The 56277-nt window shown below is 70.2% G+C and carries 51 protein-coding genes (2 of these 51 only partly in view); 26 read left to right on the top strand and 25 right to left on the bottom strand.

The features are described from left to right. From MFF21_RS02010 to MFF21_RS02000, 3 genes are all read left to right on the top strand, one after another. Positions 1 to 214: the 3' portion of a hypothetical protein gene (locus tag MFF21_RS02010; RefSeq protein WP_238309506.1), read on the top strand. It extends 119 nt beyond the left edge of the window; the window shows 214 of its 333 coding nt (coding positions 120-333); its start codon lies beyond the left edge, outside the window; it ends in the stop codon at positions 212 to 214. Positions 215 to 505: 291 nt separating this feature from the next. Continuing rightward, positions 506 to 3412 (top strand): preprotein translocase subunit SecA, encoded by a 2907-nt coding sequence (gene secA / locus MFF21_RS02005; RefSeq protein ID WP_238309505.1) that lies wholly within the window; start codon positions 506 to 508, stop codon positions 3410 to 3412. Between the two features lie 4 nt (positions 3413 to 3416). Further along, on the top strand, positions 3417 to 3830 hold the full coding sequence (locus tag MFF21_RS02000; protein ID WP_238309504.1) for a GNAT family N-acetyltransferase: 414 nt from the start codon (positions 3417 to 3419) through the stop codon (positions 3828 to 3830). Positions 3831 to 4236: 406 nt separating this feature from the next. On the opposite strand, the gene MFF21_RS01995 is transcribed toward MFF21_RS02000, so the two are convergent. Together MFF21_RS01995 and ispG are read right to left on the bottom strand one after the other, a co-directional pair. Beyond that, positions 4237 to 6222: a potassium transporter Kup gene (locus MFF21_RS01995; RefSeq protein ID WP_238309503.1), complete on the bottom strand. Its 1986-nt coding sequence runs from the start codon at positions 6220 to 6222 to the stop codon at positions 4237 to 4239. 253 nt (positions 6223 to 6475) lie between these two features. Further along, positions 6476 to 7780 (bottom strand): flavodoxin-dependent (E)-4-hydroxy-3-methylbut-2-enyl-diphosphate synthase, encoded by a 1305-nt coding sequence (gene ispG, locus MFF21_RS01990; RefSeq protein WP_238309502.1) that lies wholly within the window; start codon positions 7778 to 7780, stop codon positions 6476 to 6478. Between the two features lie 365 nt (positions 7781 to 8145). Here ispG and MFF21_RS01985 point away from each other — a divergent pair, with 365 nt between their 5' ends. The 3 genes from MFF21_RS01985 to MFF21_RS01975 all read left to right on the top strand — a co-directional run bounded on the left by MFF21_RS01985 (position 8146) and on the right by MFF21_RS01975 (position 10824). Continuing rightward, positions 8146 to 9258: a patatin-like phospholipase family protein gene (locus MFF21_RS01985; protein WP_238309501.1), complete on the top strand. Its 1113-nt coding sequence runs from the start codon at positions 8146 to 8148 to the stop codon at positions 9256 to 9258. Between the two features lie 120 nt (positions 9259 to 9378). Further along, a complete protein-coding gene (locus MFF21_RS01980) occupies positions 9379 to 9984 on the top strand; it encodes a sigma-70 family RNA polymerase sigma factor (RefSeq protein ID WP_238309500.1) in 606 nt (201 codons plus the stop codon). 66 nt (positions 9985 to 10050) lie between these two features. Continuing rightward, entirely contained in the window at positions 10051 to 10824 is a 774-nt protein-coding gene (locus MFF21_RS01975) for an anti-sigma factor family protein (protein ID WP_238309499.1), read from the top strand. Positions 10825 to 10890: 66 nt separating this feature from the next. Here MFF21_RS01975 and MFF21_RS01970 read toward each other — a convergent pair whose 3' ends face one another. Then, complete coding sequence (locus tag MFF21_RS01970; RefSeq protein WP_238309498.1) at positions 10891 to 11850, bottom strand: bifunctional riboflavin kinase/FAD synthetase; 960 nt, start codon at positions 11848 to 11850, stop codon at positions 10891 to 10893. Positions 11851 to 12122: 272 nt separating this feature from the next. On the opposite strand from MFF21_RS01970, the gene MFF21_RS01965 reads away from it, so the two are divergent. Together MFF21_RS01965 and MFF21_RS01960 are read left to right on the top strand one after the other, a co-directional pair. After that, entirely contained in the window at positions 12123 to 12506 is a 384-nt protein-coding gene (locus MFF21_RS01965; RefSeq protein ID WP_238309497.1) for a response regulator, read from the top strand. Between the two features lie 34 nt (positions 12507 to 12540). Continuing rightward, positions 12541 to 13077, top strand: coding sequence for a chemotaxis protein (locus MFF21_RS01960; RefSeq protein WP_238309496.1), 537 nt, complete (start codon positions 12541 to 12543; stop codon positions 13075 to 13077). Positions 13078 to 13156: 79 nt separating this feature from the next. On the opposite strand, the gene MFF21_RS01955 is transcribed toward MFF21_RS01960, so the two are convergent. The 3 genes from MFF21_RS01955 to MFF21_RS01945 form a co-directional block, all read right to left on the bottom strand. After that, a complete protein-coding gene (locus tag MFF21_RS01955) occupies positions 13157 to 13522 on the bottom strand; it encodes a response regulator (RefSeq protein WP_238309495.1) in 366 nt (121 codons plus the stop codon). Positions 13523 to 13673: 151 nt separating this feature from the next. Next, positions 13674 to 14243, bottom strand: a complete 570-nt coding sequence (gene hpt / locus MFF21_RS01950) for a hypoxanthine phosphoribosyltransferase (RefSeq protein WP_238309494.1) — start codon at positions 14241 to 14243, stop codon at positions 13674 to 13676. Between the two features lie 53 nt (positions 14244 to 14296). After that, positions 14297 to 15157: a zinc-ribbon domain-containing protein gene (locus MFF21_RS01945; RefSeq protein ID WP_238309647.1), complete on the bottom strand. Its 861-nt coding sequence runs from the start codon at positions 15155 to 15157 to the stop codon at positions 14297 to 14299. Between the two features lie 164 nt (positions 15158 to 15321). Between MFF21_RS01945 and ftsE the strand changes: the two genes are divergently transcribed. The 3 genes from ftsE (at position 15322) to MFF21_RS01930 (ending at position 17936) form a co-directional block, all read left to right on the top strand. Beyond that, the gene (gene ftsE, locus MFF21_RS01940) at positions 15322 to 16017 is read left to right on the top strand and encodes a cell division ATP-binding protein FtsE (protein ID WP_238309646.1); all 696 of its coding nucleotides are present in this window, start codon (positions 15322 to 15324) and stop codon (positions 16015 to 16017) included. Then, positions 16014 to 16979, top strand: coding sequence for a cell division protein FtsX (locus MFF21_RS01935; protein ID WP_238309493.1), 966 nt, complete (start codon positions 16014 to 16016; stop codon positions 16977 to 16979). The genes ftsE and MFF21_RS01935 overlap by 4 nt, the downstream gene beginning before the upstream one ends. A 243-nt stretch (positions 16980 to 17222) precedes the next feature. Next, on the top strand, positions 17223 to 17936 hold the full coding sequence (locus MFF21_RS01930) for a YdcF family protein (RefSeq protein WP_238309492.1): 714 nt from the start codon (positions 17223 to 17225) through the stop codon (positions 17934 to 17936). 225 nt (positions 17937 to 18161) lie between these two features. Here MFF21_RS01930 and mqo read toward each other — a convergent pair whose 3' ends face one another. The 6 genes from mqo to MFF21_RS01900 form a co-directional block, all read right to left on the bottom strand. Beyond that, positions 18162 to 19847: a malate dehydrogenase (quinone) gene (mqo, locus tag MFF21_RS01925; protein WP_373324882.1), complete on the bottom strand. Its 1686-nt coding sequence runs from the start codon at positions 19845 to 19847 to the stop codon at positions 18162 to 18164. 196 nt (positions 19848 to 20043) lie between these two features. Then, positions 20044 to 20874 (bottom strand): EamA family transporter, encoded by an 831-nt coding sequence (locus tag MFF21_RS01920; RefSeq protein WP_238309490.1) that lies wholly within the window; start codon positions 20872 to 20874, stop codon positions 20044 to 20046. 8 nt (positions 20875 to 20882) lie between these two features. Continuing rightward, a complete protein-coding gene (gene hemW, locus MFF21_RS01915) occupies positions 20883 to 22058 on the bottom strand; it encodes a radical SAM family heme chaperone HemW (protein WP_238309489.1) in 1176 nt (391 codons plus the stop codon). A 15-nt stretch (positions 22059 to 22073) separates the two neighbouring features. Next, positions 22074 to 22709, bottom strand: coding sequence for an RdgB/HAM1 family non-canonical purine NTP pyrophosphatase (gene rdgB / locus MFF21_RS01910; RefSeq protein WP_238309488.1), 636 nt, complete (start codon positions 22707 to 22709; stop codon positions 22074 to 22076). Then, complete coding sequence (gene rph / locus MFF21_RS01905) at positions 22706 to 23419, bottom strand: ribonuclease PH (RefSeq protein ID WP_238309487.1); 714 nt, start codon at positions 23417 to 23419, stop codon at positions 22706 to 22708. The genes rdgB and rph overlap by 4 nt, the downstream gene beginning before the upstream one ends. Before the next feature lie 136 nt (positions 23420 to 23555). After that, positions 23556 to 23843 (bottom strand): hypothetical protein, encoded by a 288-nt coding sequence (locus MFF21_RS01900; protein WP_238309486.1) that lies wholly within the window; start codon positions 23841 to 23843, stop codon positions 23556 to 23558. A gap of 255 nt (positions 23844 to 24098) precedes the next feature. Here MFF21_RS01900 and hrcA point away from each other — a divergent pair, with 255 nt between their 5' ends. Beyond that, positions 24099 to 25136 carry a heat-inducible transcriptional repressor HrcA gene (hrcA, locus tag MFF21_RS01895; RefSeq protein ID WP_238309645.1) on the top strand — a complete coding sequence of 346 codons (1038 nt, stop codon included), beginning with the start codon at positions 24099 to 24101 and terminating at the stop codon, positions 25134 to 25136. 53 nt (positions 25137 to 25189) lie between these two features. Here hrcA and MFF21_RS01890 read toward each other — a convergent pair whose 3' ends face one another. The 5 genes from MFF21_RS01890 to MFF21_RS01870 all read right to left on the bottom strand — a co-directional run bounded on the left by MFF21_RS01890 (position 25190) and on the right by MFF21_RS01870 (position 32659). Next, entirely contained in the window at positions 25190 to 26020 is an 831-nt protein-coding gene (locus tag MFF21_RS01890; protein ID WP_238309485.1) for a DUF1236 domain-containing protein, read from the bottom strand. A gap of 201 nt (positions 26021 to 26221) precedes the next feature. Then, positions 26222 to 26647 (bottom strand): VOC family protein, encoded by a 426-nt coding sequence (locus tag MFF21_RS01885; RefSeq protein WP_238309484.1) that lies wholly within the window; start codon positions 26645 to 26647, stop codon positions 26222 to 26224. 24 nt (positions 26648 to 26671) lie between these two features. After that, on the bottom strand, positions 26672 to 27751 hold the full coding sequence (locus MFF21_RS01880) for a tartrate dehydrogenase (protein ID WP_238309483.1): 1080 nt from the start codon (positions 27749 to 27751) through the stop codon (positions 26672 to 26674). Between the two features lie 73 nt (positions 27752 to 27824). Further along, a complete protein-coding gene (locus MFF21_RS01875; RefSeq protein WP_238309482.1) occupies positions 27825 to 29651 on the bottom strand; it encodes a chloride channel protein in 1827 nt (608 codons plus the stop codon). Between the two features lie 77 nt (positions 29652 to 29728). Further along, positions 29729 to 32659, bottom strand: a complete 2931-nt coding sequence (locus MFF21_RS01870; RefSeq protein WP_238309481.1) for a phosphoenolpyruvate carboxylase — start codon at positions 32657 to 32659, stop codon at positions 29729 to 29731. Between the two features lie 195 nt (positions 32660 to 32854). Between MFF21_RS01870 and MFF21_RS01865 the strand changes: the two genes are divergently transcribed. The 3 genes from MFF21_RS01865 (at position 32855) to MFF21_RS01855 (ending at position 34536) form a co-directional block, all read left to right on the top strand. Beyond that, positions 32855 to 33160 carry a hypothetical protein gene (locus MFF21_RS01865; RefSeq protein ID WP_238309480.1) on the top strand — a complete coding sequence of 102 codons (306 nt, stop codon included), beginning with the start codon at positions 32855 to 32857 and terminating at the stop codon, positions 33158 to 33160. Then, a complete protein-coding gene (locus tag MFF21_RS01860; protein ID WP_238309479.1) occupies positions 33157 to 34017 on the top strand; it encodes a hypothetical protein in 861 nt (286 codons plus the stop codon). The genes MFF21_RS01865 and MFF21_RS01860 overlap by 4 nt, the downstream gene beginning before the upstream one ends. 75 nt (positions 34018 to 34092) lie before the next feature. Continuing rightward, complete coding sequence (locus tag MFF21_RS01855) at positions 34093 to 34536, top strand: cupin domain-containing protein (RefSeq protein ID WP_238309478.1); 444 nt, start codon at positions 34093 to 34095, stop codon at positions 34534 to 34536. 66 nt (positions 34537 to 34602) lie between these two features. Here the strand turns inward: MFF21_RS01855 and phbB are convergent, their stop codons facing one another. Together phbB and MFF21_RS01845 are read right to left on the bottom strand one after the other, a co-directional pair. Continuing rightward, on the bottom strand, positions 34603 to 35331 hold the full coding sequence (gene phbB, locus MFF21_RS01850; protein WP_238309477.1) for an acetoacetyl-CoA reductase: 729 nt from the start codon (positions 35329 to 35331) through the stop codon (positions 34603 to 34605). 270 nt (positions 35332 to 35601) lie between these two features. After that, positions 35602 to 36786 carry an acetyl-CoA C-acetyltransferase gene (locus MFF21_RS01845; protein ID WP_238309476.1) on the bottom strand — a complete coding sequence of 395 codons (1185 nt, stop codon included), beginning with the start codon at positions 36784 to 36786 and terminating at the stop codon, positions 35602 to 35604. Positions 36787 to 37098: 312 nt separating this feature from the next. Here MFF21_RS01845 and phaR point away from each other — a divergent pair, with 312 nt between their 5' ends. Then, complete coding sequence (gene phaR / locus MFF21_RS01840; protein ID WP_238309475.1) at positions 37099 to 37683, top strand: polyhydroxyalkanoate synthesis repressor PhaR; 585 nt, start codon at positions 37099 to 37101, stop codon at positions 37681 to 37683. Positions 37684 to 38197: 514 nt separating this feature from the next. Here phaR and rpmF read toward each other — a convergent pair. After that, positions 38198 to 38386: a 50S ribosomal protein L32 gene (gene rpmF, locus MFF21_RS01835; protein WP_003601373.1), complete on the bottom strand. Its 189-nt coding sequence runs from the start codon at positions 38384 to 38386 to the stop codon at positions 38198 to 38200. A 231-nt stretch (positions 38387 to 38617) separates the two neighbouring features. On the opposite strand from rpmF, the gene MFF21_RS01830 reads away from it, so the two are divergent. Further along, a complete protein-coding gene (locus MFF21_RS01830) occupies positions 38618 to 38827 on the top strand; it encodes a TOBE domain-containing protein (RefSeq protein WP_238309474.1) in 210 nt (69 codons plus the stop codon). 55 nt (positions 38828 to 38882) lie between these two features. Here MFF21_RS01830 and MFF21_RS01825 read toward each other — a convergent pair whose 3' ends face one another. From MFF21_RS01825 to MFF21_RS01815, 3 genes are read right to left on the bottom strand one after another with little or no spacing between them, the layout of a single operon-like run. Continuing rightward, a complete protein-coding gene (locus MFF21_RS01825; RefSeq protein WP_238309473.1) occupies positions 38883 to 39650 on the bottom strand; it encodes an ABC transporter ATP-binding protein in 768 nt (255 codons plus the stop codon). Between the two features lie 10 nt (positions 39651 to 39660). Further along, the gene (locus tag MFF21_RS01820; RefSeq protein WP_238309472.1) at positions 39661 to 40698 is read right to left on the bottom strand and encodes a FecCD family ABC transporter permease; all 1038 of its coding nucleotides are present in this window, start codon (positions 40696 to 40698) and stop codon (positions 39661 to 39663) included. Next, entirely contained in the window at positions 40698 to 41696 is a 999-nt protein-coding gene (locus tag MFF21_RS01815) for an iron ABC transporter substrate-binding protein (RefSeq protein WP_238309471.1), read from the bottom strand. The genes MFF21_RS01820 and MFF21_RS01815 overlap by 1 nt, the downstream gene beginning before the upstream one ends. Positions 41697 to 42113: 417 nt before the next feature. Between MFF21_RS01815 and MFF21_RS01810 the strand changes: the two genes are divergently transcribed. From MFF21_RS01810 to MFF21_RS01800, 3 genes are all read left to right on the top strand, one after another. Beyond that, positions 42114 to 43409, top strand: coding sequence for a TadE/TadG family type IV pilus assembly protein (locus MFF21_RS01810; RefSeq protein ID WP_444543578.1), 1296 nt, complete (start codon positions 42114 to 42116; stop codon positions 43407 to 43409). 15 nt (positions 43410 to 43424) lie between these two features. Further along, complete coding sequence (locus tag MFF21_RS01805; RefSeq protein ID WP_238309469.1) at positions 43425 to 44459, top strand: response regulator; 1035 nt, start codon at positions 43425 to 43427, stop codon at positions 44457 to 44459. A gap of 266 nt (positions 44460 to 44725) precedes the next feature. Continuing rightward, entirely contained in the window at positions 44726 to 47386 is a 2661-nt protein-coding gene (locus tag MFF21_RS01800) for an ATP-binding protein (RefSeq protein WP_238309468.1), read from the top strand. Between the two features lie 67 nt (positions 47387 to 47453). Here the strand turns inward: MFF21_RS01800 and MFF21_RS01795 are convergent, their stop codons facing one another. Further along, positions 47454 to 47726, bottom strand: a complete 273-nt coding sequence (locus tag MFF21_RS01795; protein WP_238309467.1) for a hypothetical protein — start codon at positions 47724 to 47726, stop codon at positions 47454 to 47456. Positions 47727 to 47945: 219 nt separating this feature from the next. Between MFF21_RS01795 and MFF21_RS01790 the strand changes: the two genes are divergently transcribed. Next, a complete protein-coding gene (locus MFF21_RS01790) occupies positions 47946 to 48866 on the top strand; it encodes a DMT family transporter (protein ID WP_238309466.1) in 921 nt (306 codons plus the stop codon). A 26-nt stretch (positions 48867 to 48892) separates the two neighbouring features. Here MFF21_RS01790 and MFF21_RS01785 read toward each other — a convergent pair whose 3' ends face one another. Further along, the gene (locus MFF21_RS01785; protein ID WP_238309465.1) at positions 48893 to 49171 is read right to left on the bottom strand and encodes a hypothetical protein; all 279 of its coding nucleotides are present in this window, start codon (positions 49169 to 49171) and stop codon (positions 48893 to 48895) included. A gap of 443 nt (positions 49172 to 49614) precedes the next feature. Here MFF21_RS01785 and ileS point away from each other — a divergent pair, with 443 nt between their 5' ends. From ileS to MFF21_RS01760, 5 genes are all read left to right on the top strand, one after another. Next, entirely contained in the window at positions 49615 to 52596 is a 2982-nt protein-coding gene (gene ileS, locus MFF21_RS01780; RefSeq protein WP_238309464.1) for an isoleucine--tRNA ligase, read from the top strand. 43 nt (positions 52597 to 52639) lie between these two features. Then, complete coding sequence (gene lspA, locus MFF21_RS01775) at positions 52640 to 53143, top strand: signal peptidase II (protein WP_238309463.1); 504 nt, start codon at positions 52640 to 52642, stop codon at positions 53141 to 53143. A gap of 178 nt (positions 53144 to 53321) precedes the next feature. Further along, complete coding sequence (locus MFF21_RS01770; protein WP_238309462.1) at positions 53322 to 53987, top strand: hypothetical protein; 666 nt, start codon at positions 53322 to 53324, stop codon at positions 53985 to 53987. Between the two features lie 133 nt (positions 53988 to 54120). Next, positions 54121 to 55515, top strand: coding sequence for a M16 family metallopeptidase (locus tag MFF21_RS01765; RefSeq protein ID WP_238309461.1), 1395 nt, complete (start codon positions 54121 to 54123; stop codon positions 55513 to 55515). Positions 55516 to 55595: 80 nt separating this feature from the next. Beyond that, positions 55596 to 56277, top strand: the 5' portion of a protein-coding gene (locus MFF21_RS01760) for a M16 family metallopeptidase (RefSeq protein ID WP_238309460.1). Its footprint extends 602 nt past the window's final position; the window shows 682 of its 1284 coding nt (coding positions 1-682); it begins with the start codon at positions 55596 to 55598; its stop codon lies beyond the right edge, outside the window.

The raw sequence follows: 56277 nt of genomic DNA, 5'->3' as shown, positions 1-56277 counted from the left end.
CCGGGGCGAGGCCGTCCGGGCCGAGGGCGGATCGAGACGGGTCCGGACCGCCGGGGCCGAGGCGGGGGACAGCCTGCGCGGGAGCCTGCTGGATTCCGCGGCTGTCCCCGCCTCTCCCCCCGCGCCGTCGCCGCGCGTGACGAAAAATAGCGGGTCGTGGTGTGCGGCCGGGCGCCTCGCCGGGTCGGGCACGGGCTTCTGCCTCGTCAACTGACCGGCGGCCGGCGCCGCCTCGGCGGGAAAGCGCTTTCGGGACAGTGGCTTGGCAGCCTGCCCCGGCCATGCGCGGCCGAACCGCGGCCCGGCGCCGGACCCCTTCCTCGGCCGTGAGATGTTCAGAGCCGCCGCGGTGGTCCCGGTGGCGTGTCCGGCGTGCCCAACCTTCGTGCAAGGGCCGGCTCTTTCGGATGCACCCCCCGCACTTTACCTCTATAAGCCCGGCTCAATGCAGGCTGGCGGCTCTCCCGTGCCGCCGCGCGACGACTTTCACGACCGCAGGTTCACGATGCTCGGTGCCCTCGCCAAGAAGATTTTCGGCTCGTCCAACGACCGTCGGGTCAAGGGCTACCGTCCGCGGGTCGCCGCGATCAACGCCCTCGAACCCGAGATCGAGGTGCTTTCCGACGAGGCCCTGCGCGCCCGCACCGCGATGCTGAAGGCCGAGCTCGCCGCCGGCAAGAGCCTCGACGACATCCTGGTGCCGGCCTTCGCCACCGTGCGCGAGGCGGCCAAGCGCGTGCTCGGCCAGCGGCATTTCGACGTGCAGCTGATCGGCGGCATGGTGCTGCACGAGAGCGGCATCTCCGAGATGAAGACCGGCGAGGGCAAGACCCTGGTCGCGACGCTGCCGGTCTATCTCAACGCGCTGGAGGGCAAGGGCGTCCACGTCGTCACCGTCAACGACTACCTCGCCTCCCGCGACGCCGAGTGGATGGGCCGGGTCTACCGCTTCCTGGGGCTCACCGTCGGCACCATCGTGCACGGGCTCGACGACGACCAGCGCCGCGAGGCCTATGCCTGCGACATCACCTACGGCACCAACAACGAGTTCGGCTTCGACTACCTGCGCGACAACATGAAGTACGAGCTGTCGCAGATGGCGCAGCGCGGGCACAATTTCGCGATCGTGGACGAGGTCGACTCGATCCTGATCGACGAGGCGCGCACGCCGCTCATCATCTCCGGCCCCGTCGACGACCGCTCCGAACTCTACGTCGCCGTCGACGCGATCATGCCGCGGCTCGCCCGCGAGCATTACGACCTCGACGAGAAGCAGCGCACGGTCTCGCTCACCGAGGCCGGCAACGAGTTCATCGAGGAGGCCCTGCGCGAGGCCGGCCTCCTCAAGGAGGGCGACCTCTACGACGCCCACAACGTCAGCCTCGTCCACCACGTGAACCAGGCTTTGCGCGCCCACACCCTGTTCACGCTCGACAAGGACTACATCGTCAAGAACGACGAGGTGGTGATCATCGACGAGTTCACCGGCCGCATGATGCAGGGCCGGCGCTACTCGGAAGGCCTGCACCAGGCCCTGGAGGCCAAGGAGCGGGTCACGATCCAGCCCGAGAACCAGACGCTCGCCTCGATCACCTTCCAGAACTACTTCCGCCTCTACAAGAAGCTCGCCGGCATGACCGGCACCGCCTCGACGGAGGCCGACGAGTTCGCCGAGATCTACAAGCTCGAGGTGGTCGAGATCCCGACCAACAAGGAGGTCGAGCGCGTCGACGAGGACGACGAGGTCTACCGGACGGTCGAGGAGAAGTACGAGGCGATCATCAAGGAGATCGACAAGGCGCATAGCCGCCTTCAGCCGATCCTGGTCGGCACCGGCTCGATCGAGAAGTCGGAATTGCTCGCCGACCTCCTGCGCAAGGCCGGCTACACCGCGCTCGACTATTCCGACCCGAACGCGCTGACCGACGTCTACAAGGCCGCCCGCGAGAACCGGGTGACCAAGCGCTTCGCCGTGCTCAACGCCCGCTTCCACGAGCAGGAGGCCTATATCGTGGCCGAGGCCGGCGTGCCCGGCGCCATCACCATCGCCACCAACATGGCCGGCCGCGGCACCGACATCAAGCTCGGCGGCAACCTGGAGATGCGCATCGAGAAGGAGCTCGGCCACCTCGCCGAGGGGCCGGAGCGCGATGCGGCGATCGAGGCGCTGAAGGCCGAGATCGCGGAGAACCGGGCCAAGGTGCTCGCCTCCGGCGAGAAGGCCGATCCCGAGGCCGGCCGCAAGAAGGACCTGCCCGGCGGCCTCTACATCATCGGCACCGAGCGCCACGAATCGCGGCGCATCGACAACCAGCTGCGCGGCCGCTCCGGCCGCCAGGGCGATCCCGGCCGCTCGAAGTTCTACCTGTCCCTCAAGGACGACCTGATGCGCATCTTCGGGTCCGACCGCATGGACGGGATGCTGCAGCGCCTCGGCCTGGAGCAGGGCGAGGCGATCATCCACCCCTGGATCAACAAGGCCATCGAGAAGGCGCAGCAGAAGGTCGAGGCGCGCAACTTCGACATGCGCAAGAACGTGCTCAAGTACGACAACGTCATGAACGACCAGCGCAAGGTCGTGTTCGAGCAGCGCCGCGATTTCATGGCCCAGGAGAGCGTCCGCGAGACCGTGGACGAGATGCGCGAGGGCGTGGTCGACGACCTCGTCACCCTGCACATCCCCGAGAACGCCTATGCCGAGCAGTGGGACACCGAGGGCCTGAAGGCCCGCATCGCCGAGGTGCTGAATCTCGACCTGCCGGTCGACGCATGGGCCAAGGAAGAGGGCATCGCCGACGAGGAGATGCGCGAGCGCCTGCGCAAGGCCGCCGACGCGGCCTATGCGGAGCGCGTCGAGAAGAACACGCCCGAGGTGATGACCTATGTCGAGAAGCAGGTGCTGCTGCAGACCCTCGACCATCTCTGGCGCGAGCACCTCGTCACCCTCGACCACCTGCGCCAGGTGATCGGCTGGCGCGGCTTCGCCCAGCGGGACCCGCTCAACGAGTACAAGTCCGAGGCCTTCGACCTCTTCAACGGCCTGGTGGCGGCCCTGCGCGAGCAGGTGACCGGCCAGCTCTCGCGCATCGAGATCATGTACCAGGAGCCGGAGGCGGCCCAGGGCGGCTTCCAGCCGGTGGAGCTCGGCGGGCCGGCCCCGCAGATGTTCGAGGAGCATCGCGACCCGGCCACCGGCCGCAACGAGATGGACTTCGCCGGCACGGGCAGCGATGGCGGGGCCGGCCCCGCCTATGGCTATGCGGCGCGCGAGCTCTCCGCCGACACGGCGGTGCTGGAGCGCAAGCCCGACGACGAGACCACCTGGGGCAAGGTCGGCCGCAACGAGCCCTGCCCCTGCGGCTCGGGCAAGAAGTACAAGCATTGCCACGGCCGTTTCGCCGCCGAGGCTTGAGGCGATGGACGTCATCTACGTCGTCTACGCCGTCGAGCCGGATCTCGGCGCGGCTGCCTTCCAGGCGATCCTCGTCGAATCCGGCCTCGCCCCCCGCCGCCCCGCCAACGATCTGGAGCGGCTCGGACGCATGCTGGCCCAGGCCGACCTGATCGTCACCGCCCGGCTCGACGGGCGGCTCGTCGGCGTGGCCCGCACGCTCACGGATTTCGCCTTCTGCGCCTATCTCTCCGATCTCGCCGTGTCCCGGGACATGCAGGGCCGCGGCATCGGCCAGGGCCTGATCGCGGCGACGCGCCGGGCCGCCGGCCCCGAGGCGAGCCTGCTGCTCACCGCCGCCCCGGGCGTCGAGGGCTACTACGACGGCATTGGCATGCCCCGCGTGGCCCACGCCTTCCGCTACGACAAGGAGCGATAGGGGCAAATGCCGGATCAGTTCCTCCCGAGCGCGAGAAGCTGATCCACACTGAGCGCGCCAAGCTCACGGCGACGCTGCTCAATGGCGTCGCGCGCGCCCTCCTCGGCGGGGTGGTCGCCCTCCTCGTGACGCGGCGCAACGCCGAGCGTCTCAGCCCGTCGAGCGAGCCGCGCCGCCACTGAGGCGCCTCCGCGAGGCGGTTCCGGCTCTCCGGGCTTGCGCGGTTGGACCTTGCCGGGGCGCCGGTACCCGGCGACGGCTGATGCGATCCGCATCCGGGGCCTGCCCGTCCTCGATGGCATGACGACGGATGTCGGCTTCCGGCGTCGCCTCGATCCCGGCGCGATCGACCCGGGGACGGCTTGCCTTCAGCCATGCCTGTGTGACGCGCGCCACCGGCTGAGTCTTACACCGTCACCTGCGTGCCCACCTCCACGACGCGCCCGGTCGGGATCTGGAAGAAGTCCGTGGCGTCGTTGGCGTTCTTGGCGAGCGTGATGAAGATCCGGTCCTGCCAGAGCGGCATGCCGGAATGGGCGGCCGGGCGGATCGAGCGGCGCGACAGGAAGAACGAGGTCGACATGATGTCGAACTTGAAGCCCTCGCGCTTGAGCAGGGTGAGGGTGCGCGGGATGTTCGGCGTCTCCATGTAGCCGAACTTCATGGTGACCCGGTAGAAATGTGGGCCGACCGGCTCGATGCGCACCCGCTCGCTCTCCGGCGCCCGGGGCCGGTCCACGGTCTCGACGGTGAGCACGACGTTCTTCTCGTGCACCACCTTGTTGTGCTTCATGTTGTGCAGGAGCGCGGCCGGGGCGATGTCGGGGTCGCTCGTCAGGAAGACGGCGGTGCCCTTCACGTGCTGGTAGGAGGTGCTCTTCTCCAGCATGCCGACGAGCTCGGTCAGGGGCACGTCGGTCTTGCGGGCCTTGTGGGTGAGGATGCCCACGCCCCGCACCCAGGTCCACATCATCAGCATCAGGCCGGCGGCGAGCATGAGCGGCACGTAGCCGCCCTCGTGCACCTTCAGCATGTTCGAGAGCAGGAACAGGAACTCGATCACGATGAAGGGCATCAGCGCCGCGGCGGCCACCAGCGGCGAGAGCTTCCACACCCGCCAGAGCACTACATAGGCCATGCTGGCGGTGAGCAGCATCGTGCCCGTCACCGCGATGCCGTAGGCCGAGGCGAGGGCGGAGGAGGAGCGGAAGGTGATGGCCAGGATCACGACGCCGAGCGCCAGCAGCATGTTGATGCGCGGCAGGTAGATCTGGCCCGAATGGGAGGCGGAGGTGTGGCGGATCTCCATGCGCGGCAGCATGCCGAGCTGGATCGCCTGCCGCGACAGGGAGAAGGCCCCGGTGATCACCGCCTGGCTGGCGGTCACCGTGGCGATGGTGGCGAGCAGCACCATCGGCAGCAGGCCCCATTCCGGCACCAGCTGGTAGAACGGGTCGGTGGTGTCGGGCTTGGCGAGCACCAGGGCGGTCTGGCCGAGATAGTTCATCACCAGGCTCGGCGCGACGAGGCCGAGCCAGGCGAGCTGGATCGGCTTGCGCCCGAAATGGCCGAGATCGGCGAAGAGCGCCTCCGCCCCCGTCACCGCCAGGAACACCGCGCCGAGGGCCACCAGGGCGCCGGTGCCGTGGCCGAGGAGGTAATGCACCGCGTACCAGGGATTGAAGGCCCAGAGCACCGCCGGGTTGGCCAGGATATGCGGCAGCGCCGCCAGGGCCAGGGCCACGAACCAGACCGCCATGATCGGCCCGAAGAAGGTCGCGACCCGGGCGGTGCCGCGGCTCTGGACCAGGAACAGGCCCACGATGATCGCGACGGTGATCGGCAGCACGTAATCGTCGAAGGCGGGGGTGACGAGCTTCAGGCCCTCCACCGCCGAGAGCACCGAGATCGCCGGGGTGATGACGGAATCGCCGTAGAACAGCGAGGCGCCGAGCAGGCCGAGCAGGAAGACGAGGCGCGAGCCGCCCAGCGCCTGCCGGGCAAGCGCCATCAGCGAGAGGATGCCGCCCTCGCCGTTGTTGTCCATGCGCAGGAGGACGGCGACGTACTTGACCGTGACGATCAGGAGCAGCGCCCAGATGATGAGGGAGGCGGTGCCGATCACCTCCTCTGGCAGGAGGATGCCGTCGCTGCGCGCGGGGACCAGGGCCTCGCGGAAGGCGTAGAGCGGGCTCGTGCCGATATCGCCGTAGACGACCCCGACCGAGCCGAGCGCCAGCGACCAGAGGCCGACCTTGGCATGGCCGTGGTCGTCCTCGGCCGCCTCGGGGGCGGGCTTGGCGGCGGGATTGTCCGAGGACGGGGCCGGTGCCGGGCGTTCGGCCGCGGCGGCCTGATCGGCCGGGAGGCTCGGCGTGACGGGTTCGGTCATGGGGTCGATGTCGCGCTCGGGCGAGGGCGCGCGGGCGGCCGCCCGCGCAGGTCGAGAGGAGGTTGAGGCGGCGGCATCGGATCGGAGCCTCGCGGCTCATCCCGGTGCCGGCGGCGGGCGGTCGCTCCGACTCGCGCGCGGCCCGCATCTTTCGTGATTCCGTATCCCCGGATCGGAGTCGAGAGGCCGTGGGCCGGTCCCGGCGGCGTCCCGCGATTTTTCGAGGGACGCGTGGGGAGCACCGGCCCGCCCGTCACTCCGCGGCGTTGCGGGCGCCCTGGCCGAACCGCCGCTCGATATAGTCGATGACGATGGTCTCGAAATCCTTGGCGAGGGTGGCGCCGCGCAGGGTCATCGCCTTCTTGCCGTCGATGAAGACCGGGGCGCTCGGGCTCTCGCCGGTGCCGGGGAGCGAGATGCCGATATCGGCATGCTTCGATTCGCCCGGGCCGTTCACGATGCAGCCCATCACCGCGACGTTGAGCCCCTCGACGCCCGGATAGGTCTTCTTCCATTCCGGCATGGAGGTGGTGATCCAATTCTGGATGTCGCGGGCCAGCTCCTGGAAGGTGGTCGAGGTGGTGCGACCGCAGCCCGGGCAGGCCGCCACCAGCGGGACGAAGGTGCGGAAGCCCATGGTCTGCAGGAGCTCCTGCGCGGCCTTGACCTCCAGCGTGCGGTCGCCGCCGGGCTCGGGGGTGAGCGAGTAGCGGATCGTGTCGCCGATGCCTTCCTGCAGCAGCACGCCGATGGCGGCGGAGGCCGCGACGATGCCCTTCGAGCCCATGCCGGCCTCGGTCAGGCCGAGATGGATGGCGTAGTCGGAGCGGCGGGCGACCTCGCGGTAGACGGCGATCAGGTCCTGCACCGCCGAGACCTTGGCGGAGAGGATGATACGGTCCTTGGGCAGGCCCAGGGCAACGGCGCGGTCGGCGGAGGTGAGGGCCGACTGCACCATGGCCTCGCGCATCACCGCGCGGGCATCGATGGGCTTCGGCGACTTGGCGTTCTCGTCCATCAGGTGCGTCAGCAGCTCGCCGTCGAGGGAGCCCCAGTTCGCGCCGATGCGGACCGTCTTGCCGTACTTGATCGCCTGCTCGACGATGGTCGAGAACTGGACGTCCTTCTTCTCCTTGAAGCCGACATTGCCCGGGTTGATCCGGTACTTGGCCAGCGCCTCGGCGCAGGCCGGATGGTCGGACAGGAGCTTGTGGCCGATATAGTGGAAGTCGCCGACCAGCGGCACGTGCACGCCGATGCGGTCGAGCCGCTCGCGGATCTTCGGCACGGCGGCGGCCGCCTCGTCGCGGTCGACGGTGATGCGCACCAGCTCCGAGCCGACGCGGGCGAGCTGGGCGACCTGGGCGACCGTGGCGTCGATATCGGCCGTGTCGGTGTTGGTCATCGACTGGACGACGACGGGGGCACCCCCGCCGACGGTGACGGCCCCCTCGCCTTCGCCGACGCGCACGCCCACCGTGCGGTGGCGCGGTGCGGGGCCTGCGATCTCGGGGCCGGTTCCGGCGATCGGGTTCGCGAGGGCGTCGGGAGCGTCCATGGTCAACCTTGGCTTCGAGGGCCCGGGTTTCGAGGGCCTTGCGGTCGCGGTGCCGGTCGGGCGGCAGCGTCCGCGGATCCGGGACATACCCGATAATCGCTGCGCGCGCGACCGTTTCGCATATGGCCCCTGCCGGCCGGGCGGGGAGGTCCGCCGGGCGGCGGGCAGCGCAGGTCTGCACCGGACGCGCGCCGCGGCGGCGATTTTGCGGCGTTCCTTTCCGCACTTCGCGGTGAATGTCGAGCCTGGGTGCCGGTCCGCGGCATCCCATATGCGTGCGGGAAGCGCCGAAACGCCGGCTGCGGCCAGGCGTTACCGCGCGGCAACACGACGAGTGCATCGCAACATCGAGGGTGAGCGAACCCATGGATCAGTCAGGATCGGCTCCCGACCTCCACAACCCCGCCACCGCCGTGCCGTCCACGGCCACGGATTTCACGGAGTCGCGGGACGGCTTCACGGGGCTCGCCGGGCCACGGGCCGAGAAGGCGGTCTCCCTGGCCCTGCAGGGCGGCGGGGCGCATGGCGCCTTCACCTGGGGTGTGCTCGACGCCCTGATCGAGGATGGGCGCCTCGCCTTCGAGGCGGTGACCGGCGCGAGCGCCGGGGCCATGAACGCCGTCGTGCTGGTCGACGGCTGGCTCGAGGGCGGGCCGGACGGGGCGCGCGCCGCCCTCGAGGCCTTCTGGCGCCGGGCCAGCCTCGACGCCGATCTCTGGCCGGCCCAGCGCAGCGTGTTCAACGGGCTCTACAAGTTCTGGCACGGTAACCCAGTGGCCGAGTTCTGGCTCAAGGCCTTCTCCTTCAGCCCCTACGTGGCCAATCCGCTCAACATCAATCCGCTCCGGAAGGCGCTCGTCGCGAGCGTCGATTTCGAGCGCCTGCGCCAAGCCGACACCGCCAATGTCTACGTCTCGGCCACCAATGTCTGGACCGGCAAGCTCGCCGTGTTCGAGCGGGAGCGCCTGACCGTCGACCATCTGCTGGCCTCGGCCTGCCTGCCGACGGTGTTCCAGGCGGTGGAGATCGACGGCGTGCCCTATTGGGACGGGGGCTATCTCGGCAATCCGGCGCTCTACCCGCTGCATGCCGCCCGGACGCGGGACGTGCTGCTCGTGCAGATCAATCCCGTGGAGCGCCGCGAGACCCCGCGGACGCGGGAGGAGATCCAGGACCGGCTCAACGAGATCACCTTCAACGCCAACCTGATGCGCGAATTGCGGGCGATCGACTTCCTCGACGGGCTGATCGAGGAGGGGGTGCTCGGCAATCGCGGCTACCGGCCGGTTCTGGTCCACCGCATCGACGGCACGGACGCTCTGGAGGATTACAAGGCGTCCTCGAGGCTGGATGCGCGGTGGAAGGTGTTCAAGCGCCTGCGCGACAAGGGCCGCTCCGCAGCCCAGGCCTGGCTCGCCGAACGCTACGAAAATATCAACCACAGGTGTACTCTAGACCTGCAATCTACGTATCAGTAGTTGTTTCTCCTCGGCGGCATCCCCAGTCATGTGCGGTGGCGCACGTGCGTGGCGAGGCCGCGGGGATGGCCGGGATTATTCCGCCGCCCTCGCCCGTCTTCCCTATCAATGAGTGGAAAGATGCGCAGCAAAAGCCCCGACATCGTCGACCTGCTCGTGCCATTGCGGCGCTATGCGCGCTCGCTGACGCGCGACTCGTTGAAAGCCGACGATCTCGTGCACGACACGTTGGTCCGCGCCCTCGAATCCCGCAGCAACCTGCGGCCCAATACCAACCTGCGCACCTGGATGATGACGGTGCTGCACAACGTCTTCATTGACGAGCAGCGCCGCCGGCGCGTCGAGGCGCGCCACGCCGACGCCCTCGTCCAGATGCACGACGAGGTCGCCCTGCCGGCTCAGGAAGGGCAGGTGCGCCTCGCTCAGGTCAGGGAGGCCTTCGAGAGATTGCCCGAAGAGCAGCGCGCCGCGCTTCACCTCGTCACGATCGAAGGCATGGCCTATGCGGATGCGGCGGCCGTGCTCGGCATCCCGATCGGCACGCTGATGTCCCGCCTTGGCCGCGGCCGGGCGGCGTTGCGCGCCTTCGAGGAGGGTGAGGCGGGTCGTGCGCGGCGTCCTGCGGCCCCCCCTGAGAGCGGGCGTCCGAAGCTGCGCCTCGTCGCGCGGGACGGGCGCCCGGATGAAGCGGACACGGCCGGCCTCGCCCGCGCTGTCGGAAACTGAGCCGAGGCGAACTCCTTGAGACGCGACACGGAAATATCCGGGAAGGACGGACTTCGGAGTGGACTGATGGTCGACCCGGTCACGGAAACTGATCTCATCGCCTATGTCGATGGAGAGCTCGACGCGATGCGGCGCCTCGAAGTGGAGGCGCATCTGGCGTGCCATCCCCAGGACGCGGCCAAGGTCATGGCCGACCTGCGGGATCGCGACGCGTTGCGCGAGGCTTTCACGCCGACCGTCGGCCTGAGCCCGGACCGGCTACGGTCGGGTGCGCGCCGCATGGACCGGGCCCTGGCTTGGCAGCGGGTCAGTGCGCGTCTGCGCCGTGCGGCGGCGATCGCTGTCCTCGTGGGCGCGGGCTGGCTTGCCCATTCCGAGATCGGCACCTTCGGCGTGCCGGACACCTTCGCCTCGCCGGTCGATCCCGTGCTCGTCGAGGAGGCGCAGCAGGCGCGCGAGGCCGCTGCGGTGCGGGCCCGCTCCCAGGCCCTGCGTCCCGGCGTCTACGATCGGGCCGATCTCCAGGCGGCGACGGGCCTCGATCTGCCGGAGCTGCCCGCCGACTGGACGGTGCAGGACGTGCAGGTCTTTCCCGGCCGTCACGGTACCGGCGTGGAAGTATCGATCCATGCCGGGCAGCTCGGCGACCTCGCCCTGTTCGCCATGCCGAGCGGCCGGGACGCCGCGCCCTCCGATGGGGTGGCGCGCCCCGGCGACGGTGCCACCGCCTATTGGCGCAGCGGGCGCACGTCGTACGCTCTCAGCGGCGCCCTGGGCGACGGGCTGGGCCAGGCGGCCGGCAAGCTCGCCATGACCGCGGCCCATCCGACAGGTCATTGATCCGCCGCGTCCGCTTGGGAAGCCGCACGGATCGAGCCTCGGGGCCTGCCTCGGAGGCGACCGCCGTTAGGCTTCCAGCATCGAGAGGGATCGGTCGCCGGCGATGATCGCCCGGGCCTCGGCCGCGTCGACATGCATGCGGTCGATCAGAGCCTGGGCGCTCTCGAACCGGGCCTCGCCCCGGATGAAGCCCAGGAACTCGATGCCGAGGCGCTGGCCGTAGAGGTCGCCCGCGAACGCGAACAGGTTCACTTCGAGAAGCGGCGCGCCGTCGTCGAAGGTCGGGCGCCGGCCATAGCTCGCGACTCCGTCTTTCAGGCTCCCATCCGCCAGCCTTGCCCGTACCGCGTAGATGCCGTGGGCAAGGCCGCAGGATTCGAGGGCGATGTTGGCCGTCGGGAAGCCCAGCACGCGCCCGCGCTTGTCGCCGTGGCGGACCTCACCCAGCACGAACCAGCGGTAGCCGAGCAGGGCATTGGCCCGGGCGATGTCCCCTGCTCCCAGCGCCGCGCGGATGGCGCTGGAGGAGACCGGCGGCTGCCCCGGGGCGGGCGCGATGGGCGGGATGATGCGGCAGGCGAGGCCGGATTCCGCGCAGAGCCGCGCCAGCATCTCGGGGGTGCCCTCACGTCCTTTCCCGAAATGGAAGTCGTGCCCGATCACGACGCCCGCGAGCCCCAGATCCGCCTTCAGCAGCCCCTCGACGAAGGCGCGGGCGCCCGTGCCGGCGAGGGTGGCGTCGAACCGGCGCATGATCAGCCCGTCGAGGCCGAGGCGGGCGAACACGATCTCCTTGGCGGCTGGTCCGGTGAGCCGGAACATCGGCTGGTCGGGAGCGAAGAAGGCGCGGGGATGCGGCTCGAAGGTGAGGGCCACGGCCGGGCGCGCCCCCGCCTCCGCGCGCACCGCCTCGATCAGGGCCCGGTGCCCGAGATGCACACCATCGAAATTGCCGATGGCTGCAACGGCACCCCGGAGCGTGGTGGGAACAGCCTCGTCCTCACGACAGATCGCGAACCGATTCACGAAATATCCCGTCTCCGCTGGGGCGGCCTCACCGAGGCCGCTCTGGGATCCACCCGCGCGCGGTGAGCCCGCGCGGCTTGCACGTCGCCGGACGTCTCGGCTCCCTCGAGGGTTCGGATGCCGGCGGACCCTGTCGAAATCGGTTCCGGCGGTCAAGCGAGCGAGGCACGACTCGGGCCTCTGCGCAGTTAACCCCTTCGCAATCCGCATCTGCGTATTTTGGGGCTCGAAAGGAAGCCGCCACCCTCGGCTCTTATCGGAGCAGCACGTCCATGGCCCTCGACCTCGGCATGCCGATCCTCGTCGTCGACGATTATCAGACGATGGTTCGCATCATCCGCAACCTCCTCAAGCAGCTTGGCTTCGAAGACGTCGATGACGCCTCCGACGGCACGGCCGCCCTCGCCCGTCTCAAGAATCGCAAGTACGGTCTCGTGATCTCGGATTGGAACATGGAGCCCATGACGGGCTACGAGCTCCTCCGCCATGTCCGCGCCGACGAGGGCCTGCGCACCACCCCCTTCATCATGGTGACCGCCGAGTCGAAGACCGAGAACGTCATCGCTGCCAAGAAGGCCGGCGTGAACAACTACATCGTCAAGCCGTTCAACGCCGCCACGCTGAAGAGCAAGATCGAGGCGGTCTGCGGCGCCTGAGAAGCGGGACGATCGAGGGCCGGGAGACCGGGCGATGGGCATGACGGCGGAAGCATCGACGCGTCGGGGACCCGATAAGGGCACTGCCCCGATCGTGCGGGAGCTGATCGAGATTGCCGACTACATCGCCAGTCTCCGGGAAGCGATCGCGCTGCTGAAGACGAACGAACTGACCCGGGACCGCTTGCCGATGGTGCATGGCGAACTCGGGGAGGTGGTGGCGGCGACGGCTGGGGCGACCAACACGATCATGGAAGCCGCCGAGGCAATCCTCGCCTTGCCCGAAAGCGAGGATTACCGCGCCGAGGTGGAGGCGCGGATCTTCACGATCTTCGAAGCCTGTACCTTCCAGGACATTACCGGTCAGCGCATCGCCAAGGTCGCCGAGTCGATGAGCCTTCTCGAAGGCCGCTTGGCACGATTCGCTGCGGTGGTCCGGACGCGCGACGCGCACGACATCGAGCCCGAGGAAGCGCAGCGCCGCGAGCGCCAGGAAAACCTCCTCCTCAACGGGCCGCAGCTCGGGGGACCGGCCACGGCCCAGGACGCGATCGACGCCTTGTTCGATTAACGGCTTGCCAGGATCCGAACACGAACGAGCCCGCCGGCAGTCCTGCCGGCGGGCTCGTTCGTGGTGCGCAGGAGGGGCGTCAGGCCGCCAGCGCCCGGGTCACCGTGTTGCGCAGGTCCGACAGGGAGAAAGGTTTCGTCAGCACGTCGGTCACGATGGCGTCGAGACCGCGGGCGCGTTCGCGCTGGTCGGCGAAGCCGGTCATCAGCAGGATGGTGAGATCGGGATAGTCGCGTTTGGCCGCGAGGGCGAGGGCGATGCCGTCCATCAGCGGCATGCGGATATCGGTCAGCATCAGGTCGAAGCGACCCTCCGACTCCATCAGACGGTCGAGGCCATCGCTGCCGTCGACCGCGATCGTCACATCGTGACCGTCGAGCTCGAGGCCTCTCTTCAGGAAGCCACGGACCGTTTCTTCGTCGTCGACGAGCAGAATGCGCGCCATCTGAACGGACTTCGGCTCCTCTGCTCTGCCCAATCACTCACTGACGCAAGCGCGATGCCGCGGTGTCAAGTTCCATCGTGCCGCAGGGTTCTGAAAAACGCGAAATATGTCCGGATCTTGAACGGACCACGTGCTCTGCGGGTCAACCGGGTCAGGTGCCGCCGAACAGATCGGGATCGGTGCTCTCGTAATCGACGAGTCCGACGAAGGGCAGCTGGCGGAACGCGTGCGCCGCGTCCATGCCGTAGCCGACCACGAAGACATCAGGGCAGACGAAGCCGACGAAATCCGCGTCGATGGTCACGGCACGCTTGCCCGGCTTCTCCAGGAGCACTGCGGTCAGCACGCGCTTGGCGCCGCGGGCCATCAGCAGGTCCTTCGCGAAGACCAGGGTGCGGCCGGATTCGAGAATGTCGTCGATGAGCAGTACGTCGCGCCCGCGCACCTCGCTCTGGACGTCGCGCAGGATCTCGACCTGTCCCGAGGATACGGTGGAGGTCCGGTAGCTCGACAGGTGCACGAACTCGACTTGCGGCGAGAGGCCGGCATGGTGGAGCGAGCGCAGCAGATCGGCGGCGAACATGAAGCTGCCCTTCAGCACCGCCACGACGAGCAGGTTCTCGGGGGCGGCCTTCACGATCTCGGCGGCGATCTCCTCGTTGCGGCGGGCGATCGCAGCTTCGTCGAAGAGCACACGGACACGGCGGGATGCAGTCGTCATGCCTCTCTCATAGCATGCGGGCCGGCCTCTGCCAGCGCCGTTCAGGACGGGGATCAGTGATGCGCCGGGGGCTGGGCTGACGTTCGGGTCGCGGTCTCGGCCGGCTCGGCGGAAGCGCCCGCGGCGGCGAAGCGCACCTCGATCCGGCGACCCTGGGCGGGCGGGTCGGACAAGGTCGCGCGGAACCGGGCGAAATCCTGCGGCTCCAGCCCCGCACGGGGTGGCGCGACGGTCCAGCGATGCAGCGGCGCGCCGCTCGCATCGTGGATCTCGATCTCGATCGGCGGCACGTCGACACGCTGCCGGGCGATGCCGAGGAGGTCGCCCTCGATCACCAGCTGAGCCGGGGCCCCCCCTTGCGCGGGCGTCTGGAAGGCGTGGACGTCACGGATCTCGATGCCGCGCAGGTTCACCGGCAGGCCGATCCTCGCGAACACCGCCGCACTTTGCGGCATGGCGCGGACCACCGTGCTGCGGCCGAGGATTGCGAGCGGCATCAGGGCGCAGATCGCCAGCGCCGCCGCGAGGCCCGGCGAGAGCCGCCGGGGAAGGAGCGCGGTGCTCCCTTTCCGACTGCGGAATGATTTGGTCCGGCCCGCCGGCTTGCGGGGTCCGCGCCGGGGCGGCGTCGGCTGATCGATGACGGTCGCGTCCTCGGCGGGAGCGTTCGGGACGTCCTCGGATGGCAGAGCCTCGAAGCCGGCCGGCGCCGTGGGGACCGGCGACGCAGCCTCTGCGGAGGGACTGAGGCCGAATTCCTCCGCGATCTCCGCGGCCCGGGCCGCGGCGACGTCGTCGGGTCCGATGAACCAGGTCTCGCGGCAGGCGGCGCAGCGTACGGAGCGGCCGGCCGGGCCGACGCGATCCGTGTCAATCCGGTATTCGCTGGCGCAACTCGGGCAGACGATCAGCATGGCGACCCGCTCGGGGCCTGACGGCGGGTTGCCGTGGGCCGGAAAAAAACTCACACCGCTTTTCGCGGATCGCGGTTAATCCGGCGTGAAATCCCCGGTCGCGGACCGGGCGTGAGGCGGCGGAATCTGAGGTGGAGCACGGAGATTTGGCCGGCGGGGCGAAGATGGGCAGCCTGCTCACCGGGGCGGAGGAGCCGGTGGTGCGATTCGAGAATGTCGGCATGCGCTACGGGCTCGGGCCCGAGGTGCTGAGCGATGTGAGCTTCTCGATCGCGCCCCATTCCTTCCAGTTCCTCACGGGACCGTCGGGGGCGGGCAAGACCACGCTCCTGCGCCTGATCCTGCTCTCGGTGCGCCCGACCCGCGGCCTCGTCTCCGTGTTCGGCTCGGAGGTGAGCGGCATCTCGGGGGCGGCCCTCACCGGCCTGCGCCGACGCATGGGTGTGGTCTTTCAGGATTTCCGGCTGCTCGACCATCTCACCACCTACGAGAACGTCGCCCTGCCCCTGCGCGTGCAGGGGCGAGCGGAGACGAGCTATCGGGCGGAGGTGGTCGAGCTTCTGCGCTGGGTCGGGCTCGGCGAGCGCATGCATGTGCTGCCGCCCCTGCTCTCGGGCGGCGAGAAGCAGCGCGCGGCCATCGCCCGTGCCCTGATCGCCCGGCCCGAGCTGTTGCTCGCCGACGAGCCGACCGGCAATGTCGATCCAAGCCTTGCCCGGCGGCTGCTGCGACTCTTCCTGGAACTGAACCGCCTCGGCACCTCGGTGGTGATCGCCACGCATGATTTCGGTCTGATGGATCTCGTCGAGGCACCCCGGCTGGTGCTGGGCGAGGGGCGTCTGCGGGTCGAGGGCGTATGAACCAGATCCCCGATCCGCCCCGCGCGACCGCCCTGTCGGATGCGGCCGAGAGCCCGCTGCCGCCGACCCTGCGGCGCAATGCGCCCCTGGTCCCCACCGATTCCGCAGCGAGCCGGGCGCTGGCCGCTGTCATCGCGATCCTGACCTTCCTCGCGGCCCTCTGCGCCGGGGCGGCGGAGATCGTCGCCTCCAGTGCTGCGCAGTGGCAGGGCACGGTGGCCCAGGAGGTCACCGTGCAGGTACGCCCGGGTCCAGGCCGTGACATCGAGGCCGACATCGCCAAGGCGGACGGAATCGCGAAGGCCGCCCCCGGAATCGCCGGGACGCGGGTCTTCTCGAAGGCCGAATCCGAGCACCTGCTCGAGCCCTGGCTCGGCAGCGGCCTCGACCTGTCGGACCTGCCGGTGCCCCGGCTCATCACCCTGAAGCTGTCGGACAGCCCCTCCCCCGACCTGAAGGCCCTGCGGGCGAACCTCACCGAGGCGCTGCCCGGCGTCGCCAGCCTCGACGACCATGCCCTCTGGCTGCAGCGCCTCTCGACCATGGCGCATACCTTCGTCGGCATCGGCGTCGGCATCGTCGGGCTGGTGCTGGTGGCGACCGGCCTCGCGGTGGTCTTCGCCACCCGCGGCGCCATGGCCGGCAACCGCGAGGTCGTCGAGGTGCTGCATTTCGTCGGGGCCGGAGACGACTACATCGCCCGGGCCTTCCAGAGCCGCTTCTTCCGGCTCGGCCTGCGCGGGGGCGCCATCGGTGCGGGGCTCGCTTTTCTCGCCTTCTTCCTGGCGAGCCTTCTTTCCCGGTTCTGGCGCTCGGGTGCCGCGGGCGACGAGATCGAGGCACTGTTCGGCAGCTTCCAGATCGGCTGGCGCGGCTACCTGGTCATCGCCCTGATTGGGGTGATCGCCTCGGTCGTGACCGGGATCGTCTCCCGCGTCACCGTGCGCCGGTTCCTAAGCTGAAAGCACTGACCCGCCAGCCGGCTTGCGGGTGTGGGCACAGCCCGTTAACCATTCGTCAACGTTTCAGGGGGGAAATGCTTCGTCACGGCAAAACCGCAATCGAGGCTAAGGTTTAGGCCCATGTTCCGGAACCTGGCAAAGCCGGCCGCACCGACGCCTTTCGAGGCGTTCGGCTGGGCCTGGCAGGAGGGTTCGGCTGGCGCCGGGCCGATGCGGCAGGGCGGAGCACTCAAGCGGGGATCCTTGCGGCTGTCCTTGCCCATCCCGAAGAGCGGACGTTCCCGTTTCCCGGTCCGCGTCCTCGGCGCCGCCGCCGCGCTGTCGACGGCCCTGTTCGCCGGCGGCTTCCTCGCGTTTGTCGGAACGATCGAGCGGGCGGAGCGTCCGCAGGATGCGAGCGTCGACGGCATCGTCGCCCTGACCGGTGGGGCGCAGCGCATCGGCGATGCGATCGAGCTGCTCGCCTCCGGCCATGGCCGGAGGCTGCTGATCTCCGGCGTCAACGAGCGCACCAGCCGCGAGGAGATCGCCCGGCTCAACCCGAGCCAGCGCCACCTGATCGCCTGCTGCATCGACCTCGATTACCGGGCGCGCAACACCATCGGCAACGCCATCGAGACACGGCGCTGGATGCGCCGCCATCATTTCGGGACGATCGCCGTCGTCACCTCGAACTACCACATGCCCCGCACCCTGGTGGAGCTCGGCAATGCCCTGGACGAGACCGAATCCCTCGTCCCCTACCCCGTGGTCACGGACGGGATCGATGTCGGGCGCTGGTGGGCCGAGCCGGCGACGGCCCGGCTGCTCGTCGGTGAATACGTGAAGTTCCTGGCGGCCTGGCTGCGCACCCGTTTCGAGAGCGATCCGGAGGATTCGCATTTCGCCGTGCTGCTCGGGCGCGGCCGGCCCCCGGTGAAGCGGGTGGCCGAGCGCCTGATGCGTGAGGCGCACTAAGGACGCCCGCCCCGCTCCGGAAAAGCGGAGAGGCCGGAAGGCATGGCCGCGTCGAGAGGGGCATTCCTTCGGCCGCTGTAACGCGAGACAAGGCCGCCCTCGATCTGACTCTTGACCCGCATGCCAGCCCCCCTCTGCCCGGAGGCGCGCATCCGCGCGCGGCTTCGGTCCTGATCGCTCGGTGTCTCCCGCCGAAGGGTGATCGCTTCGGCGGGAGGCCCGGTGTCAGGGCGCCATGTCGGGGACCGGCTTGATGATGCCCGGCTCGGTATTGGTGGCGGTGCCGTTCGCCACGGGCTGCGCCGGCGCGGCGGCGAGCGGGGGCGGCGGGGTCAGCTGCAGGTGCTCGGCCGTGTAGGCGAGCTCTTGGTAGGCCTTCTGCGGATCGTCGTTCAGCTTCGTGCCGTAGCTCGGCACGATCTGGCGGATCTTGGCCTGCCACTCGGGGCTGGCCACCTTCTGCGCGAAGACCTTCTCCAGCACGTTCAGCATGATCGGCGCGGCGGTCGAGGCCCCCGGCGAGGCCCCGAGCAGGGCGGCGATGCTGCCGTCCTTGGCGCTCACCACCTCGGTGCCGAGCTTGAGCACCCCGCCCTTCTCCGGATCGCGCTTGATGATCTGGACGCGCTGTCCAGCCTGGACCAGCCGCCAATCGTCCTTTTTCGCGTTGGGGAAGTACTCGCGCAGGGCCTGGTAGCGATCCTCGTCGGAGAGCATCAGCTGCCCGGCGAGATACTCGACCAGCGGGTACTCGTCCCAGCCCACGCGCATCATCGGCCAAACGTTGCTGGTGGTGGTGGAGGAGAGCAGGTCGAAATAGGAGCCCTCCTTCAGGAACTTGGTCGAGAAGGTGGCGAAGGGTCCGAACAGGATCATCCGCTTGCCGCCGATCACGCGGGTGTCGAGATGCGGCACGGACATCGGGGGCGAGCCGACCGAGGCCTTGCCATAGGCCTTGGCGAGATGACGCAGCGCCACATCCTGGTTTTCGGTGACGAGGAACGAGCCGCCCACGGGGAAGCCCGCATAGTCGTCGGCTTCCGGGATGCCCGACTTCTGCAGCAGGTGCAGAGCACCGCCGCCCGCGCCGATGAACACGAACTTGGCGTCCAGCGATTTCCGGCTGCCATCCTTCAGGTTCTTGGAGGTCACGCGCCAGGTGCCATCGGAATTGCGCTCGATGGTCTCGACCTCGGTCGAGAGACGCAGGTCGAACTTCGGCTGGCTCTGCAGGGCGCTGACGTACTGACGCGTGACTTCGCCCCATTCACAGTCGGTGCCTACGGGCGTCCAGGTCGCGGCGATCCGCTGCTTGGGATCGCGCCCCTCCATCATCAAGGGGACCCATTTCTTGAGCTGCTCGGGATCCTCCGAGTACTGCATGCTCGCGAAAAGCGGGCTCGCCAGCAGCGCCTCGTGACGCTTCTTCAGATACGCGATGTTCTCGTCGCCCCAGACGAAGCTCATATGGGGCGTGGAATTGATGAAGGAGTGGGGATTCTTCAGCACCCCGCGCTGGACCTGCCAGGCCAGGAACTGACGGGTGACCTGGAAGGCCTCGTTGATCTTGATCGCCTGCTCGATCCGGACCTTCCCCTTGGAATCCACCGGCGTGTAGTTCAGCTCGGCCAGCGCCGAATGGCCCGTGCCGGCGTTGTTCCAGCCGTTGGAGCTCTCGAGCGCCACCCCGTCCAGCCGCTCGATCATGGCGAGCGACCAATCCGGCTCGAGCTCGCGCAGCCACACACCCAGCGTGGCGCTCATGATGCCGCCGCCGATCAGGAGGACATCGACCTTCGTGGTCTCGCCGGCAGCGAGGAGCGGAGCACTCGGCAGGGTCGAGGCTGCAAGCCCGGCCAGGGCGCCTCCGATGATCTGCCGCCGGTTCATCGGCAGGGAATTATGCTGCATGCGCCCGCCCTGATCGTGCACTTTCTCTTCCGGCATCATTTTATTTTTCGATTCGTGCAAAAATTATTTATCCGGCGCTCCGCTACAGCAATGATCGCCGCGGGACAATCAGGCGATTACATGGCTGGCATGCTCTGAAAAGCATGAGCGCGCTCAGAGCGATGACGGGGCGCTCTCCCGAATTCGGGCTTTGCCTTCAGGCGCTTCCGATTGCCGCTGCTCCGAGCGCGATGACGAGGCAGGCCGCGATCCGGTGGGGCGTCAGGCGTTCGCCGAGGACGATGCGGCCGAGGAGGGCCGCGAAGACGACGCTGGTCTCCCGCAGGGCCGAGACGGCACCCATGGCGCCGCGCTGCATCGCCCAGACCACGGCGGCGTAGGCGGCGAAAGAGATCACGCCGCCTCCGGCTGCCTTCATCATCTCGGGGGCAGGCACGCGCAGCACGGCCGTTCCGCGCCGCAATGCGAGCCAGGATGGCAGGATGAGGTGGAACACGAACATCGCCGCGGCATAGGCGCGCCAGTCGCCTCCCTGCCGTACGCCGATTCCGTCGACCAGGGTGTAGCCGCCGATGGCGACGCCGGTCGCCAGCGCCGGCACGAGGGTCGCACGGCCGAGGCCGCCGCGCTCCCGAGCCAGAGAAAGGATGCCGCCGCTGACGAGCACGATACCGCAGGTGGCGAGCAGGCCGGGATGCTCCCCCGCGGCGAAGCCCGCGCCCAGCGTCACCATGGCGGGCGAGGATCCGCGGGCGATCGGATAGGTCTGCCCGAGATCGCCGGTGCGGTAGGTTGCGACCAAGAGAAGGTTGTAGGCGAGGTGGAGGGCGCCGGAGGCCACGGCGCAGGGCCAACTCGCGGGGGCCGGCAGGCCGTAGGCAAGAAGTCCGGCCAGCCCGGCCAGCCCCATGACGAGGTTCATCACGGCCATCGACCAGAGCCGGTCGGCGCCGCCGCGCAGAAGCGTGTTCCAGGCGGCGTGAAGGAAGGCGGCGAGGAGGACGAGGCCGAGAGTCGCCGGATCCATAAGGCGCCTCAGGCGGCGAGCGCTGCCACGAGCGCGTTCAACACCGGTGCCCCCCGGGGCGTGGCGGCGATCCGCCCGCCTTCGCGCCGGGCGATCAGCCCCTCCGCCGCAAGATCCGCAAGGCGGCCCTCGTCGAGGGGACTGCCCTTGAGCACGGCGTAGCGGGCGGGGTCGATGCCCTCGGCGAGGCGCAGGCCCATCATCAGGAACTCGTCGGCCTGATCGGGCAGGGAAAGCGGCTCCCATTCGCGGATGCCGTGGCCCTCGCGCTCGACCCGCTCCAGCCAGGCTTCCGGCGCCCGCTCCGTCACCGTGCCGGTGCGGCCTCCCGGCAGGACGAGGCGTCCATGGGCGCCCGGACCGATGCCGGCATATTCGCCGTAGCGCCAGTAGAGCAGGTTGTGGCGCGACTGGGCGCCGGTCCGGGCATGGTTCGAAATCTCGTAGGCCGGCAGGCCCGCCGCCTCGCAGACCTCCTGCGTGACGTCGTAGAGGGCTCGCGCCACCTCGTCGTCCGGTGGCACCAGCTTGCCGGCCTTGGCGAGGCCGAAGAAGGGCGTGCCCGGCTCGATGGTGAGCTGGTAGAGGGAGAGATGCTCTGCGGCGCGGGCGATGGCCTCGCGCAGTTCCTTCTCCCAGGCCTGCGGCGTCTGGCCGGGCCGGGCATAGATGAGATCGAAGGAGAAGCGCTCGAAATGTGCTGCGGCCGTTTCGACGGCCTCGATCGCCTCGGCGACGCTGTGAAGGCGCCCGAGGGCCTTCAGGTCGGCGTCGTTCAGGGCCTGCACGCCGAGCGACACCCGGTTGACGCCTGCGGAGCGGTAGCCGCGGAAGCGGGTCGCCTCGACGCTGGTCGGATTGGCCTCCAGCGTGACTTCGATCCCAGGCGCGAACCCCCAGGCTTCGGAGACGGCTTCGAGGAGCCCCGCGACCGTCTCCGGGCGCATCAGCGAGGGCGTTCCCCCGCCGAGGAAGATGCTGGAGACGCGCCGCCCCGGCGTCAGGCCGGCGACATGGGCGATCTCGCGCCGGAAGGCGGCGAGGAAGCGCGCCTCATCGACGGGCGCGTGCCGGACATGGCTGTTGAAGTCGCAATAGGGGCATTTGGAGGCGCAGAACGGCCAGTGCAGGTAGACCCCGAACCCGACATCGCGGGTAGGATGATCCGGAGCTTCCTGAACCATGCCCGGCGTCCGGCGTCAGCCCGGCCGCCGCAGGCAGGCGGCGGCGAGCGCCACGAAGGCGCGCGCCCGGTGCGAGAGGGCGGCCCCGCTCTGCCAGTCGACCCCGTGCTTCTCCTCGGACGAGATCTCGCCGAAGGTCCGGTCGAGGCCGTCCGGCTTGAACATCGGGTCGTAGCCGAAGCCGAGGCTGCCGCGGGGCGGGACGAGATCGCCGAAGACCCGGCCCTCGAACAACTCGGTGTGGCCGTCGGGCCAGGCGAGCACGAGGGCGGAGACGAAATGCGCCCGCCGGCTCTCGGCCCCGCGCTTGACGAGCTCCGCCTCGATCCGGGCCATCGCGCCGGAAAAGTCCTTGGACGGGCCGGCCCAGCGGGCCGAGAACAGGCCCGGCGCGCCGTCGAGGGCATCGACGCAGAGGCCGGAATCGTCGGCGAAGGCCGGCAGACCGGAGGCCTCCGCCGCGGCGAGGGCCTTGATCGCCGCGTTCTCGGAGAACATCGTGCCGGTCTCGTCGGGCTCGGGCAGGCCGAGCTCGCCGGCCGAGACCGCCTCGACGCCGAAGGGCGCGAGCAATTCGCGCATCTCCACGAGCTTGCCGGCATTGTGGGTCGCGATGACGACCTTGCCGGACAGGAGGCGGTGGCCGCTCACGCGAGGGCCTGCTTCTGCAGGGCGACGAGCTGCTCGATGCCGCCGCGGGCGAGGCGGAGCAGCTCCAGGAACTGCTCCTCCGAGAACGGCTCCATCTCGGCCGTGCCCTGCACCTCGACGATGCCGCCCTTGCCGGTCATCACGAAATTGGCGTCGGTCTCGGCCGCGGAATCCTCGGCGTATTCGAGATCGAGGACCGGGTTGCCCTTGTAGATGCCGCAGGACACGGCGGCGACATGGTCGCGCAGGGGATCGACCGAGATGATCGAACGCGTGCGCATCCAGGAGAAGCAATCGTGCAGGGCCACCCAGGCGCCGGTGATCGCGGCGGTGCGGGTGCCGCCATCGGCCTGGATCACGTCGCAATCGACCGTGATCTGGCGCTCGCCGAGCGCCGGCAGATTGGTGACGGCGCGGAGCGAACGGCCGATCAGGCGCTGAATCTCCTGGGTGCGGCCGGAGGGCTTGCCGGAATTCACCTCGCGGCGGGTGCGCTCGTGGGTGGCGCGGGGCAGCATCGAGTACTCGGCCGTCACCCAGCCCTTGCCGGAGCCGCGCAGCCATGGCGGCCCGCGCTCCTCCAGGGAGGCGGTGCAGAGCACCTTGGTCTCGCCGAAGGTGACGAGGCACGACCCCTCCGCGTAGCGGGCCACCGCCCGCTCCAGGCTGACCTTGCGCAGCTCGTCGGGCGCGCGCTTGGAAGGCCGCATCCTGAAGTTCTCCGTCCCAAAATCCGAAGCCCGGGCTCATAGGCGCTGCCGCCCCGGGCGGCAACCCGGCCTTCGGAAACGGAAAGAGCCGCCATCCTTCGCGGATGGCGGCTCCCGGTCGGGCGGAGCGGTCGCGTCAGCGCCAGTGCTTGCGGTGGACCGGACGCTGCCAGTGGCGATGATGGCGATGGCGGTGCCAATGATGCCGGGGATGGCGGTGCCAGAGATGACGGTGACGGCGATGATGCCGGTGCCAGCGCCGGTGCTGGATCTCGATGGCGGGGCCTTCCTGCGCCAGCGCGTCGGCGGGCACGGCGATCGGGGCGGCCGCCGCCGGCCGCGGCGCGGCGGCGAGCCCGATGCCGCCGAGGCCGATCGCGATCGCCACGAGCCGGGGGGCGAGCTTCCTGAAGGTCGCTGTCACGGTGGGTCTTCCTCCTGTCGATGACCGGTCTTCGGGATCGGGCCGGGCGGGATCTGTCCGGGCGTTCCTCACCTCTGTGAGACGCGCGAGCGACGCGGATCATCCCCGCTGCCGTAGCGGCGCAGCGTCCGGATTGATCGCGGGGCGGTGAGCGGACACAATCGGCCGCCGCCCTGAAGAGCCTGTCCGTTTCCCACCTTGTCCGATTCCTTCTCCTCCCCTTTCCCCCCGCTCCAGAGCCACGCGCTCGCGCAGATGAACGACCGGGCGCGGGAGATCTTTCGCCAGATCGTCGAGAGCTACCTCACCACGGGTGAGCCGGTGGGCTCGCGCAACCTCGCGCGCATCCTGCCGATGGGGCTGTCGCCCGCCTCGATCCGCAACGTGATGTCGGATCTGGAGCAGTCCGGGCTCATCTTCGCGCCCCACACCTCCGCCGGCCGGCTGCCCACGGAGCACGGCCTGCGCTTCTTCGTCGACGCGATCATGGAACTCGGCGATGTCGGCCAGGAGGAGAAGGGGCGCATCGAGGCGCAGATGCGGGCGGCAGCCTCGCGCCACACCTTCGACAGCGCCCTGACCGAGGCCTCCAGCCTGCTCTCGGGGATCTCCCGCGGGGCCGGCGTGGTGCTGACCACGAAGGCGAATGCGGGCCTCCGGCATATCGAGTTCGTGCGGCTCGATCCTCACCGGGCCCTGGTGGTGCTGGTCTCGGTCGACGGCTCGGTCGAGAACCGCCTGCTCGACCTGCCGCCGGGCTTGCCGGCCAGCGCGCTGCAGGAGGCCTCGAACTACCTCAACGCCCGCCTGAACGGGCGTAGCCTCGACCTGTTGCGGGCGGAGATCGAGGCGGGCCGCCAGGCAATGAAGCGCGAGCTCGACGCGATCACCGAGCGCCTGGTCGATGCCGGGCTCGCCACCACGGTGGGACCCTCCGAGGCGCGCCAGCTCATCGTACGCGGCCAGGCCAACCTCTTGGAAGATCTGCGGGCGGTCGAGGATCTCGAACGCATCCGCCTGCTGTTCAACGATCTCGAGACGCAGAAGGACGTGATCGAGCTCCTCTCCCGCGCCGAGGAGGGGGACGGCGTGCGCATCTTCATCGGCTCGGAGAACAAGCTGTTCTCGCTCTCCGGCTCCTCGCTGATCGCCGCGCCTTTCCGGGACGGCGACCAGAAGATCGTGGGCGTCGTCGGGGTGATCGGACCGACCCGGCTCAACTATGCCCGGATTGTGCCGATGGTGGACTACACCGCCCGCGTCGTCTCGGGCCTGCTCGACCGCGGGCGCTGAACGCGAAACGGCCGCGGATCGCTCCGCGGCCGCCGTGACGCAAGCCCTGCCGATCAGGCCGGGATCACGTCCACGATCTCGTAGGTATCGGGATCGATGATGACGATGTCGTCCCCGACCAGGATGAACTGGAAGCCGCGATAGGCCGGCACCAGGGTCAGGATCGCCGGCGGGAGCGGATGCAGGTGGACGGAGCGCGGGATGGCCGTGCCGACATTCACCGAGAAGTTCACGTTGCTGAGCCGCTGCACGTTGGTGCGGGTGATCGACTGGCGGAATTCCGTGCGCTGCGTCGTGTTCAGACTCCGGGAAGCGCCGCGCGCCTCCGTGGACCGGGCTCCGCCGCTGCGCTCGCCGGCCGCGCCCCGCTCGCCCCGACCCTCGGTCTTGCCATCGGCCTTGCCGCCGCGTTCCCCGGCGCCCTCCCGGCCACCGCGCTCGCCCGCCGCATCGCGCCCGTTGCGCTGACCCGGCTCGGTCCGGTTCGGCTGTCCGCGCTCGCCCTGGCCTGCCTTGTCGGCGCCCTCGCGGCCGCCGCGTTCCCCCGGCTGGCCGGCCGCACCCTCCTCGCGCCCGGCCGCGCCGCCGCGCTGGCCGGCCTCGCCGGCACCGCCCCGAGGACCGGCCGCTCCGCCGCCGGCCGCGCCACCCGCGGCGCCTCCCGCCGCCCCGCCGCCCATCTCGCCGCCGCCACCGCGGGCGCCACCGCCCGCACCGCCTGCGCCCCCACCGGCTCCGCCACCGGCGCCCACGCCGGCCCCACCGCCAGCGGCACCACCGGCCCCGCCGCCCGCACCCCCCGCACCGCCACCCTGTGCCAGGGCGGTGGCGACGCCGAGCACCAGAATGGCCGCCGTGGCTGTACCCCGAAGGAGCTTCGTCATGGTTCGTTTCTCCCTGCTGCGATTGCGTCGAACGCCGTGATGGGCGCCGAAACCGGGCTCGCAACGATCAGGCGGAGAAAAGCGTTCCAGATTGCATCCAGGGATTGTGTTTTGTTGGGGGGGTCTTATCCTGTATTGATATTTGTCCCGGCTATACTGGGAGCTTGGCTTCGGCCCGCGCCGCGGCACGGGCCTCCAGCGTCAGTAATTCGCCCAGAGGCCCGGCGTGGCGAGCTCGGCAAGGTGCCCGTCGGGATCGCGGAGATAGAGGGACGCACCGCCCTTCGGCCAATCGATCCGGCTCTCGATCGGTACGCCGCTCGCTGTCAGATGCGCGATCCAGGCGTCGAGGTCGGCGCGGGCGATGCGGAGCGCGAAATGGAGCGGTCCAGACCCGTCATGGGGCGGCAGCACGCCGCCGGGCAGGGTCACCGGACCGAGCGTGCTGCCGCGCCGGAACAGCAGGAGCACGCAGGCCGTGCCCACGGGATAGGCCACGAGCCGATGGTCGGCGACCATGGGCCTCAACCCGAGCACGTCCTCGTAGAAGGCGCGGGCGCGCTCCATGTCGTCCACGTAGAGGGCGGTCTCGAGCACGCCTCCGAGGGGCGGCGGTGTCGACGCCATCGCGGATCCCTCCCGTCTTCGGCCTCAGCCCAGTGCTTCCGCGACCGCCTTTCCGCAGGCTTCGGTATCCGCGCTGCCGCCGAGGTCCCGGGTGCGCAGGGTCCCCTCGGCCAGCACCCGCTCGATGCCGGCGACGATCTCGGCCGCGGCGTCACGCTCGCCCAGATGCTCCAGCATCATCGCCCCCGACCAGATCTGCCCGATCGGATTGGCGATCCCGGCGCCCGCGATGTCCGGGGCCGAGCCGTGCACCGGCTCGAACACGGAGGGGTGCTTCCGCTCCGGATTGATGTTGCCCGAGGGCGCGATGCCGATCGTGCCGGCGCAGGCGGGGCCGAGATCGGACAGGATGTCGCCGAAGAGGTTCGAGGCCACCACCACGTCGAACCGGTCCGGGTTGAGCACGAAATGCGCGGTCAGGATGTCGATGTGGTACTGGTCCCACTGCACGTCCGGATAGGCTTCCGAGATCTCGCGCACCCGCTCGTCCCAGTACGGCATGGTGATCGAGATGCCGTTTGACTTCGTGGCCGAGGTCAGGTGCTTCTTCGACCGCGAGCGGGCGAGATCGAAGGCGAAGCGCAGCACCCGGTCGACGCCGTGACGGGTGAAGACGCTCTCCTGCACGGCGAATTCCCGCTCGGTGCCGGCGAACATCCGGCCGCCGGCATTCGAGTACTCGCCCTCCGTGTTCTCCCGGACGACCCAGAAATCGATGTCGCCGGGTTTGCGGCCCGCCAGCGGGCAGGGCACGCCCGGCATCAGGCGCACGGGGCGCAGGTTCACGTACTGGTCGAATTCCCGCCGGAACTGGATCAGGGAGCCCCAGAGCGAGATGTGGTCGGGCACGCGGTCCGGCATGCCGACGGCGCCGAAGAAGATGGCGTCATGGCCGCCGATCCGCGCCTTCCAGTCCTCGGGCATCATCCGCCCGTGCCGCTCGTAATAGTCGCAGGAGGCGAAATCGAACCAGTCCTGGCTCAGGGTGAAGCCGTGGCGCTTGGCCGCCTGTTCCAGCACCCGCACGCCCTCGGGCACGACCTCCTTGCCGATGCCGTCGCCGGGGATCACCGCGATGCGGTAATTGCGGTTCGATCCGGACATGAAACCTCCCTTGGGCCGCTCATTTTTGCGGCACCGCGTGACGCGGACCGAGCCCGGCGTCAACCACCCATGTCTATACCGTCTCCCCGACCATCGCCCGGCGCTGGCGGTCGAGTTCCTCGCTGTAGCGTTTCAGGGTGTGGCTCTCCGTCAGCAGGCCGATGACCTTGCGGCTGTCCCGGCTCTCGACCACGGCCAGCGCCTCGCTCTCGGCGTGGTCGAAGGCGGCTGCCGCCTGCTTGGCGTTCATCTGCGGCTCGAGGAAGGTGTCGGCGTAGCGCACCACGTCGCTCAGGGCCGGCGCCTCCTCCCCGCTGCCGACGAGGGCATGCGCCTCCGGGACCAGGACGATGCCGGCATAGCGCCCCTTTCCGTCCACCACCACGACGCGGGAGGGCGAGCCGAGGGGATGCTCCCGCAGGAAGACGGAGAGGGGGGTATCGAGGGGGACGGGCCGGATGTCCTTGCGCATCAGGCGCCCGACGCTGAGGTTGCGGATCCAGCCGACATCGTGGGCCGAGCGGATGCTCTCGCCGCGCAAGTGGAACCGCCAGGTGGCGAAAGAATACCCGAAGGTCTTCCGCACGGTCAGCGAGGATGCGATCACGGCGGCAAGCACAAGGCCGGCCACGGGAAAGCTTCCGGTCATTTCGAGGGCGAGGAAGGTCATGGTGAGCGGGCCGCCGATGATGGCGACGGCGAGCGCGCTCATGCCGACAACGGCATAGGCGACGGGCGTCAACGCGAAGGCTTCGAAGCCCGGCCATGCCAGCGGGGCGAGAACCGCGAAGAGCTTGCCGGCGAGCGCCCCCAGGAACAGCGAGGCGAAGAACAGCCCGCCGCGGAAGCCGGAGCCGATCGAGATCGCCGAGGCCGCCGCCTTGGCGACGAGCAGCCCGGCGAGGGCCCCGGCGCCCGAGAGCGCGGCGGCGTGTTCCAGGTGGAGATGCAGGGCGCCGTGCCCGCCGGAAAGCACCTGCGGCGTCGTGGCGAAGGCGAGCGCCCCGACGCAGGCGCCCCCGAGCATCGGCCGCAGCACCCCGGGCAGGCGGGTGGCCTCGAAGGCGCGCTCCACCAGGGCGACCCCGCGCATGAGGAGGATCCCGAGCAGGGCGCAGACGAGGCCGAGCACCAGGCAGGGCAGGGTGTCGGCGGCGGTGATGCGCCCGGTCGCGGTGGCGGCGAGCCCGCTCACGTCCACGAAGGCGGCCTGCGTCACCAGCGCCCGGGCGACGAGGCTGCCGCACAGGGCCGCGACCACGACCGGCGTCAGGGTCGCGATGGTGTAGGTGCCGATGATCAGCTCGAAGGCGTAGAAGGCGCCGGTGAGCGGCGAGCCGAAGGCCGCCGCGATCGCCGCGGCCGAGCCGCAGCCGACCAGCGTCCGCAGGTCCGAGCGCCGCAATTCGAAGGCGATGCCGAGCCGCGAGGCGATCCCGCCGGCGATCTGGGTGTAGCCGGCCTCCAGCCCCACCGAGGCGCCGCACCCGTTGGAGAGGACGTTCTGCAGGGCGACATAGGCGGAATCGCGCAGCGACATCCGTCCGCCATGCAGGGCGTTGGCCTCGATCGGATCCACCACCGCCCGGCGCCGGCCCCGGCGGACCCGCCCGGCGAGGATCACCAGGAGCCCGAGGATCAGCCCGCCGAGGGCGGGCCCGCCATGGAGCCAGAGCGGCAATTCGCTCACTGCGCTGAGCCGGGTGCCGTCGGGCAGGCGGTAGAGGATTTCGCGCAGGCCCTGCGTCGCCGCACTCATGCCGGCGACGGCGAGCCCGGCGAGGCAGCCGGTCACGGCGGCGAGCAGGACGAGCCCGACCTCGTTGCCCCGCACCAGCGCCCGCAGCCGGGCGGGCGCGTGCACCAGAGCCCGGGCGGGACGGAGGGGAAGGGGCTTCATCGCGGCGTCGAATCCCGGGGCAGGCGGGCGGAGCGTCGAGGCGCCTTACCACACCTGCCGCGCCCGCTCCGCGCGCCTCAGCCGAAGGCGCCGACCTCGTGCTGGATGATGCCGGAGAGCTCCCGCACCCGCTCGAACATCCCCCGGATCGGCTGGAACAGGGTGGCATGCTCGGCTTCGTAGGTGCCGACATCCCGCGGGCCGGGGGGCTCGCCGAAATTCAGGCCCAGGGTCGGGTCCGGGGTGATCGGGTAGATCTCGCCGAGAAGCTGCAGGCAGCCGTCGATGTCGAGCCGCAGGAAGCGCTCCAGCAGCATCTCGCGGGTGATGCCGGCCTGGGGCCGGAAGCTCGGGATATGCACCGCCAGGAACCAGATCCGGTGGATCAGGGCGAGGCGGATCGCGTGGAGCAGGGTCAGGCGCGGCGACATGGTTGCGAGGTCGGGCGCGGCCGCCTGCAGGTAGAGCCAGTCGCGGGTCAGCCGCCCGAACAGGCGGCGCAGATCCGGAGCGAGGTTCAGCCGGTCGAGGGCGCCCGCCACGGTGAGCAGTTCCTCGCGCCGTCCCTCGCGCTGCGTCCGGCGCGCCCGCTCCAGCCACACGGCGGGATCGAGCGTGTCGATATAGGCGCGCAGCACGTCGAGATCGCCGACGCTCGCGGCGTGCTGCACCAGCCGGAAGGCCCGGGAGAAGCGCACGGATTCCTCGCGCATGTGCCGGAAGGTCTCCGGGGCGCGATGCGCGGCCCGGCCCATGCCGTGCAGGGAATTCGCGAGGAAGCCCAACTGCTGCAGGATGGCGTTGTTGGGGATCGCCCGCATCTGGCGGGGATGGGTGATCATGGCCGGCCCGCCGGAATCGGACTGGCGGGCGACGGGGCGCGAGCCGGTCCGGTCGATCAGGCTCGGGCCGAAGGTGCCGAGCAGGGCCGCGTAGCCCGGATCCTCGACCAGGGCCTCCATGTCCTGCCGGGCGGAGCGGAAGAACTCGGCGGCGAAGTCGGGCTCGGCGTAGATCGGATCCTCGTCGCTGCCCGCCTTCGTGCCCGCCTCCGTCAGGACGTAGTCGGAGAAGGCGTCGTCCTCGCGCAGGTCGTCGGCGAAGACGTGCTCGGCGATGCGCGAGACGGAGGCCGCGGCCAGCGCGGGGGTGCCGAACATCAGGTAGCCGTCCGAGCCCTGGAAGCTCGATTCGAGCCGCGTCCGCAGCCCCGCCGCCCGGTTGCGGCGGCGCGCATCCTCCGGGGCGAGATAGGCGAGGCGGTCGCGCAGGGAGGTCGGGTGGGCGCCCCGGCCGATCGACTCGCCGTGGGTGTCGAAGATGACGAGCTCGACATCCTTCAGGTCGTTCTGCGCCATCATCTCGGTGATGCGCAGGCGCAGGCGCTCGATCCAGAAGGTGGCGGCGAGCTGGCCGACATAGCGCCCGGAATCCGAGTAGCCGAACTGCACGGAGAGCCGGCCGAGGCGCTTCAGATGCGTGCGCCAATGCGGGTTGCGCAGGGCATCGTCGAGCACGCGGATGCCCTGCTCCAGGGCGCTCGCCGTCTCGAACAGGGGGGTGATCTCGAGCTTGTCGGCGATGCCGTAGTGGCGGGCGAGCCAGAGGGCGGCGAGCAGGGTGTAGCCGGTCTCCGTCTCCGCGATCAGGAAGCGGACCGGGTGCGAGCCGTCGACGTGCTTGAGGATCTGCGCGATCGTCATCATCAGGCGCGCCGCGGAGGCGCGCTCGGCGGCGAGCGCCCCGAAATCCACCGCCACGGGCTTCACGTCGTTGAGCAGCGTGTGGATCGCCGAGAGATGGGTGCGGCGCTGGGCGGCATCCGTCGGCTCGCCCTCGAGGTCGATCACCCGGCGCACGGCGTTGTGGATCTGGCTGGCGTTCAGCCGGAAATGCGGCAGGGCGTTGGAGAGGCCGTGGGCGGCCACGCCCGAGCGCAGCACCGCGATGGCGCGCCGGTCGGCATCGGTCTCGGCGGCGCCGAGGGCGGCCGCGAGCCCGGCGAGGATCGGGCCGGCATCGAGCTGGGCGCGCTCGCGCTCGATGATGAGGGCGAGGGCGAAGCGGTGGACGTTCTCCAGCGACGGCTTGGTGCCGAGCAGGGGCGCCCCGGCGAGCTGGCGGTTGACCGCGGCCAGCGCCCCCGCGGCCAGCTCGCGCACCACCCGGGTCGCGGGCACGTCGGGCAGGTCGCGCTGCAGGCGCTCCAGCTGCATGCGCTTGGAGATCAGGCGGTAGCGCAGGGTGTCCCACCAGCCGATATCGGTGCGCCCGTCGGTGTCGCAGCCGACCCAGCTCGCGATGGCGAAGGGCCGGGGCACCAGCTCGGTCCAGCGGTCGGGCCAGCGCCTCTGGGCCGCATCGATCAGGGCGCCGTTGAAGGCGTCCAGGGCGAGGCGGCCGTTATTGGCGGCGAGGCAGGCCTGCGCGAACTCGTCGTCCAGGCTGATGCGGGCATCGGGCCGGGTCGAGCGCTGGGCCGCCTTCTCGATCAGGGGCACACGGGCCGCCTCGTCCCGCTCCGAGGCCGCCGCGGCGATCAGCTCGGCCACGGCCTTGGGCATGCCGAAGGTGGGATGCGCGGTGAAGACCACGGCGAAGGCCGTGCGCCCGACGAGGTCGCGGAACGTCTCGAAATCGCCCGAGCGCTTCGGGATCGCCGCGACGAGGCGCTCGGCGAGGTCGGCGATCGTCTCCGCGGTGTCCCCGTCGAGCCCGACATAGCCGCGCAGGCGGGCGGCCCGCTCCGTGAGGGCGTGGCGGCGCAGGCTCACGAACAGGGCATCGAGATCCTCTTCCCCGATCTCGCCCCGGTCGAGGCGCCGGGTGATGGCGAGCGTCACCGCCAGGACCGGGTTGCGGAACGGATCCTCCGCCGCCTGGCCGCGCGACTGGGCGATGAGGTCGAGCAGCGCCTTCTCCAGCGCGTCGGGCGAATCGGGGACGGTGGACCCGCCGGCACCCTCATCGGCGATCCGGTGCGTCTCGGGGCGGTCCTCCAGGGGCATCGCGATTCCTCACACCTTCGGCGGCCGGTGCTGCGCCGCAGCAGCGGTGTTTTCACCCTTGCGCCTCCGACGCAAGGACCGTTCCTCGGTGTCCCGCCCGTTGCGCGGCCTCGGCGGAGGGCGGCGGCTACGGCAGAAATGTTGGCGCGGATCGTTTCCCCTGCGCCCGAAATCGCATTAACGCTCGGGGCGACGATGGACACGCTCCTGTTCCTGCTCGCCGGCGCGGCCCTTGTGGCCGCCTGCGCGGCCTTCGCCGTGATGAACGGCCGGGCCAAGCGCGAACCCCTGCGCCTGCCACAGGAGGAGCGACTCGCCCTCGACGCCCGGGACGAGGACGCGGCGATCGACGCGATCCGGCCGGCGCGGGAGAGCCCGATCGACCGGCAGGCGGAGATTCTCGATCTGGAGATCATCGATCCGGAGCCGGTCCGGCGGGCGCTGGAGGATCATCGCGCGGAGGGGGGGCGGACGGAACGAGAGGACCGACGAAACCGATGAGAGCGACCTTCCCCGCTCTGGCGGGTCTCGCGGGGCTTGCGGCCTTGAGCCTCGGCGCCGCGGCGCAGGATGCGGAGATGCCGCCCCCGCCCGCCGAACAGGCCGCCCCCGCCGCCAAACCGCCCCGGCCCAAGCCGAAACCCAGGCCCAGGCCTGCGGAAAAGAAGCCCGTGGACACGCCCGCGCCCGCTGCGGAGGCGCAGGGCCGGACGGAGGCGAAGCCCGAGAACGCGGCCCCCCCCGCCGCGGCGAAGGCGGAGGCGCCGCCGCCCTCCGCGACTCCCTTCGCCGCGCCGCCCGTCGCCTGCGACCCGGGCAAGGCCGTGCATTACGAGGGGGCCAGGAACCTCGATCTCTGGGTGAGCCGCAGCGGCCTGATCAGCGTCGACAATCCCCTGCGCCCCCTGACGCCGGACCAGACGCGGGTGCTCCAGGTCGTGGTCGGGGCGAAGATCGCCACCCTCTACGGCCCCGACCTGACGGCTTTGCGCCGGGGCGCCTCGCCGGCGACGCTGGAAGGCGTGCTCGGCGGCACGGTCCGCTGGGACGAGACTCTGGTGAGCCTGCCCGACAGCCTGAACCTCGTCGCCGAGGACGGCGCCGCGATCGCCCGCCTCGCCTTCAAGGCCTGCGAGGACGCGCCCGCCGCCAAGGCGCTGCCGCCGCCCAAGCGCCGGCCCGACCCGATGGCGGAGGCCGGGGCTCCGGCCGATCCCGGTGCCGGCAAGGCGGGGGCGGCCAAGCCGAAGGCCGCCAAGCCCGCCGCCCGGCCCGGCCCCAAGCTGCCGCAGGGGGCCTTGCCCCAGGGCACCCTGCCCCAGGGCGCCCTGCCGGACATCAATCTGCCCAGGCCGTGAGCGCCGCTCGCGGGATTCTTGCCGCGCCGCGGTGGCGTCAGGGCGTTGCGTGACGCCGTGGAGAGGAGGAGAGCGATGGCTGCGACGGGGACGAGCGCCGAGGAGATCATCGCCAGCCTCGGTTTGCAGCCGCATCCCGAGGGCGGCCATTACCGCGAGACCTTCCGCGATCCGCGGGCGATCGACGGCCGCTCCGTCGGCACGGCGATCTATTATCTGCTCGGGATCGGCGAGGTCTCGGCCTGGCACCGGGTCGACGCCGCGGAGATCTGGCACTGGTATGCCGGCGCGCCGATGGTGATCACCCTGAGCCCGAACGGCCACGACGCCTCGGCCCACCATCTCGGCCCGGACCTCGCCCGGGGCCAGCGCCCCCAGCTCGTGGTGCCGGCCGGCCATTGGCAGACGGCCACCAGCCTCGGCGCCTGGACGCTCGTCGGCTGCACGGTGTCGCCGGGCTTCGACTTCGCCGGCTTCGAGATGGCCCCGCCGGACTGGCGGCCGACGCCGCGGGGCTAGGGCCCAACCTACCAGAAAGGCCGGGGCGACAGGATCGCCCCGGCCCGTCTCAGCCGAACGGCCGGATCAGACGAAGTGCTGGCCGCCGTTGATGGTCAGCGTCGAGCCGGTGACGAAGCCGGCCTCGTCGCTCGCCAGGTATTCCACCGCCTGCGCGATCTCGTTGGCCTCGCCGAGGCGGCCCGTGGGAATCGTCGCGATGATCTTGTTGCGGATGTCCTCCGGCACCGCCATCACCATGTCGGTGGCGATGTAGCCGGGGGCGATCACGTTCACGGTGATGCCCTTTGCGGCGCTCTCCTGCGCCAGCGCCTTGGCGAAGCCGATCACGCCGGCCTTGGCGGCCGAGTAGTTGGTCTGGCCGGCCTGGCCCTTCTGGCCGTTGATCGACGAGATGATGATGATGCGGCCGAAATTGCGGGAGCGCATGCCCTCGATCAGCGGCCGGGTGCAGGTGAACATCGAGTCGAGATTGGTCTTGAGGACCGCCTGCCACTTGTCGAAGCTCATCTTGTGGAAGGCGCCGTCGCGGGTGATGCCGGCGTTGTTGACCAGGATGTCGATCGGGCCGAGCTCGGCTTCGATGGCCTTGATGCCGGCCTCGCAGCTCGCGAGATCGCCCACGTCGAACTTGAAGACCGGGATGCCGGTCTCGGCCTTGAAGGCGTTGGCCGCCTCGTCGTTGCCGCCGTAATTCGCGGCGACCTTGTAGCCCTTGTCCTTCAGCCTCTTGGAGATCGCGGCGCCGATGCCGCGCGTCCCGCCCGTGACGAGGGCGACGCGTTCCTGAGCCATGGTTTCCTCCGTGCTCTCGTTAGAGTCTGTTTTTACTGTGCTTTCCGAAACACCGGCTAGGCGGGCGGCTCACAGGAAAGCCGTCCTGTCACCGGTCTTTCGGGCAAGGCGGGCGTGGGCGGGCGACCGTGCCGCCCCGTGGACGACCGGTTTAGCCGGGGGCGCCGCGCTCCGCATCGCATTTAAATTTTACGGAGCCTCAAGCGCTTTTGCCAAAAAACCGTTTGAGGAACGGCCGGGGAAGGGCGGCCCCTCCCCCGGAGGCGCGCCTCAGACGCGCTCGACGCACATCGCGACGCCCATGCCGCCGCCGATGCAGAGCGTGGCGAGGCCCTTCTTGGCGTCGCGGCGCTTCAGCTCGTGCAGCAGGGTGACCAGGACGCGGGCGCCGGACGCGCCGATCGGGTGGCCGATGGCGATGGCGCCGCCATTGACGTTCACCTTCTCGTCGTCCCAGCCCATGTCCTTGTTCACGGCGAGGGCCTGGGCGGCGAAGGCCTCGTTGGCCTCGATCAGGTCGAGGTCGGAGGGCTTCCAGCCGGCCTTGTCCAGCGCCTTGCGCGAGGCCGGGATCGGGCCCGTGCCCATCACCTTCGGATCGACGCCCGCGGTCGCCCAGGACACGATCCGGGCGAGCGGCTTGAGGCCCCGCTTCTCGGCCTCGGAGGCCGACATCAGCACGATGGCGGCGGCGCCGTCATTGAGGCCGGAGGCGTTGGCGGCGGTGACCGTGCCGTCCTTGGCGAAGGCGGGCTTCAGCTTGGCCATCGCCTCGATCGTGGCGCCGTCGCGGATGTACTCGTCGGTGTCGACGACGGTGTCGCCCTTCTTGCCCGGCACGGTGACGGGGACGATCTCCTCCTTGAAGCGGCCCTCCTTGCGGGCGGCCTCGGCCTTGTTCTGCGAGCGGGTCGCGAAGGCGTCCTGCTGCTCGCGGGTGAGCTGGAAGGCCTGGGCCACGTTCTCGGCGGTCTGGCCCATGTGGTAGCCGTTGAAGGCGTCCCAGAGGCCGTCCTTGATCATCGTGTCGATGAGCTTGATGTCGCCCATCTTCTGGCCGCCGCGCAGATACTGGCAGTGGGGCGAGAGCGACATCGATTCCTGGCCGCCGGCCACGATGATGTTCGCATCGCCGTTGGCGATCTGCTGCATGCCGACGGCGACGGTGCGCAGGCCCGAGCCGCAGACCTGGTTGAGGCCCCAGGCGGTGGCCTTCTCCGGGATGCCGGCCTTGATCGCCGCCTGGCGGGCCGGGTTCTGGCCGGCGCCCGCGGTGAGCACCTGACCGAAAATCACCTCGTCCACCTCGTCGGGGGAGACGCCGGCGCGCTCCAGCGCCGCCTTGATCGCCACCGCACCGAGCTCGTGGGCGGGCACGCTGCCGAAGGCGCCTGCGAACGAACCCACCGGCGTGCGCGCGGCTCCGACAATGACGATATCTTCGCTGGCTGCCATCGTGACGTTCTCCTCATCCGGCGGCGCGACCTTGTTGGATCGTCGTTGCGCGCGGCCTGCCGTTCATCGGAAGAAAGCCCTGAGACCTGTGAAGTCAAGCGTGCCGAGGGTGGAGGCGGGCCGATCCAAAGCAGCCGAACCCACCTGCACTGCATTATTCTGCGGATCGCTTGGAAAATTGCTGTTTTCGCCACCGCGAGAGTGCCTTAAGGTCGGCCGTCACGGGAGGGTTCCGCGGTTGCGGGACCACGGCGGAAGCGGAGCGAGAAGGCTTTGCGCGCGATCGTCAACGGAGCGGGAGGTGCCGCGGGGATGGCCGAGAACGGCAAGGGGCATCAGACCGTCATCAAGAAATACGCGAACCGTCGCCTCTATCACACGGGCACCTCGACCTACGTCACGCTCGAGGATCTGGCCGGCATGGTGCAGAGCGGCGAGGATTTCGTCGTGTACGATGCGCGCTCGGGGGACGACATCACCCGCGCGGTGCTCACCCAGATCATCTTCGAGCAGGAGAACAAGGCCGGCGAGGACAACCTGCTGCCCGTCGCCTTCCTGCGGCAACTGATCCGCTTCTACGGCGACAGCATGCGCACCATGGTGCCGAGCTTCCTCGAATTCTCCATGGCGAATTTCGCCAAGGACCAGGACGGGCTGCGCGAGAAGATGGCGCAGAGCTTCGGGCCCGCGGCCTTCCAGCAGGCGCTGCAGGAGCAGGTCCGGGCCAATATGAGCTTCTTCGGCGATGCGATGAAGATGTTCACGGGCGGCTTCGGCCAGGCCCCCGCCCCCAACGCCCCCGCGGCGCAGGCGCCGGCACCCGGTGGCGATCTGGACGACCTGAAGCGGCAGATGGCCGAGATGCAGGCCCGTCTTGAGGCCCTCGCCAAGAAATAACGGGTCGGCGCGGGTCGGCAACCACTCCGTAAAGACTACCCGGTTGCGCGATCGCCTCTCGCCGGACCGCCCATCGATTCGGGTCGGAACACGAGACCGATCAATGGCTTGGATGGATGTGCGCGCGGGGTGTGCCCTCGGGCTGCCGGAACGGAGGCGTTAAAAAACCGTTGCCGCTAGCGGTGTCTTGCTCATTTCATGAAGGCGGGCGCCGAAGGAGTGGCCGGCTTTGCGTGGCGGGAACGACGACGACGATCGGGTGACCGGCCAAGGCCGCGCCCTCGTGTCCGGCCAAGCAGGCCCGGACCGGGGCGGTGTACGCCTCGTCGGTCCAAGGCCGCGGGCGAGCTTCCTGGCCCAGCTCCTCGTCAACAGCGAGCCGGCCCCGTTTCCATCGCGCCCGGAACGCCAGAAGGCCGCAGCCGCGCATTACGCGCGGGCGGCCGGCGGACGATCGGGTCGATAGAAGAGAGCGGCGCGGCGCGCCCGTGACGAGCGCGCCGGAAGCGCGGAATCAGGCCTCGGCCGACTTCACCTTCAGGACCTGACGGCCACGGTACATGCCGGTCTTCAGGTCGATGTGGTGCGGACGGCGCAGCTCGCCCGAGTCCTTGTCCTCGACATAGGTCGGGGCCTTGAGGGCGTCGGCGGAGCGGCGCATGCCGCGGCGGGAGGGGGAGGTCTTTCGCTTCGGAACGGCCACGGGAAGGATCCTACGGCAAAAAAGGCGCCTGGGCGGCTCCCGCATCCTGCGGGATCACCATCGGCACCGTGCTGCAAACGGAGATTCGAGGCGCGGCTTATAGCGGCCTCGCGCGGGCCTGGCTAGTGCGGTCGATGGATTGCTGCGATGCTCAAGCAACGGCGTTTTCCTGGCACCGCGCGGAGCCCCGGTCTATAGGCGGCGCGGGGCTCAATCACAGGAGGAACATCCGTGAAGATCAGCGCGCGCAACGTGCTCAAGGGCAAGATCGTCTCGGTCGAGAAGGGCGCGACCACCGCCCATGTGAAGATCGAGGTCGGGCCGGGCCAGGTCGTCACCTCCGCCATCACCAACGAGGCGGTGGACAGCCTCAAGCTCACCGTCGGCGGCGAGGCCTATGCCGTGGTCAAGGCCTCTGACGTGATGATCGCCGTCGACTAAAACAGAACACCGGTGCCCTTCCTCGCGGAGGGGCGCTTCTCCGGCTCCTGCGTCTCTAGGACAGGACCGGCGCGCAGGCGGCCAGGCCCCCCGGGAGCGGCGCCACCGTCACCTCCACCCCGTAGAGCCGGCGCAGGATTTCCGGGGTGACCGTCTCCGCGGGCGGCCCGGCGGCCGCGAGGCGGCCCTCGTGCAGGGCGAGAACCCGGTCGGCGCAGAGGAAGGCGTGGCCGGGATCGTGGGTGGAGAGAATCACCGCGATGCCCCGGGCCGCGAGCCGCCGCACCTGCGACAGCACCCGGGCCTGATTCCCGAAATCGAGGCTCGCGGTGGGTTCGTCCATCACCAGGATGCGCGGCTCTCCGGCGAGCGCCCGGGCGATGAGGGCCATCTGCCGCTCGCCCCCGCTGATCTCCGTATAGATCCGGCCGGCGAGATGGCCGATGCCGAGGCGCGCGAGCGCCTGCTCCGCCGCCGCGTGGTCGGACGGCCCGGGGCTCGCGAAGGGCGGCAGACGGCTGGCACGGCCCATCAGCACGACCTCGCGGACGCTGAAGGGAAAGAAGGCCGCATGGGCCTGGGGCACGTAGGCCAGGGCGCGGGCGACCTGCGCCCGGGACCAGCGGGCGATGTCCTGCCCATCGAGGCTGACGCGCCCCGCCTGGGCCGGAAGCAGCCCGAGCACCGTCTTGAACAGAGTGGTCTTGCCGCCCCCGTTCGGCCCGAGCAGGCAGAGCACCTCTCCCGCTTTCAGGGCGAAGCTCACGTCGCGCCCGACCGTGCGGCCGGGATAGCCGAAGGACAGGCCCTCCACGCTCAGCATGGGGCAGCCCTCACGACCAGCCCCTCCGGCCCGAGGCGAGGAGCCAGAGGAAGAAGGGGGCACCGATCAGGGCGGTGAGGATGCCGAGCGGCACCTCGATCCGCGCCGCATTGCGGGCGACGAGATCGACCGCGGTGAGATAGCCCGCTCCGAGCAGCAGGGAGGCCGGCAGCAGCCGGCGGAAATCCGGCCCGACCAGCAGGCGGGCGAGATGGGGCACGATCAGCCCGATCCAGCCGATCACCCCCGTCACCGAGACTGCCGCCGCGGTCACCAGAGTCGCCCCGACCACGAGCAGGGGACGCAGCCAGCGCGTCTCGACGCCGAGGGCCCGGGCCTCCTCGTCGCCCAGGCTCATCAGGTTGACCCGCCAGCGCAGCAGGACGAGGGGCGCGAGGCCGAGAGCGATCGCCGGCAGGATGGCGCCGAGATCGGACAGCGTCACCGAGGCGAGACTGCCGAGCAGCCAGTAGGTGATGGCGGGCAGCTGGTTGTAGGGATCGGCGAGCACCTTCAGGAGAGAGATGCCGGCCCCGAGCAAGGCGCCCACCGCGACGCCCGCCAGAACCAGCGTCAGGACCGGATCGTGCCGGCGCACCGCGGCCCCGACCGCGTAGACCGCCCCGACCGCCATCAGGCCTCCGGCGAAGGCGAGGGCCTGGATCGCCACGACCGGCAGACCGAGGAAGATGCCGAGCACCGCTCCCAGGCTCGCCCCGGCCGAGACGCCCAGGATGTCCGGCGAGACGAGGGGATTGCGGAACAGGCCCTGATAGGTGGCGCCTGCCGCCGAGAGCGCGGCCCCGACGACGACGGCGCCCACGACCCGCGGCAGACGCACCTGCAGCACCACGGTGCGGGCGGTCGGGTCGACGGTGGCGTCCTGCCCGGTCAGTCCGCCGGCGAGCACCGCCACCACGTCCGGCAGCGCGACCCCGTAACGGCCGATGGAGAGGGAGACGAGTGCCAGCAGGAGAAGCGCGGCGAGGGCCAGGAGCGCGGCGGGAATGCCGGCCGCCCGGCGCAGGGTCACGGCGGCGGCGCGCATCACGGGTGTCCGTCGGCGCCGGCCAGCAGCGCCTCCACCCCCGCCGGATCGAGCTCGACATGGTAGAAGCGGCGGTAGAAGTCGCGCACCGCCTCGCCGACAGGCTGCGGGAACAGGTCGGGATGGAGTTGCCCGGCGAGCCAGCGCAGGCCGATCAGGCGGTTCACGCCCGGCGGCGCGTCGAACCAGCCGAAGGGGAGCGCGGGCGCGCGGTAGATCCGGCCCGCCTTCACCGCTTCCAGGCCGCTCCAGAGCGGATCCTCGCGAAACATCCTGGCGACGGCATCGTCGACGGTCAGGATCACGTCCGGGTTCCAGGCGAGCACCTGCTCCGGAGAGACCGTGGCGAGCCCACCGGGCCCCGCGGCGTCCGCGACGTTGCGGGCACCGGCCAGCCCGAGGATCTCGACGTTGATCGAGCCGGCGAGCCCGGTCTCGAGCCCCTTCGGACCCCGGGCGTAGTAGACCCTGGGCCGAGACTCGGCGGGCAGATGACCCACCTTGCCCGCGACTTCGCCCATGAGCGCCTGGGCCGCTTCGGCCAGCTCTGCGCCGCGCCCGTCCTCACCCAGCAGGGCTCCGAGCCGGCGATAGACCTCCGGCGTTTTCGCGAAGGCGCCGTCGAGCAGGATGTAGGGGATGCCGGTCTGCGCCTGCACCCGGTCGGCCAGGGAGGCATAGGTCGGCCCCGTGCTGCCGACATCGACGATCAGGTCGGGCCTGGCCGCCAGCACCGACTCGACATTGGCCGAGCCGCCGCGCCCGGTCAGGCGCCCGAAGGCGGGAAGCGCGCGGGTCCCGGCCGCCAGGAAGGGCATGGCCTCGGCACTCGGGGCGCTGACCCACCCGGCCATCTTGCCGGGGGCCAGGGTGTAGAGGAGCACGCCGGCCGGCGGACCGGCGGCGAGCACGCGTCCGACCGTCTCCGGAACCTCGACCGTGCGGCCGGCCGCGTCGAGGAAGGGACGTGCCTGTGCCGCGAAGGCGAGCGCCAGCATCGGAAGCGCGATCAGCGCCCGGAGGACGGATCTTCCGCGGCGGCGTTCCGACGGAAGGCCCTCCCCGTTCCCGGCGGCGGGGAGCGGGAGGGTCCAGGGAAGGCGGCGAGCGCACGGGGGCCGAGCGTACATGGATCCAGCATGCCACCGGCGGGACGTTCCGCCCAGCCTCGGCGGCCAACGCCGTGTTCGGCGCCTCCGAAGAGCGCATTGCGAATTGTCTTCGAGTGCACAGTCGGTTTTTCGAGTCGGTTTAAGATTCGCGACAGTTATTTCCGGCACTATAGTTGTGCAACCTGTGTAGAATATAGAAATTCTATGCTCAATTTGAAGTTGTTATGCCTGCTCTGGAAGCGGACGGCTTCAATGCGAGCGAATGCCTTTGCCCGGCTGAAGCCATGCTCCGGAAACGTGGCGATCTCCTTCGCGGTGGCGTTGCCGGCGCTCCTGGCGATCGGAGGCGCCGCGATCGACTACGCGCATGTCCTTCTGCGCCGGAACGCGCTTCAGGTCGCCGCCGACACCGCCGTGCTGAGCGGCGCGAACACCTTGAAGATGGCGACGCCCGATCCCCAGCTCGTCCTCGTCCTCACCGAGCAGATGGTGCGCGACAACGCCGGGACGCCTGCAAAGCATGCGCTCACGATCAAGCCTTCGGTGAGCGCCGACCGGCGGCAGCTCGCGGTCAGCGTCTCGGAAACGGTGCAGCTCCTGTTCGGGCCGTTCCTCGGGCGCTCCACGATGGAGGTGTCGGTTCAGGCGACGGCGTCCGTGGTCGGCCGGATGCGGCTCTGCATGCTCGCCCTCGACCAGATGCTCATGGGCGCGATCTCCCTGGAACACGACTCCCTGGTCACGGCCAAGGATTGCTCGCTCTACTCGAACTCGACGCATGCGAAGGGCTTGCTCGGGAAGAGCCGCGCCACGGCTTACGCCCAGGTGATCTGTTCGGCGGGCGGCTACAGCGGCGAGAGAGCCAACTTCAATCCCACCCCGGTGACGGATTGCCCCGTCATTCCGGATCCCCTCGCGAACCGGGCACCCCCGCCGGTCGGCGACTGCGTCCGCTTCCCGGATCCGCCCGGCAGCGGTGACGGGAGGCCCAACATCGTCCGGAAGAGCCGCGAACTGGAGCCGGGCACCTATTGCGGCGGCCTGTGGATCACGGACAAGGCCGTCGTCACGCTCAAGCCGGGCGTCTACGTGATGAAGGACGGCCCGCTCATCGTCGACGCACACGCCACCCTGTCCGGGACGGGCGTCGGCTTCTACTTCACCGGCAACCGGGGCGGCCTCCTCTTCGACCGGCACACCGCCATCAGTCTGGCCGCACCGACGAACGGTCCGATGGCGGGATTGCTGCTGTTCGAGGAGCGACAGGTCGCCGATCCCGTCCCGCCGCCGACGAATCCGCTCGTCACGCCGCCCCCGCCGCCGCCGCCCGGCGGCATCCAGAAGCCCCTTCGCCTCTACCGCATCATCAGCGACAATGCCCGGACCCTGCTCGGCACCATCTACCTGCCCCGCGGCCGCCTCGTGATCGATGCGAGCCGGCCCGTGGCGGACCAGTCCGCCTACACCGTGATCGTGGCGGATCAGATCAATCTCTACGACGGGCCGAACCTGTACCTCAACGCCGATTACGACCGATCGAACGTGCCCGTGCCCGAGGGCGTCGGCCCGATCAGCGGGCGTGTCTTGATGACCCGCTGAGCCGGAGCGTCTGCGATGATGATCATCCTGGTCGACGACGACCGCATGAACAACCTGATCATGTCCGAGGCGCTGAAGGGCGTCTCGGAGGGCGAAGCCCGGGCCTTCACCGATCCGCTCAAGGCGCTCGCCGCGCTGCACGGGCAAAGCGAGCGGGTCGGCGTGATCGTGGTCGATTACGAGATGCCCGGCATGAACGGGGTCGAGCTGATCAAGGCCGTGCGGGCCTCCCCGGGCTATGAGGCCGTCCCGATCGTCATGGTGACCTCGATGACGGCCCGCTGCCTGCGCCACGAGGCGTTGGAAGCGGGGGCGACGGAGTTCCTCAACAAGCCTTGCGATCCGGTCGAGGTCCGCACGCGGGTGCACAACCTCCTGAAGCTGCGCAAGCTCCTGCGGGCCGAGCAGGACCGCTCCGCCTGGCTCTCCCGGGAGGTCGCCGCGGCCGTGGAGACCATCGAGGCGCGGGAGCGCGAGATCGTGGCCGCGCTGATGCGTGCGGCGGAATGCCGGGACAGCGATACCGGCGACCATATCGAGCGGGTCGCCACCTACGTCACCTTCATCGCGGAGGCCCTGGGCCTCAATCCCGAGGCGTGCCGGATGCTGTCGCTCGCCTCGACCATGCACGATGTCGGCAAGATCGGCGTGCCCGACGCCATCCTCCTGAAGAACGGCCCCCTGACGGAGGCCGAACGGGCCGAGATGCAGCTCCATACCGAGCGCGGCTACGCCATCCTCGGCTCCAGCAATTCCGAGGTTCTGAAGATCGCCGCCGAAATCGCCCGGAGCCATCACGAACGCTGGGACGGGACGGGCTATCCGCTGGGACTGTCCGGCGGGGCCATTCCCCTGGGCGGCCGTATCGTCGCCGTCGCCGACGTGTTCGACGCGCTCACCTCGGCCCGCCCCTACAAGGCGGCCTGGAGCCTCGATGCGGCGCGGGCTCATCTCGTCGCCAATGCCGGCCGTCATTTCGACCCGGCCTGCGTGGACGCCTTCCTGACCCGGTGGCAGGACATCGCCTGCTTCGCGAAAGATGCTTTTTAGGCGGAGCGGAGGGAACGCGGGAAACACAGGGGCGCGTCGGGAGTCACGCCGTTTCATAGCCGGCTCATGAAAGCCATGCGCCCCTGTGGACGCCTAGGGGCAAGTGCCTCGCACGAAAAGCATTCAAGGGAATCTTCACCCCCTCGGGGCATCCTGGCGACGGGGCGGCCATGAAGGAAGGCTGCCGGGTGGGGCACAGGGCGGAGGCGATGAGGCGGATCATGGCCGCGAGCCGGAAGCGGCGTCCGCTCGGGAGGCCATCCTCGTTGAGCTGGCGCATCGGCTCCGTCGTCGCCGGGGCGGTCCTGATCGCCCTCGCGGCGGCCCTCGGCTTCACCGTGTGGCGCGACGTGGACCGCTACGCCTCCGACAAGCGCAACGAGCTCGTCAACATCGCCCGGATCTATGCGAGCGCCGGCGCGGCTGCCGCCCAGACGGCCGATGCCGCGTCCGCGACCGCAATGCTGCGGGCGATCGGCGGCCAGCGTGGCATCGAATACGCGGCGATCCTCCTCGCCGACGGCTCCGTCCTTGCCGATCAGGGGCTCGGCGCACGGCTCGACGGTGATCTCGACCTCGATGCGGAGACGGAAATCGGCCCCCTGCGCCTGCTCTCGACCCGCACCGTCCGTGTCCGCGTGCCGGTAACGGCCGGCGGGATCGCCGTGGGATCGGTGGTGCTGATGGCGAACACCGCCGATCTCGCCGAACGAATCCGCTCCGCGGCGATCACGTCGGGCTGTGCCGCCCTGCTCGCGCTCACGATCGGCCTCATGATCGCCTATCGGCTTCAGGCGAGCCTGACCGGACCGTTGCGCGCGCTCACCGCCACCATGGAGACGGTGCACCGCACTGGCGACTACGCGATCCGTGCCGAGGTCACCACGCAGGACGAGGTCGGCCTTCTCGCCGAGACCTTCAACGACCTTCTCGCCGCCGTGAATCAGCGCGACCGGATGCTCGCGGAGCATCGTCGGACCCTGGAGGCGCAGGTCGCCGCGCGCACCGCGGAGCTCAGCGTCGCCAAGGATCACGCGGAAGCCGCCAACCGCGCCAAGTCGACTTTCCTGGCGACGATGAGCCACGAGATCCGCACGCCGATGAACGGCCTGCTGGTGATGGCGGAGCTGCTCGTCACCTCCGAGCTGCCGAGCCGCCAGAAGCGCTACGCGGAGGTCATCGCCCAGTCGGGCCACAGCCTGCTCGCGATCCTCAACGACATCCTCGACTTCGCGAAGGTCGAGGCCGGCAAGGTGAGCCTGGAGGAGGTGTCGTTCGATCCGCGCGACGTGGCGGACACCGTGGTCACCCTGTTCGGCGAGCGTGCCCACAGCAAAGCGCTCGACCTCGCCGCGGTGATCGAGCCCGGCCTGCCCCGCCGGATCCTCGGCGACCCGGCCCGGCTCAACCAGGTGATCGGCAATTTCGTGAGCAACGCGCTCAAGTTCACCGAGAGCGGACAGGTCGTCCTGCGGGTCTCCTGCCGTTCCGAAACCGGCCGGATCCGCTTCGCCGTCAGCGATACCGGTATCGGCATTCCCGCCGACAAGCTCGGAGCCATCTTCGAAGCCTTCTCCCAGGCCGACAGCGCCACCACCCGCCGCTTCGGCGGCACCGGCCTCGGCCTCTCCATCGCTCGGCAGCTCGTCGCGGCCATGGGTGGGGCGGTCGGGGTCGAGAGTCGGGAGGGGCAGGGTTCGACCTTCTGGGCCGAGATCCCGATGCGGGGCGCGGAGCCGGAGGAGGCCCCTCTCCCGCGCGCCGCGGGAGTGACCCCCGCCATCCGCCTTGCCGGGCTCGGTGCGGCGACGGAGGCGGCGCTCCGCGTCGGCCTGGAGGCGGCGGATTTCACGATTCGGCCCAACGCCATGGCGGGACCCGGTCCGTGGATCGTCTCGGCGGCCTATCTCGCCCGCCTCTCGGCACGGCCCGAAGGGGCGGAGCGCGTCATCGCCCTCTGCCCGATGGGCGATGCCGTCGGCGCCGAGGCCTTGCACCGCGGCTGGGCGGATGCGGTGATCCGCTGGCCCCTGGCCCAGAGCGAGTGGCGCCCGGTGCTGGCGGCCCTGTCCGCCGGAGCCTCCCTCGACGAGGCCGCCCGTCCGGGCGCCGAAGCGGAGGCGCTGCCCTCCTTCGCCGGATTGCGCGTGCTGGTGGCGGATGACGGTCTGGTCAACCGGGAGGTGGCTCTCGAAGCCCTGCGCCGACTCGCGGTCCGCGACGTCACCCTGGTTGTCGATGGCCTCGAAGCGGTGGAGCGGGCGCGCCGGGAAGGTTTCGACGCGATCCTGATAGACGGGGACATGCCGAACTGCGACGGCTTCGAGGCGAGCCGGCGCATCCGTGCCAGCGAAGCCGCCGAGGGCCGCCCGCCGGTCCCGATCTTCGCCCTGACCGCGCATGTCATCGGCGAGGCCGCCGAGGCCTGGCGGGCGGCGGGGATGGACGGGGTGCTCACCAAGCCCTTCACCCTGGCCCGGCTCGCCGGGATCCTCCGGCAGGCCGAGACCCTCCGGCGCGAAGACCCGGTGGCGGCTCAGGCGGGCGCGCCTGAAGCGGCGCCCCTCCTCGATCTCGCCACCCTGCATGGTCTCTCGGCGATGACGGCGCCCGGCGAGGCCCCGCTGATCCAGCGCCTGCTCGCGATCTATCGCGACCAGGCGGCCGAGGCTTTGGAGAACCTCTCGGCCGCCCTGGAAGCGGGTTGCCCGGAGGAGGCGGCGCGGGCCGCCCACGCCCTCAAATCGATGAGCTGCAACATCGGCTTCGCCCGCCTCGCCCACGCCCTCGAAGCCATCGAGCAGGCGGCCCGGAGCGGGGCGCCGATCCCGGATGGCCCGCCGGTCGCCGCCCTTCGAGCCTTGATGGCCGAGAGCATCGCGGCGCTTCGGGAGAGCGCATACGGCCCGGAGCTCCGCGCCGCGTGAGGGATGGGCACGGGCGACGGGCCGCGGTTCCGGCCGGGGGCATCGCGCGCGGCAGGAGGCGGCGTCCTCAGCAGGTGAGCACGCGGCGCCAGCCGACCTGCTCGCCATAGACGTCGTAGACCGGCTCGTAGACATAGCCGCAGCCATAGCCGTAATCGTAGACCGGCTCGGGATAAGCCGGGCGGGCCGAGGCGGCGGCCGCGGCCCCGAGGGCGAGGCCGAGGATTCCGGCGGTGACGGCGGCGCCGCGCCAGCCGGCCTGGGCGGAATTCACGGATGCGCCGAGGGCGGCGACGAGGGTGAGGGCGGCAAGCCCTGCGGTGACGGTCTTCCTGATCATGGCGGCATCTCCCTGGTTTCAGGGCGGGAAGCCTTCTGGCGCCGTCCTGCCGGCCGCTCTCGCATGGGCCGATGGACCCGCCTTAGACGCCGTCCCGCGCCGGGCCGCGGTGTCGCCGCGCACGCATTTCCCGAGACCGGCCGCGCTGCCGCCCCTTTTGCGTGCGTCCCGGCACCGGGTGCGGCCCGAGCCCGGCGCCGCGCGGGGAGACCGGACGTTTTGAGCGAGAATCAGGAGACCGGGTTGGCGCCGCAGCGCGCCGAGCGGCGCCAGCGGCTGATCGGGATCGGGCTGATGTGCCTGGCGCCGATCATGTTCGCGAGCCTCGACGCCGCCGGCAAGACGCTCGCCCGCACCGGCACCGACCCGCTGCTGACCACCTTCATGCGCTACGCGGTCAATGTCGCCCTGGTGACGGCCTTCCTCAACCCGGTGACGCGGCCCGGCGTCGCCCGCACCCGGCGCCTGCCCCTGCAGATCCTGCGCTCGTTGCTGTTGTTCGGCTCCACGGGCTGCAACTTCCTGGCGCTGCAGCATCTCCAGCTCGCCGAGACGGTGACGATCCAGTTCACCGCGCCCCTGGTCGTCGCCCTGCTGGCCGGGCCGATCCTGGGCGAGTGGTCCTCGCGCATGCGGCTCGCGGCGATCGCGGTGGGCTTCCTCGGCGTCCTCGTGATCGTGAGGCCCGGTGCCGACAGCTTCCAGCCGGCCATGCTGTACTGCTTCGGCAATGTCGGCTTCTACGCCGCCTACGTCATCGTGACCCGCAAGCTCGCGGCTTACGACTCGAGCGCGACGACGGTGTTCTATACGGGGCTCGCCGGCCTCACCCTGATGAGCCCGCTCCTGCCCTGGATCTGGAGCGCGCCGACCTCCGTTCTTGCCTGGACCATGCTGTTCGCGGTGGGGCTGTTCGGCACCGCCGGGCATTGGCTGATCGTGCTCGCCCATGCCCGGGCGCCGGCCAACGTGCTCGCGCCCTTCCTCTACACGCAGCTGCTCTGGTCGGTGGCCCTCGGCTTCCTCGTGTTCGGCGACCGGCCGAGCGTCTGGACGCTGGCCGGGGCGGCGATCATCGTCGCCTCCGGCCTCGTGCTCCTGGCCGAGGATGCCGCGCGCTGGTCACGCCGACGGGGCTGACCGGGCGCGCGGACCGCGCCTCGTCCTCAGTGGTGGTGCCGGTGACGGCGGTGGCGGTGATAGCCGCGGCGGCTCGGCAGGCTGGTGCGGTAGCCGCGGCGGCCGGGATCGACCCCGAGCACACCCGCCGCTCCGCCGACCGCGCCGCCCACGGCACCGCCGAGCACGCCGCCGACCGGGCCGCCGACGCGGTTCCCCTCGTTCGCGCCGCGCCGCATGCCCTCCGGGATGCCCTGCGCCTCGGCGACGCCGGAGAACGCGATGGCGGAGAGGGACAGGAGAGTGACAGCGAGCAATTTCCTCATGACGGTACGCCTCTTCTTCTTTCCGTTCTGCGTCGTCGGAGGGCTCGTCCAAGTCTCGGCCCGATCGAAGTCTCCGCCCCGATCCGAAGGCTCGTCCAAGTCGGGTGCGACGCGCATCGGACAGACAACGGCCGAGCTTCCTTTTGGTGGCATCGCCGGGGTGGGTGAAATTCTACGTCGTGAATTCGGCGCCGGGCCTGTTGCCGGAAAGCCTCGTTCGCAGCGGCCGACTGTTCTGCTGGCGCGCGGTTTCCGCCGCTGCTAGAAGCGCGGGATGCTCGCCGTCCGCGCGCCCGACGGCGCCCTCGCCCGCCGAATTCGAATTACCGGCCCGGCCTCCGCCTGAGCGCCGCCGCGCTGCGGCGCGTGCGGAACGCCGGGATCCCGCCTTTCGCCCGCTTCGCATTCGACTCGCCCGCCGAGCCTTCGAGACTTTCACGCCGATGACCGACTCCGCCTCTTCCGCCGCCCCGACGGGCCGCGACTATTCGAAGACGCTGTTCCTGCCCAAGACCGAGTTCCCGATGCGGGCCGGGCTGCCGACCCGGGAGCCGCTGCTCCTGGAGCGTTGGGCGCGCAACGACCTCTACGGGCGAATCCGCCGGGACGCCGCCGGCCGCCCGAAATTCGTGCTGCATGACGGCCCGCCCTACGCCAACGGCAACATCCATATCGGGCACGCCCTCAACAAGATCCTCAAGGACGTGATCGTCCGCTCCCAGGGCGCGCTCGGGCACGACGCCAACTACGTGCCCGGCTGGGACTGCCACGGCCTGCCGATCGAGTGGAAGATCGAGGAGCAGTACCGCGCCAAGGGCAAGAACAAGGACGAGGTGCCGGTGCTGGAATTCCGCAAGGAATGCCGCGCCTTCGCCGCGCAGTGGCTCGACGTGCAGCGCGAGGAGTTCCAGCGCCTCGGCGTCACCGGCGACTGGGGGCATCCCTATTCCACCATGGCCTATCCGGCCGAGGCCGCCATTGCCGCCGAGCTGATGAAGTTCGCCGTGTCCGGCCAGCTCTATCGCGGCTCGAAGCCGGTGATGTGGTCGGTGGTGGAGAAGACCGCGCTGGCCGAGGCCGAGGTCGAGTACGAGGATCACGTCAGCGACACGATCTTCTGCGCCTTCCGCCTGCGGGAGGGCGCGCCGGCCGCCCTCGGCGAGGCCCGGGTCGTGATCTGGACCACCACGCCCTGGACGATCCCGGGCAACCGCGCCGTCGCCTATTCGAAGCGCATCGCCTACGGGCTCTACCGGGTCACGGCGGCGCCGGAGGAGAATTGGGCGAAGCCCGGCGAGACCTACATCCTCGCCGATGCCCTGGCCGAGCAGGTTTTCAAGGCCGCCCGCGTCGAGGCCTTCGAGCGCGTCGCCGACGTGGCGCCGGATCTGCTGGCCGGCACGCGCCTGCACCACCCGCTCTCCGGGCATGTCCCCGGCTACGACTTCGTCGTGCCGCTGCTCGACGGCGACCACGTCACCGACGATGCCGGCACGGGCTTCGTGCACACGGCGCCGGGCCATGGCCGCGAGGATTTCGAACTCTGGATGGCCAATGGCCGGGCCCTGGCCCAGGCCGGCATCGAGACCCGCATCCCCTACACGGTGGATGCGGATGGCGCCTACACGCAGGAGGCGCCCGGTTTCACGGGAAAACTCGTGCTGACGCACAAAGGCGAGAAGGGCGACGCCAACAAGGCGCTGATCGCCGCCCTCACTGAGGCCGGCGCGCTGATCGCCCGCGGGATGCTGCGCCACAGCTACCCGCATTCCTGGCGCTCGAAGAAGCCGGTGATCTTCCGCAACACGCCGCAATGGTTCATCGCCCTCGACAAGCCGGTCGACGCGCTCGGCAACCGCACCCTGCGCGAGGTCGCGCTCCAGGGGATCGAGGACACCGAATGGGTGCCGCCCCAGGGCAAGAACCGCATCAACGGCATGGTCGGCAACCGGCCGGACTGGGTGGTCTCGCGCCAGCGTGCCTGGGGCGTGCCGATCACGGTCTTCGTCCGGAAGGGCACGAGCGAGGTGCTGCGCGACGAGCGGGTGAATGCCCGGATCGCGCAGGCCTTCGCGCAGGAGGGCGCCGATGCCTGGTTCTCGGACGAGGCGGCCGCACGCTTCCTCGCGCCGGAGCATGATCCCGCCGATTACGAGAAGGTGACCGACGTCCTCGACGTGTGGTTCGATTCCGGCTCGACCCACGCCTTCGTGCTGGACGACCCCGACTCCTTCCCCGGGCTCTCGGGCGTGACGCGCATCCGCGACGGCGGGCGGGACCGGGTGATGTATCTGGAGGGCTCCGACCAGCATCGCGGCTGGTTCCAGTCCTCGCTGCTCGAATCCGCCGGAACCCGTGGCCGGGCGCCCTACGACATCGTGCTCACCCACGGCTTCGTCCTCGACGGCAAGGGCGAGAAGATGTCGAAGTCGCGCGGCAACGTGGTCGCGCCCCAGAGCGTCATCAAGGAATCCGGCGCCGACATCCTGCGCCTCTGGGTGGCAGCCTCCGATTACGCGGACGACCTGCGCATCGGGCCGGAGATCGTGAAGACCTTCGCCGAGACCTACCGGAAGCTGCGCAACTCCCTGCGCTGGATGCTCGGCTCCCTCGCCCACCGCGTCCCCGGCGACGACGTGGCCCTGGCCGAAATGCCGGAGCTGGAGCGGCTGATCCTGCATCGGCTCGCGGAGCTCGACCGCGAGATCCGCGAGGCTTACCGGAGCTACGACACCAAGCGGGTCGTGGCCCTGCTCAACGGCTTCATGACCGGCGACCTCTCGGCCTTCTACTTCGACGTGCGCAAGGACGCGCTCTACTGCGACCCGATCTCCTCGGTGACGCGGCGGGCCGCCCTGCAGGTCATCGACGAGACCTTCCGGCGCGTCACGATCTGGCTCGCCCCCATCCTCGCCTTCACGGCGGAGGAGGCCTGGCTCGACCGCTACCCGTCCGAGGACGGCTCGGTGCATCTGCAGACCCTGCCGGAGACCCCGGAGAGCTGGCGCGACCCGGCCCTGGCGGAGCGCTGGCAGAAGATCCGCCGGGTGCGCCGGGTCGTGACCGGCGCGCTGGAGATCGAGCGGGCGGCCAAGCGGATCGGGGCGAGCCTGGAGGCGTCCCCGACCGTGTTCGTGGCGGAGGCGGATCTGCGCGCTGCCCTCGACGGCGTCGATTTCGCGGAGGTCTGCATCACCTCCAGCATCGACGTGCTGCCCGGCGAGGGACCGGCTGAGGCCTTCCGGCTCGACGAGGTGAAGGGCGTCGCCGTGGTGCCGGGTCTCGCCCAGGGCCGCAAATGCGCCCGCTCCTGGCGGGTCTCGCCGGAGGTGGGGGCCGACCCCGCCTATCCGGACGTGACGCCCCGGGACGCCCAGGCGCTGCGCGAATGGGATGCGGCGCATCCCGACGCGAGCGCCGCGTGATCGTCCGGGAGGACGGACCGAGCGGGCGCGGGAGGGGGCCGGCATGAGAGCCCCCACCCTCGGCCTCGGCGCGGCGCTCGTCACCCTGGTCCTCGACCAGGCCTCGAAGCTCGGGCTGTATCTCGGCACGGATCTCGTGCTGACGCAGCCCTGGCGGATCAACGCCTATGCCGATTTCCTCGTGGTCTGGAACCACGGCATCTCCTACGGGCTGTTCCAGCAGCGGGGCGATCTCGGCCGCTGGCTGCTCGTCGGCCTCTCCCTCGCCGCCGCCATCGGCCTGAGCGTCTGGATGCTGCGCGCGAGCTCGCGGCTGCTCGCCCTCGCCCTCGGGCTGATCGTCGGCGGGGCGCTGGGCAACGCCGTCGACCGCATCGCCTACGGGGCGGTGTTCGACTTCGTGCACCTGCATGTCGGCGACTGGTCCTGGTACGTGTTCAACGTGGCCGACGCGGCCATCGTGGCCGGGGTGGTCGGCCTCGTCCTCGACGCCGCCACGGAGCGCCGGCGTGCCGAGCCGCAGGCGGATCCGCAGCGCGAAGCCTGATCTGTGGGCAGCGGCGCCGGCGCGCCGCCGGGGCTGCCCGAAGCCGTTGCGCCCGCCGGTTCCGGCGCCATACCTTTGCCCGAAACCGGGCTCAGGTCGGAGCCTGCGGCGATGCCGACGACTCGGACGAAAACAGGGTCCGGCAAGCCCCGGTCATCGAACAATCAAGTGGGGCAGCATGGGCGGGAAGCGCAAACTCGGTTCCGCGGCGTTGGGGACTCTGCTCGTCGCCTTTGGAGCCACCGCCCTTCCGGGCCTCGCCCGGGCCGCCGAGGGCGAGTTCATGCGCGACACGCTGAGCAATCTCGGCCTGATCGAGCCCGAGCGCCCGGCCATCACCTATCGCGAGCGCGCCCCGCTCGCCATGCCGCCCAAGCTCAACGGCACCGCCCTGCCCCCGCCCCAGGTCCGGGAGACCTCGCCGCAATGGCCGAAGGATCCCGAGATCTCCCGGCGCGAGCGCGCCGCGGTGGAGGCCAAGAAGCCCGTCGTGCGCGGCGCCCAGGGGCGCATGAACGACAACAACGAGACCCTGTCGGTCTACGAGATGGATGCCGGGCGCAAGGCCGGGGCCGGTGCCCTCAACGGCCCGGCGGGTCGCCCCGGCGACGGCGACACCCGTGAATCGACCTGGCTCGACCCGCTCAAGCTGTTCACCGGCGAGGAGCGGACGGAGCCCTCCATCGTCGAGCCGTCCCGCGACATGCTGACCGACCCCCCCAACGGCTACCGCAAGGCCCCGGTGAAGGTCGTTGCGCCGCAGGGCGGGCCCGTCGGCGGTCCGATCAGCGACAATGCGGAGGCCGACCCGCGCGCCTATATGCGTTCGCAGAGCGGACGCTGACCGGCGGACCGGCTTTCGGGGATCCCGAAGCCGGTACAGGATTTGCCCTTGAGGGCAAACCCCGCGACAATGGCGGATCGGGCTGCAGGTTTTGGACGGCTGCCGAGGCGGCCGCGCGAAGGAATTTTTCAGGATGTACCTCTCTCGCAAGGCCATCGCCCCGTTCGGGCCGGTGCGCGGTCACGGCAATGCCGGCCGCCTCGACGCCGCGCCGTTCGGGCGCTCCGAGGCCGGCGGACCCGAGGTCTCCGCCTTCGTGCTCGACAATGGGCTCGACGTGGTGGTGGTGCCCGATCACCGGGCGCCGGTGGCGACCCACATGATCTGGTACCGCAATGGCTCGGCGGATGATCCGATCGGCCAGTCCGGCATCGCCCACTTCCTCGAGCATCTGATGTTCAAGGGCACCGAGACCCATCCGGTCGGCGCCTTCTCCAAGGCCGTCTCCGGCCTGGGCGGCCAGGAGAACGCCTTCACGAGCTACGACTACACCGCCTATTTCCAGCGCGTGGCCCGCGACCACCTCGCCACGATGATGTCTTTCGAAGCAGACCGGATGAACGGCCTCGTGCTCGCGGACGACGTGGTGGCGCCCGAGCGCGACGTGGTGCTGGAGGAGCGCCGCATGCGGGTGGAGACCGACCCGAGCGCGCAGCTCTCGGAGGCCATGGCCGCCTCGCTGTTCGTGCACCACCCCTACGGCATCCCGATCATCGGCTGGATGCACGAGATCGAGGGCCTGAACCGGCACCATGCCATCGACTACTACAAGCGCTTCTACACCCCGGAGAACGCGATCCTCGTCGTGGCGGGCGACGTGACCCCGGACGAGGTGCGCCGTCTCGCGGAAGACACCTACGGCAAGGTCGCCCCGCAGGGGACCCGGCCGCAGCGCCTGCGCCCGCGGGAGCCGGAGCCGCGCGCCATGCGCCGCATCGCCGTGGCCGACCCCAAGGTCGAGCAGCCCACCTTCCAGCGCCTTTACCTGACCCCCTCCTGCATGACTGCGCGGGACGGTGAGTCCCATGCCCTCGAAGTGCTCGCCGAGGTGATCGGAGGGGGCGCCACCTCCTATCTCTACCGCAAGCTCGTCCTCGAGACCGGCGTCGCCGTGAATGCCGGCGCCTGGTACATGGGCGCGGCCATCGACGACACGCGCTTCGCGGTCTACGCGGTGCCGGCGGAGGGCGTGACCCTCGAAGCCCTCGAGGAGGCGGTCGACCGCGCCCTGCGTGGCTTCGGCGAGGCCCTCGACCCGGTGGCGATCGAGCGGGCCAAGATTCGGCTCGTCGCCGAGACGGTCTATTCCTCCGACAGCCAGTCCTCGCTCGCCCGCATCTACGGCTCGGCGCTCGCCATCGGCGAGACCGTCGAGGAGGTGCGCCGCTGGCCGCAGGAAATCGAGGCGGTGACGAAGGCGCGGATCGCCGAGGTCGCCGCGCGTTATCTGACCCCGGCCCGCTCCGTGACGGGCTACCTCACCAAGGCGCAGGAATTCGACGCGCCGGTGATCGCCTCCGCCGCCTGACCGTTCCGGCTGAACACGACCCGCCGCGCCGCCCGCCGAGGGCGGCCTCCGGCATTTCGGAAGAATCGACGAGGACCCCGATGAACTTGGCCGAGACTGGCGCCCGCACCGCGCCCTCGCCGACGCAGGCGCTGCCGGTGCCGGCTGCCCCCGGCATCGAGGCCTGGCAGGTGCCCTCGCCCGTTGTGCCGATGATCGCGATCGCCTTCACCTTCGAGGGCGGTGCCGCGCAGGATCCCGAGGGCAAGAGCGGCACCGTGCAGATGCTCTCCCGGCTCCTCGACGAGGGCGCGGGCGACCTCTCCTCCGACGCCTTCCAGGAGGCGCTGGCGGCGCGGGCGATCGAGCTGAGTTTCCACACCGGTCCCGATTCCCTCGGCGGCTCGCTGAAAACCTTGCTCAGCCATGCCGACGAGGCGATCCGCCTGCTGGCCCTGGCCCTGGCCGAGCCGCGCTTCGAGCCGACGGCGATCGAGCGCGTGCGCGCGCAGATGATCGCGAGCCTGCGCTATCAGCAGAACGATCCCGGCGTGCTCGCCTCCCGCCGCTATTTCCGCGAGGCCTTCCCGAGCCATCCCTACGGGCGCCCCTCCGCCGGCACGATCGAGAGCGTGTCGGCCATCACCCGCGACGATCTCGTGGCGATGCATCGCCGGCTCGTCGGCCGGGGCGGCCTCAAGGTTGCGGCGGTGGGCGCCTTCGAGACCGACCAGATCGCCGCGATGATCGAGCGCGCCTTCGGCCATCTGCCCGAGGCCCAAC

It is taken from the genome of Methylobacterium organophilum, from assembly GCF_022179465.1.
Taxonomy (GTDB): domain Bacteria; phylum Pseudomonadota; class Alphaproteobacteria; order Rhizobiales; family Beijerinckiaceae; genus Methylobacterium; species Methylobacterium organophilum.
Note: the sequence above shows the minus strand (reverse complement) of the source record. Positions and strands in the feature narration are given on the sequence as shown.

Bases quoted from the DNA above. Each gene is read 5' to 3' on its own strand.
- MFF21_RS01890 (WP_238309485.1), bottom strand. From the start codon at position 26,020: ATGACGAAGCTCCTTCGGGGTACAGCCACGGCGGCCATTCTGGTGCTC.
- MFF21_RS01885 (WP_238309484.1), bottom strand. From the start codon at position 26,647: ATGGCGTCGACACCGCCGCCCCTCGGAGGCGTGCTCGAGACCGCCCTC.
- secA (WP_238309505.1), top strand. From the start codon at position 506: ATGCTCGGTGCCCTCGCCAAGAAGATTTTCGGCTCGTCCAACGACCGT.
- phbB (WP_238309477.1), bottom strand. From the start codon at position 35,331: ATGGCTCAGGAACGCGTCGCCCTCGTCACGGGCGGGACGCGCGGCATC.
- MFF21_RS01935 (WP_238309493.1), top strand. From the start codon at position 16,014: ATGAACCAGATCCCCGATCCGCCCCGCGCGACCGCCCTGTCGGATGCG.
- mqo (WP_373324882.1), bottom strand. From the start codon at position 19,847: ATGCAGCATAATTCCCTGCCGATGAACCGGCGGCAGATCATCGGAGGC.
- ftsE (WP_238309646.1), top strand. From the start codon at position 15,322: ATGGGCAGCCTGCTCACCGGGGCGGAGGAGCCGGTGGTGCGATTCGAG.
- MFF21_RS01920 (WP_238309490.1), bottom strand. From the start codon at position 20,874: ATGGATCCGGCGACTCTCGGCCTCGTCCTCCTCGCCGCCTTCCTTCAC.
- MFF21_RS01815 (WP_238309471.1), bottom strand. From the start codon at position 41,696: ATGCTGGCGCTCGCCTTCGCGGCACAGGCACGTCCCTTCCTCGACGCG.
- MFF21_RS01965 (WP_238309497.1), top strand. From the start codon at position 12,123: ATGGCCCTCGACCTCGGCATGCCGATCCTCGTCGTCGACGATTATCAG.
- MFF21_RS01860 (WP_238309479.1), top strand. From the start codon at position 33,157: ATGAGAGCGACCTTCCCCGCTCTGGCGGGTCTCGCGGGGCTTGCGGCC.
- MFF21_RS01845 (WP_238309476.1), bottom strand. From the start codon at position 36,786: ATGGCAGCCAGCGAAGATATCGTCATTGTCGGAGCCGCGCGCACGCCG.
- MFF21_RS01960 (WP_238309496.1), top strand. From the start codon at position 12,541: ATGGGCATGACGGCGGAAGCATCGACGCGTCGGGGACCCGATAAGGGC.
- MFF21_RS01870 (WP_238309481.1), bottom strand. From the start codon at position 32,659: ATGCCCCTGGAGGACCGCCCCGAGACGCACCGGATCGCCGATGAGGGT.
- MFF21_RS01985 (WP_238309501.1), top strand. From the start codon at position 8,146: ATGGATCAGTCAGGATCGGCTCCCGACCTCCACAACCCCGCCACCGCC.
- MFF21_RS01975 (WP_238309499.1), top strand. From the start codon at position 10,051: ATGGTCGACCCGGTCACGGAAACTGATCTCATCGCCTATGTCGATGGA.
- MFF21_RS01765 (WP_238309461.1), top strand. From the start codon at position 54,121: ATGTACCTCTCTCGCAAGGCCATCGCCCCGTTCGGGCCGGTGCGCGGT.
- MFF21_RS01875 (WP_238309482.1), bottom strand. From the start codon at position 29,651: ATGAAGCCCCTTCCCCTCCGTCCCGCCCGGGCTCTGGTGCACGCGCCC.
- rph (WP_238309487.1), bottom strand. From the start codon at position 23,419: ATGCGGCCTTCCAAGCGCGCGCCCGACGAGCTGCGCAAGGTCAGCCTG.
- MFF21_RS01955 (WP_238309495.1), bottom strand. From the start codon at position 13,522: ATGGCGCGCATTCTGCTCGTCGACGACGAAGAAACGGTCCGTGGCTTC.
- ispG (WP_238309502.1), bottom strand. From the start codon at position 7,780: ATGGACGCTCCCGACGCCCTCGCGAACCCGATCGCCGGAACCGGCCCC.
- ileS (WP_238309464.1), top strand. From the start codon at position 49,615: ATGACCGACTCCGCCTCTTCCGCCGCCCCGACGGGCCGCGACTATTCG.
- hemW (WP_238309489.1), bottom strand. From the start codon at position 22,058: ATGGTTCAGGAAGCTCCGGATCATCCTACCCGCGATGTCGGGTTCGGG.
- MFF21_RS01945 (WP_238309647.1), bottom strand. From the start codon at position 15,157: ATGCTGATCGTCTGCCCGAGTTGCGCCAGCGAATACCGGATTGACACG.
- MFF21_RS01795 (WP_238309467.1), bottom strand. From the start codon at position 47,726: ATGATCAGGAAGACCGTCACCGCAGGGCTTGCCGCCCTCACCCTCGTC.
- hrcA (WP_238309645.1), top strand. From the start codon at position 24,099: ATGAACGACCGGGCGCGGGAGATCTTTCGCCAGATCGTCGAGAGCTAC.
- MFF21_RS01980 (WP_238309500.1), top strand. From the start codon at position 9,379: ATGCGCAGCAAAAGCCCCGACATCGTCGACCTGCTCGTGCCATTGCGG.
- MFF21_RS02000 (WP_238309504.1), top strand. From the start codon at position 3,417: ATGGACGTCATCTACGTCGTCTACGCCGTCGAGCCGGATCTCGGCGCG.
- hpt (WP_238309494.1), bottom strand. From the start codon at position 14,243: ATGACGACTGCATCCCGCCGTGTCCGTGTGCTCTTCGACGAAGCTGCG.
- phaR (WP_238309475.1), top strand. From the start codon at position 37,099: ATGGCCGAGAACGGCAAGGGGCATCAGACCGTCATCAAGAAATACGCG.
- MFF21_RS01825 (WP_238309473.1), bottom strand. From the start codon at position 39,650: ATGCTGAGCGTGGAGGGCCTGTCCTTCGGCTATCCCGGCCGCACGGTC.
- MFF21_RS01880 (WP_238309483.1), bottom strand. From the start codon at position 27,751: ATGTCCGGATCGAACCGCAATTACCGCATCGCGGTGATCCCCGGCGAC.
- MFF21_RS01805 (WP_238309469.1), top strand. From the start codon at position 43,425: ATGATGATCATCCTGGTCGACGACGACCGCATGAACAACCTGATCATG.
- MFF21_RS01785 (WP_238309465.1), bottom strand. From the start codon at position 49,171: ATGAGGAAATTGCTCGCTGTCACTCTCCTGTCCCTCTCCGCCATCGCG.
- MFF21_RS01820 (WP_238309472.1), bottom strand. From the start codon at position 40,698: ATGCGCGCCGCCGCCGTGACCCTGCGCCGGGCGGCCGGCATTCCCGCC.
- MFF21_RS01770 (WP_238309462.1), top strand. From the start codon at position 53,322: ATGGGCGGGAAGCGCAAACTCGGTTCCGCGGCGTTGGGGACTCTGCTC.
- MFF21_RS01865 (WP_238309480.1), top strand. From the start codon at position 32,855: ATGGACACGCTCCTGTTCCTGCTCGCCGGCGCGGCCCTTGTGGCCGCC.
- MFF21_RS01995 (WP_238309503.1), bottom strand. From the start codon at position 6,222: ATGACCGAACCCGTCACGCCGAGCCTCCCGGCCGATCAGGCCGCCGCG.
- lspA (WP_238309463.1), top strand. From the start codon at position 52,640: ATGAGAGCCCCCACCCTCGGCCTCGGCGCGGCGCTCGTCACCCTGGTC.
- MFF21_RS01855 (WP_238309478.1), top strand. From the start codon at position 34,093: ATGGCTGCGACGGGGACGAGCGCCGAGGAGATCATCGCCAGCCTCGGT.